54 protein-coding genes and 1 riboswitch (2 of these 55 running past the window's edge) are annotated in these 57,671 nt (G+C 48.1%); of the genes, 22 read left to right on the forward strand and 32 right to left on the reverse strand.

All coding sequences use genetic code 11. The features are described from left to right. A protein-coding gene (gene tkt, locus W04_RS03105; RefSeq protein WP_053909766.1) for a transketolase crosses the window boundary here: on the reverse strand, positions 1-241 show its 5' end (the start). 1,751 nt of this gene lie to the left of the window's left edge; only the first 241 of its 1,992 coding nucleotides appear in the window; its start codon is at positions 239-241; the stop codon falls past the left edge of the window. A gap of 367 nt (positions 242-608) precedes the next feature. Here tkt and metK point away from each other — a divergent pair, with 367 nt between their 5' ends. Continuing rightward, positions 609-1,760, forward strand: a complete 1,152-nt coding sequence (metK, locus tag W04_RS03110) for a methionine adenosyltransferase (protein WP_022943373.1) — start codon at positions 609-611, stop codon at positions 1,758-1,760. Between the two features lie 74 nt (positions 1,761-1,834). Here the strand turns inward: metK and W04_RS03115 are convergent, their stop codons facing one another. Together W04_RS03115 and W04_RS03120 are read right to left on the reverse strand one after the other, a co-directional pair. Continuing rightward, positions 1,835-2,482, reverse strand: a complete 648-nt coding sequence (locus W04_RS03115) for an START domain-containing protein (RefSeq protein WP_053909767.1) — start codon at positions 2,480-2,482, stop codon at positions 1,835-1,837. After that, a complete protein-coding gene (locus tag W04_RS03120; RefSeq protein ID WP_053909768.1) occupies positions 2,457-3,980 on the reverse strand; it encodes a CYTH and CHAD domain-containing protein in 1,524 nt (507 codons plus the stop codon). The genes W04_RS03115 and W04_RS03120 overlap by 26 nt, the downstream gene beginning before the upstream one ends. A 203-nt stretch (positions 3,981-4,183) precedes the next feature. Between W04_RS03120 and W04_RS03125 the strand changes: the two genes are divergently transcribed. Further along, positions 4,184-4,774 carry a TIGR04211 family SH3 domain-containing protein gene (locus tag W04_RS03125; protein WP_022943370.1) on the forward strand — a complete coding sequence of 197 codons (591 nt, stop codon included), beginning with the start codon at positions 4,184-4,186 and terminating at the stop codon, positions 4,772-4,774. Between the two features lie 120 nt (positions 4,775-4,894). Here W04_RS03125 and W04_RS03130 read toward each other — a convergent pair whose 3' ends face one another. Further along, entirely contained in the window at positions 4,895-5,377 is a 483-nt protein-coding gene (locus W04_RS03130; RefSeq protein ID WP_022943369.1) for a winged helix-turn-helix transcriptional regulator, read from the reverse strand. Between the two features lie 256 nt (positions 5,378-5,633). On the opposite strand from W04_RS03130, the gene putA reads away from it, so the two are divergent. The 3 genes from putA (at position 5,634) to W04_RS03145 (ending at position 13,042) form a co-directional block, all read left to right on the forward strand. After that, positions 5,634-9,437 carry a bifunctional proline dehydrogenase/L-glutamate gamma-semialdehyde dehydrogenase PutA gene (gene putA / locus W04_RS03135; protein ID WP_053909769.1) on the forward strand — a complete coding sequence of 1,268 codons (3,804 nt, stop codon included), beginning with the start codon at positions 5,634-5,636 and terminating at the stop codon, positions 9,435-9,437. A gap of 129 nt (positions 9,438-9,566) precedes the next feature. Then, entirely contained in the window at positions 9,567-10,778 is a 1,212-nt protein-coding gene (locus W04_RS03140) for an HD-GYP domain-containing protein (protein ID WP_053909770.1), read from the forward strand. A 197-nt stretch (positions 10,779-10,975) separates the two neighbouring features. After that, positions 10,976-13,042 (forward strand): catalase, encoded by a 2,067-nt coding sequence (locus W04_RS03145; protein ID WP_053909771.1) that lies wholly within the window; start codon positions 10,976-10,978, stop codon positions 13,040-13,042. Positions 13,043-13,088: 46 nt separating this feature from the next. Here W04_RS03145 and W04_RS03150 read toward each other — a convergent pair whose 3' ends face one another. Beyond that, complete coding sequence (locus tag W04_RS03150) at positions 13,089-14,102, reverse strand: general secretion pathway protein GspB (protein ID WP_053909772.1); 1,014 nt, start codon at positions 14,100-14,102, stop codon at positions 13,089-13,091. A gap of 11 nt (positions 14,103-14,113) precedes the next feature. Further along, positions 14,114-15,031 carry an ExeA family protein gene (locus W04_RS03155; protein WP_053909773.1) on the reverse strand — a complete coding sequence of 306 codons (918 nt, stop codon included), beginning with the start codon at positions 15,029-15,031 and terminating at the stop codon, positions 14,114-14,116. Between the two features lie 157 nt (positions 15,032-15,188). On the opposite strand from W04_RS03155, the gene W04_RS03160 reads away from it, so the two are divergent. After that, entirely contained in the window at positions 15,189-16,289 is a 1,101-nt protein-coding gene (locus W04_RS03160; RefSeq protein WP_053909774.1) for a tRNA nucleotidyltransferase, read from the forward strand. A gap of 16 nt (positions 16,290-16,305) precedes the next feature. On the opposite strand, the gene W04_RS03165 is transcribed toward W04_RS03160, so the two are convergent. The 3 genes from W04_RS03165 to folB are packed head-to-tail and all read right to left on the reverse strand — an operon-like array spanning position 16,306 to position 17,944. Beyond that, positions 16,306-17,109, reverse strand: coding sequence for an undecaprenyl-diphosphate phosphatase (locus W04_RS03165; protein ID WP_053909775.1), 804 nt, complete (start codon positions 17,107-17,109; stop codon positions 16,306-16,308). Beyond that, entirely contained in the window at positions 17,106-17,588 is a 483-nt protein-coding gene (gene folK, locus W04_RS03170; RefSeq protein ID WP_053909776.1) for a 2-amino-4-hydroxy-6-hydroxymethyldihydropteridine diphosphokinase, read from the reverse strand. Before folK ends, W04_RS03165 begins: the two co-directional genes overlap by 4 nt. A 2-nt stretch (positions 17,589-17,590) precedes the next feature. After that, the gene (gene folB, locus W04_RS03175) at positions 17,591-17,944 is read right to left on the reverse strand and encodes a dihydroneopterin aldolase (protein WP_022943360.1); all 354 of its coding nucleotides are present in this window, start codon (positions 17,942-17,944) and stop codon (positions 17,591-17,593) included. A gap of 135 nt (positions 17,945-18,079) precedes the next feature. On the opposite strand from folB, the gene plsY reads away from it, so the two are divergent. Next, positions 18,080-18,673, forward strand: coding sequence for a glycerol-3-phosphate 1-O-acyltransferase PlsY (plsY, locus tag W04_RS03180; protein WP_022943359.1), 594 nt, complete (start codon positions 18,080-18,082; stop codon positions 18,671-18,673). Between the two features lie 14 nt (positions 18,674-18,687). Here the strand turns inward: plsY and W04_RS03185 are convergent, their stop codons facing one another. The 6 genes from W04_RS03185 to W04_RS03210 all read right to left on the reverse strand — a co-directional run bounded on the left by W04_RS03185 (position 18,688) and on the right by W04_RS03210 (position 25,526). Next, positions 18,688-19,353, reverse strand: coding sequence for a tRNA (guanosine(46)-N(7))-methyltransferase TrmB (locus W04_RS03185; RefSeq protein ID WP_053909777.1), 666 nt, complete (start codon positions 19,351-19,353; stop codon positions 18,688-18,690). After that, positions 19,353-20,120 carry an ABC transporter permease gene (locus W04_RS03190; protein ID WP_053909778.1) on the reverse strand — a complete coding sequence of 256 codons (768 nt, stop codon included), beginning with the start codon at positions 20,118-20,120 and terminating at the stop codon, positions 19,353-19,355. The genes W04_RS03185 and W04_RS03190 overlap by 1 nt, the downstream gene beginning before the upstream one ends. Then, positions 20,120-21,043 carry an ABC transporter ATP-binding protein gene (locus W04_RS03195; protein WP_022943356.1) on the reverse strand — a complete coding sequence of 308 codons (924 nt, stop codon included), beginning with the start codon at positions 21,041-21,043 and terminating at the stop codon, positions 20,120-20,122. Before W04_RS03195 ends, W04_RS03190 begins: the two co-directional genes overlap by 1 nt. Further along, positions 21,044-21,667 carry a flavin prenyltransferase UbiX gene (locus W04_RS03200; protein ID WP_053909779.1) on the reverse strand — a complete coding sequence of 208 codons (624 nt, stop codon included), beginning with the start codon at positions 21,665-21,667 and terminating at the stop codon, positions 21,044-21,046. Beyond that, positions 21,664-23,019: a UDP-N-acetylmuramate:L-alanyl-gamma-D-glutamyl-meso-diaminopimelate ligase gene (gene mpl, locus W04_RS03205; protein ID WP_053909780.1), complete on the reverse strand. Its 1,356-nt coding sequence runs from the start codon at positions 23,017-23,019 to the stop codon at positions 21,664-21,666. Before mpl ends, W04_RS03200 begins: the two co-directional genes overlap by 4 nt. 77 nt (positions 23,020-23,096) lie before the next feature. Next, positions 23,097-25,526, reverse strand: coding sequence for a zinc-dependent metalloprotease (locus W04_RS03210; RefSeq protein ID WP_053909781.1), 2,430 nt, complete (start codon positions 25,524-25,526; stop codon positions 23,097-23,099). Between the two features lie 172 nt (positions 25,527-25,698). Between W04_RS03210 and W04_RS03215 the strand changes: the two genes are divergently transcribed. Beyond that, positions 25,699-26,667 (forward strand): class 1 fructose-bisphosphatase, encoded by a 969-nt coding sequence (locus tag W04_RS03215; protein WP_053909782.1) that lies wholly within the window; start codon positions 25,699-25,701, stop codon positions 26,665-26,667. Positions 26,668-26,692: 25 nt separating this feature from the next. Here W04_RS03215 and W04_RS03220 read toward each other — a convergent pair whose 3' ends face one another. The 4 genes from W04_RS03220 to W04_RS03235 form a co-directional block, all read right to left on the reverse strand. After that, positions 26,693-27,520 (reverse strand): sulfurtransferase, encoded by an 828-nt coding sequence (locus W04_RS03220; RefSeq protein WP_053909783.1) that lies wholly within the window; start codon positions 27,518-27,520, stop codon positions 26,693-26,695. Between the two features lie 39 nt (positions 27,521-27,559). After that, positions 27,560-27,964 carry an adenylyltransferase/cytidyltransferase family protein gene (locus W04_RS03225; RefSeq protein ID WP_045979256.1) on the reverse strand — a complete coding sequence of 135 codons (405 nt, stop codon included), beginning with the start codon at positions 27,962-27,964 and terminating at the stop codon, positions 27,560-27,562. Next, a complete protein-coding gene (locus W04_RS03230) occupies positions 27,954-29,030 on the reverse strand; it encodes a CDP-glycerol glycerophosphotransferase family protein (protein ID WP_053909784.1) in 1,077 nt (358 codons plus the stop codon). Before W04_RS03230 ends, W04_RS03225 begins: the two co-directional genes overlap by 11 nt. A 133-nt stretch (positions 29,031-29,163) precedes the next feature. Further along, complete coding sequence (locus W04_RS03235; RefSeq protein WP_053909785.1) at positions 29,164-30,264, reverse strand: phosphoribosylaminoimidazolesuccinocarboxamide synthase; 1,101 nt, start codon at positions 30,262-30,264, stop codon at positions 29,164-29,166. Positions 30,265-30,519: 255 nt separating this feature from the next. Between W04_RS03235 and W04_RS03240 the strand changes: the two genes are divergently transcribed. From W04_RS03240 to W04_RS03255, 4 genes are all read left to right on the forward strand, one after another. After that, a complete protein-coding gene (locus tag W04_RS03240) occupies positions 30,520-31,554 on the forward strand; it encodes a CDP-glycerol glycerophosphotransferase family protein (protein WP_053909978.1) in 1,035 nt (344 codons plus the stop codon). A gap of 83 nt (positions 31,555-31,637) precedes the next feature. Further along, positions 31,638-32,336, forward strand: coding sequence for an ABC transporter ATP-binding protein (locus W04_RS03245; RefSeq protein WP_053909786.1), 699 nt, complete (start codon positions 31,638-31,640; stop codon positions 32,334-32,336). Further along, positions 32,333-33,673 (forward strand): FtsX-like permease family protein, encoded by a 1,341-nt coding sequence (locus W04_RS03250; protein ID WP_053909787.1) that lies wholly within the window; start codon positions 32,333-32,335, stop codon positions 33,671-33,673. The genes W04_RS03245 and W04_RS03250 overlap by 4 nt, the downstream gene beginning before the upstream one ends. A gap of 7 nt (positions 33,674-33,680) precedes the next feature. Continuing rightward, a complete protein-coding gene (locus W04_RS03255; protein WP_022943344.1) occupies positions 33,681-34,172 on the forward strand; it encodes a DUF3299 domain-containing protein in 492 nt (163 codons plus the stop codon). A 39-nt stretch (positions 34,173-34,211) separates the two neighbouring features. On the opposite strand, the gene mutM is transcribed toward W04_RS03255, so the two are convergent. Together mutM and W04_RS03265 are read right to left on the reverse strand one after the other, a co-directional pair. Next, entirely contained in the window at positions 34,212-35,021 is an 810-nt protein-coding gene (gene mutM, locus W04_RS03260) for a bifunctional DNA-formamidopyrimidine glycosylase/DNA-(apurinic or apyrimidinic site) lyase (protein WP_053909788.1), read from the reverse strand. A gap of 3 nt (positions 35,022-35,024) precedes the next feature. Further along, the gene (locus W04_RS03265) at positions 35,025-35,516 is read right to left on the reverse strand and encodes a hypothetical protein (RefSeq protein ID WP_053909789.1); all 492 of its coding nucleotides are present in this window, start codon (positions 35,514-35,516) and stop codon (positions 35,025-35,027) included. A gap of 128 nt (positions 35,517-35,644) precedes the next feature. Between W04_RS03265 and W04_RS03270 the strand changes: the two genes are divergently transcribed. Next, positions 35,645-36,568: a manganese-dependent inorganic pyrophosphatase gene (locus W04_RS03270; protein WP_045979250.1), complete on the forward strand. Its 924-nt coding sequence runs from the start codon at positions 35,645-35,647 to the stop codon at positions 36,566-36,568. Between the two features lie 47 nt (positions 36,569-36,615). Here W04_RS03270 and W04_RS03275 read toward each other — a convergent pair whose 3' ends face one another. From W04_RS03275 to W04_RS03305, 7 genes are all read right to left on the reverse strand, one after another. Continuing rightward, on the reverse strand, positions 36,616-37,368 hold the full coding sequence (locus W04_RS03275) for a HesA/MoeB/ThiF family protein (RefSeq protein ID WP_053909790.1): 753 nt from the start codon (positions 37,366-37,368) through the stop codon (positions 36,616-36,618). Beyond that, a complete protein-coding gene (thiE, locus tag W04_RS03280; RefSeq protein ID WP_053909791.1) occupies positions 37,358-38,902 on the reverse strand; it encodes a thiamine phosphate synthase in 1,545 nt (514 codons plus the stop codon). Before thiE ends, W04_RS03275 begins: the two co-directional genes overlap by 11 nt. Beyond that, positions 38,899-39,696, reverse strand: a complete 798-nt coding sequence (locus W04_RS03285; protein ID WP_053909792.1) for a thiazole synthase — start codon at positions 39,694-39,696, stop codon at positions 38,899-38,901. Before W04_RS03285 ends, thiE begins: the two co-directional genes overlap by 4 nt. Next, positions 39,697-39,894 (reverse strand): sulfur carrier protein ThiS, encoded by a 198-nt coding sequence (gene thiS, locus W04_RS18840; protein WP_053909793.1) that lies wholly within the window; start codon positions 39,892-39,894, stop codon positions 39,697-39,699. Positions 39,895-39,909: 15 nt separating this feature from the next. Next, complete coding sequence (locus W04_RS03295; RefSeq protein WP_053909794.1) at positions 39,910-40,917, reverse strand: FAD-dependent oxidoreductase; 1,008 nt, start codon at positions 40,915-40,917, stop codon at positions 39,910-39,912. Further along, positions 40,917-42,866: a phosphomethylpyrimidine synthase ThiC gene (gene thiC, locus W04_RS03300; protein ID WP_053909795.1), complete on the reverse strand. Its 1,950-nt coding sequence runs from the start codon at positions 42,864-42,866 to the stop codon at positions 40,917-40,919. Before thiC ends, W04_RS03295 begins: the two co-directional genes overlap by 1 nt. Before the next feature lie 116 nt (positions 42,867-42,982). Beyond that, positions 42,983-43,086, reverse strand: a riboswitch (TPP riboswitch). Between the two features lie 22 nt (positions 43,087-43,108). Next, complete coding sequence (locus W04_RS03305) at positions 43,109-43,552, reverse strand: YaiI/YqxD family protein (RefSeq protein ID WP_045979243.1); 444 nt, start codon at positions 43,550-43,552, stop codon at positions 43,109-43,111. Positions 43,553-43,799: 247 nt separating this feature from the next. On the opposite strand from W04_RS03305, the gene W04_RS03310 reads away from it, so the two are divergent. Further along, the gene (locus tag W04_RS03310) at positions 43,800-44,942 is read left to right on the forward strand and encodes a DUF3103 family protein (RefSeq protein WP_053909796.1); all 1,143 of its coding nucleotides are present in this window, start codon (positions 43,800-43,802) and stop codon (positions 44,940-44,942) included. A 117-nt stretch (positions 44,943-45,059) separates the two neighbouring features. Beyond that, positions 45,060-47,822, forward strand: a complete 2,763-nt coding sequence (locus W04_RS03315; protein ID WP_053909797.1) for a prolyl oligopeptidase family serine peptidase — start codon at positions 45,060-45,062, stop codon at positions 47,820-47,822. A 70-nt stretch (positions 47,823-47,892) separates the two neighbouring features. Here W04_RS03315 and W04_RS03320 read toward each other — a convergent pair whose 3' ends face one another. Genes W04_RS03320 through zapB form a run of 3 tightly spaced genes read right to left on the reverse strand, consistent with a single transcriptional unit; the run spans position 47,893 to position 49,422 of the window. Beyond that, positions 47,893-48,873: an MBL fold metallo-hydrolase gene (locus W04_RS03320; RefSeq protein ID WP_053909798.1), complete on the reverse strand. Its 981-nt coding sequence runs from the start codon at positions 48,871-48,873 to the stop codon at positions 47,893-47,895. Between the two features lie 28 nt (positions 48,874-48,901). Next, complete coding sequence (locus W04_RS03325; RefSeq protein WP_022945437.1) at positions 48,902-49,192, reverse strand: cell division protein ZapA; 291 nt, start codon at positions 49,190-49,192, stop codon at positions 48,902-48,904. Then, positions 49,192-49,422 carry a cell division protein ZapB gene (gene zapB / locus W04_RS03330; RefSeq protein ID WP_053909799.1) on the reverse strand — a complete coding sequence of 77 codons (231 nt, stop codon included), beginning with the start codon at positions 49,420-49,422 and terminating at the stop codon, positions 49,192-49,194. Before zapB ends, W04_RS03325 begins: the two co-directional genes overlap by 1 nt. A 247-nt stretch (positions 49,423-49,669) precedes the next feature. On the opposite strand from zapB, the gene W04_RS03335 reads away from it, so the two are divergent. Next, the gene (locus tag W04_RS03335) at positions 49,670-50,509 is read left to right on the forward strand and encodes a 23S rRNA (adenine(2030)-N(6))-methyltransferase RlmJ (RefSeq protein WP_053909800.1); all 840 of its coding nucleotides are present in this window, start codon (positions 49,670-49,672) and stop codon (positions 50,507-50,509) included. 12 nt (positions 50,510-50,521) lie between these two features. On the opposite strand, the gene W04_RS03340 is transcribed toward W04_RS03335, so the two are convergent. Beyond that, positions 50,522-51,460 carry a cation diffusion facilitator family transporter gene (locus W04_RS03340; RefSeq protein WP_197275937.1) on the reverse strand — a complete coding sequence of 313 codons (939 nt, stop codon included), beginning with the start codon at positions 51,458-51,460 and terminating at the stop codon, positions 50,522-50,524. A gap of 90 nt (positions 51,461-51,550) precedes the next feature. On the opposite strand from W04_RS03340, the gene trmL reads away from it, so the two are divergent. The 6 genes from trmL to W04_RS03370 form a co-directional block, all read left to right on the forward strand. Next, the gene (trmL, locus tag W04_RS03345; RefSeq protein WP_053909801.1) at positions 51,551-52,015 is read left to right on the forward strand and encodes a tRNA (uridine(34)/cytosine(34)/5-carboxymethylaminomethyluridine(34)-2'-O)-methyltransferase TrmL; all 465 of its coding nucleotides are present in this window, start codon (positions 51,551-51,553) and stop codon (positions 52,013-52,015) included. A gap of 48 nt (positions 52,016-52,063) precedes the next feature. After that, complete coding sequence (gene nadC / locus W04_RS03350; RefSeq protein ID WP_053909802.1) at positions 52,064-52,915, forward strand: carboxylating nicotinate-nucleotide diphosphorylase; 852 nt, start codon at positions 52,064-52,066, stop codon at positions 52,913-52,915. A gap of 377 nt (positions 52,916-53,292) precedes the next feature. Further along, positions 53,293-53,730, forward strand: coding sequence for a pilin (locus W04_RS03355; protein ID WP_053909803.1), 438 nt, complete (start codon positions 53,293-53,295; stop codon positions 53,728-53,730). 135 nt (positions 53,731-53,865) lie between these two features. After that, the gene (gene pilB / locus W04_RS03360) at positions 53,866-55,557 is read left to right on the forward strand and encodes a type IV-A pilus assembly ATPase PilB (protein WP_022945430.1); all 1,692 of its coding nucleotides are present in this window, start codon (positions 53,866-53,868) and stop codon (positions 55,555-55,557) included. A gap of 80 nt (positions 55,558-55,637) precedes the next feature. After that, positions 55,638-56,867, forward strand: coding sequence for a type II secretion system F family protein (locus W04_RS03365; RefSeq protein WP_022945429.1), 1,230 nt, complete (start codon positions 55,638-55,640; stop codon positions 56,865-56,867). 25 nt (positions 56,868-56,892) lie between these two features. Next, a protein-coding gene (locus W04_RS03370; RefSeq protein ID WP_082342132.1) for an A24 family peptidase crosses the window boundary here: on the forward strand, positions 56,893-57,671 show its 5' portion. 94 nt of this gene lie beyond the right edge of the window; only the first 779 of its 873 coding nucleotides appear in the window; it begins with the start codon at positions 56,893-56,895; the stop codon falls past the right edge of the window.

The following is a 57,671-nucleotide window of genomic DNA, read 5'->3' on the forward strand; positions in this document are numbered from 1 at the left end:
CATAGCCGCTTAAGTGTAAAAGCGAATAAATCAGCATTGAACCGTGGCCATTTGAGAGAATAAATCGGTCACGGTCAGCCCAGTTAGGGTTGCTCGGGTTATGCTTAAGATAATCGCGCCACAGTACTTCGGCGATATCGGCCATGCCCATCGGGGCACCCGGATGACCTGATTTAGCTTGTTGAACCGCGTCCATGGAAAGCACGCGAATGGCGTTTGCAAGTTCTTTGCGTGATGGCATGAATTCTCCTACCTTTAAATGTATTTGCGCTGGGGCTTCACTCGCGCTCATGCTGGCGCGGGTAAAGAATAAGACGAAAGCCCATTCTTACTTATTCATCTGCCCCCTGCAATTAAAAATTGGGCATCGAACGAGTAACTTTAGAATTACTCATAACGAATAAAAATACTGATAACTAAAAGAGTACAAAAACACCAAGCAATAAAGGTCAAAAGACCGCTATACAATCAATTTTATTTAGACGTCTAGGCGTAAAAAGCTAGGAAATCACCTGTGATTTAGCTAGAATACGCGCCTTAATTTATGCTGCGCTCAACCCAGTGGCTGGTATGATCTTGGGAAGCGCGATACTTGTGAGCAGAAACTTATGGCAAAACATTTATTTACTTCTGAGTCTGTGTCTGAAGGACACCCGGATAAAATCGCTGACCAAATTTCTGATGCGGTACTCGATGCTATTTTGGCGCAAGATCCCCATGCCCGTGTAGCCTGCGAAACCTATGTGAAGACCGGTATGGTGATGGTCGGTGGTGAAGTCACAACCAGTGCTTGGGTCGATATTGAAGAGTTAACGCGCAAAACCGTGCGTGAAATCGGCTACACCCATTCCGATATGGGCTTCGATGCCGACTCATGTGCAATTCTAAACACCATTGGTAAGCAGTCTCCTGATATTAATCAAGGTGTTGACCGCGCTCGTCCAGAAGAGCAAGGTGCAGGTGACCAAGGCTTGATGTTTGGTTATGCCTGTAATGAAACCGACGTGCTCATGCCAGCGCCCATTACCTATTCACACCGCTTGGTACAACGCCAAGCCGAAGTGCGCAAAAATGGTGAATTACCCTGGTTACGTCCAGACGCCAAGTCACAGGTAACCTTTGCTTATGAGAATGGCAAGGCCGTTGGTATCGATGCCGTCGTGCTGTCAACGCAACACTGCGATTCTATTGCGCAAGATGACTTGGTTGAAGCGGTCATGGAGACCATTATCAAACCAACGCTACCGGCAGAGCTTATTACCGATGCGACTAAGTTCTTCATTAACCCCACTGGACGCTTCGTGATCGGTGGCCCGATGGGGGATTGCGGCTTAACTGGTCGTAAAATCATCGTTGATACTTATGGCGGTATGGCACGTCACGGTGGTGGCGCATTCTCAGGTAAAGATCCATCGAAAGTGGACCGCTCTGCCGCTTACGCAGCACGTTACGTTGCTAAAAATATAGTCGCGGCCGGCCTGGCCGATAAATGCGAAATCCAAGTGTCTTATGCCATTGGCGTTGCCGAGCCAACCTCCATCAGTGTTGAAACCTTTGGCACCGGCAAATTAGACGAAACGCGTTTAATCGAACTGATCCGCAAGCATTTCGACTTACGTCCTTATGGTTTAATTCAAATGCTTGATTTAGAACGTCCGATTTATCAGCCTACAGCGGCTTACGGCCACTTTGGTCGCAATGAATTCCCATGGGAAGCGACCGATAAAGCACAGGCACTTAAAGCCGACGCTGGATTATAAGTGAATTACCTATAAGTTAATTGAAAAGCGCCTATATGGCGCTTTTTTTATAGCTATAACCCCACTCTCGGCAGTTAATCCTCGCCGCAATCGCCGGCACTGATTGGCACGACTTGCAGAGCGTGTACTGCTGCTAACTGACTTTTCAAGCTCATCATAGTTTTAGATACACTTTTCAACGATACTTTATTACTGAGCCAGCGTGGAAGCTTACCACCTGGGTCGGCAAAAACCTGATAGCGGATAAGTAAGCCGTCGTCTTGCTGCGTCATTCGCCAGTTAGCAGTCAAGGTTGTGATGCGTATCCTATCACTTTTACGAGCGATATTTGGGTTATAGGCATGCACCCGTAACTCAGTGGTATAGTCATTGACACGCTGATAGCAACTTTGTGTATAAAGCTCCCTATCAGCAACGGGCCAAGGCGAATTAATCACCGTGTATACGCGGTTGCGATTGCCTTGAGAGTGCAAAAGACGAACTTCTTGTACTGCATGCAACCACTGCGATGCTTGTTGGGTGTTATACAGTAGCGTCAGTAACTGAGCTGTGCGGGCGTCGGCAACGAAAAGCTCAGCATAAATATGGTAGATACCATCTTTACTGACGGTATAGACCACTTTCAAATCAGGGAGGTTTTTATAATTCCGCCAAGGTTGGATTTCAGCCCCAGCTGCAAAGCTGAGGCTAAGTAGGCTAATCGCGCCAATAAGGTTGAACATCACGAGTCGCTTCTCGGCTTTGCTCCATGGCACTCAACAGACTATCGGTTTTTTGCGTCAACCAAGCCTGAATTTTGATGAATTGCTCGCTCTCATTACCTTGGCACAGCTGACCAAGGTAATCGAGGGTGAATAATTCAAAAGTGCCGTGCACAATATCTAGCCATGGCGCCCGAAAGCTCATGCGCAAAGACTCATCAAACAATGCGCCCAAACAACAGCCACTTAAAAGATTGCGTTCCAAGCGCTGCTTAAGCTGTAAGTACTGCTCGCTGGCTAGCGGCTGTTGAGGCTCAACGAGCTCTTTCATTTCCTGCCAATCATAGTCGAGTAGCCGTGCCGCCAGATCATGAATTGGCTGTTCACCAGCCTGAAGTTGCGCTTGCCCCCATGATTGTCGCCACCCTCGCTCAGTCAACCAGATTGTTAAATCTAACAACAGCAGGTTATAGCGTGTGCTAGTGAATATAGCCTGGACATCGTCAATGCTTGGTTGGATGGATTTTAGATCGCCTATCACCTGAGTCAGCTCTGGTGCTGCATTGATTTTCTTATAATAAGCATGCTTTTTCGAGGTAAAGGTTTTCAGTTGAATCGCCGTCTCGACCCAACTTAACTCGCTCAGTAACCACTTAAGTTCGCCGCGCAGACGCTCGGTCGCTTGTTTTTCAACGATATCGCTGAATAACCACAAACTATGGCGAATAAGACTGACACCATCGGTTACCCGTTTCAGCGTTTTAAGGGTCGGCTTTTGGAAATAACATTGTTCGTGTTTTTGTACAAAAGCAATGCCATAACTCAAGCACTTCTCCAGTGCCCGCTCTTGGCTGTCATCGTTGCTCAGCGGCACAAGGCCAATCTCTTTACTGGCTTTGAGCGGCTGATCGTCCGCCAGCCGATAACCTCGAGCTGCCTTTGAGTAATAACCCATGCGTAGAGGCAGGTTATCGATTAATTTTTCAGCTAGGGAAAACAGCTCACTGCGCTCACCCTTTACTAATTCAATCTCAAGCTCGCAAATCGGCTCTACATTGGCGTTGGCCGATACCTCACCCTTATCCAGCACCACCTCTATTTCAGTCCCTGCTTGGGTTTCAACTAACCAAGTGCGACGAATAAAGTTAGTACTAAATAGCGGATAGAGATTGTCGGCTAACGCGTCCACTTGCACCCCATGAGGCCAAATACTGGCATCAAAGTCGTGCAGCTCTGGACGATTTCCGTCAATAGGCAAATTGTACTCTGGACGCTGGTGCAGCCCACCCACGTTCTCACCTGCAAGCTTAATGGTTTGCTCACAAACGCCGTCACAACAGCGAGTACGAAGACCAATATCTAATGCTCTAAGCTCTCGGCTCGGGGTGTCGAAATAAGCATTTTGCAGGTTGCGTGCGGGTTTATTTTTTACGGTTTTTGCAAACTGGGTAATGAGTGCGGGTATGGACGGTATCACCGCCTCGGAAACTAAAAACTTAAGCTCTATCTCAGTGTCCATGCGCTATAGGAAGACCAATGAAATCGTCAAAAGCACAACATAAACAAAGCCGCCTACGAATGCAAACATTTTGCCATTTGGCCGTGCTATTTTGCCCCTTTACCCGCGTCGGTGAGTTACAAAATCACCCTTGCCAATCACTGCGCCAACCCATACTATGCTGGGATTGGAGAAATTATTTACGTAAAACAAGGTTAAGTTGGATGGTCAAACACGCCTGTGTCGCGCTCGCTTTTATGCTCAGCGCATTGTTCACCACCGCAGCACACGCAGAACAAGGCACCGCCTATATCAGTGATGAACTGTATATTTTTATGCACTCTGGAGCAGGTAAAAACTACCGCATTTTAGGTTCAGTTGATGCGGGCACGCCAGTGACACTGGTGAGCGGTGAAGAAAATAACGGCTTTCTCGAGATAATCGATGATAAACAGCGCCAAGGCTGGGTTGAAACTAAGTTCATCAACCAAGATAAAAGTTTAAAGATTCAATATCAGGAACTTGGTGAGCAGCTGGCACAAACTCAACAGGCGTTGCGCAATGCCCAAGCACAGCTTCCCGAGCTACAAACGCTGAATCGCGACTTGCAGGAGCAAGCCCAGCAGTTGCAAGCTCAGCTAGATCAAGCGATTGCCGAGCGCGACGCGCTTAATGCTAAACAACAAGGCTTAAAGGCCAAAGAAAAGCGACAGTTACTCACCTACGGTGGGGCAATTGCATTTATTGGTCTATTCTTAGGAATAATCCTCACCGTTATTTTGTCGCGCCGCAAGCGCTATGACGGATGGGCATAATCATTATTTTCAATTTGCATTGAGCCAAAAAGAGCACCTAGGTGCTCTTTTTTTTGCCAGTCGCTAATAGCGCTATTCGTAAACTCTATATTACAGCTTGTGTTTGCATGCTCAGGGCATTCACAGCTCGATACTGAGCCCGGTATCTTCTTTTACTTTTTCAATCACCATATACGTATGATGCGTACCGACCCCAGGAATATCCACTAAATCTCCCAGTACTTGGCGGTATTCGTTCATATCACTGACCCGCACCTTGAGTAAGTAGTCGTAGCCTCCAGCAACCATATCGCACTCCACTACTTGTGGTGTATTGAGGATATGCTCTTTAAAAGTTTTAAATACCGAGGTATTAGATGTCACTAACGACACCTGCACATGGGCCAATAAACTTTGGTTTAATTTTTGCTCACTGAGCTTAGCATGATAGCCTTCAATAAAGCCTTCTGATTCGAGCCGTTTTACACGGTCGAGGCAAGGGCTAGGACTGAGGTTAACTTGCTTAGCTAAATTGACGTTAGAGATCCGACCATTGCGTTGTAAAACGTCGAGAATAGCGAGATCGATTCGGTCTAAGGTGCGAGGTTTAGCTGTTAAAGACATAGCAGCATTTTATACGGACAACGAAGAAATATGCCCTGTAAATTATCGTATTTCGAAAAATTAAACCAGCATATTCTGCGGCATTTTCATTAGAATGCCCGCGAATATGTATTCATATTGAGTGCAATCTCACCTTCGCGTTTTAGCAGCGGGGTGACCTACACTGTAGTAATTGTCGTAACCGAGGCCCCACCATCTCACCTTGTGGTGTGGGTACAGTTGCTATTTTTAGACTCCATGATTTTGAGGGTTGCTTATGTTATTTGAAGGCAATTTGATTACTGAATGCCCTATCCGCCAGAAGATCCGTGACTTTTATCGTATCGATGAAAACGAAGTCATTGATCATATTTTACCACTGGCTGAAGTAGGCGTTACGGCACGCAGTCGCGCTTGGGAGCGCGCACGACAAATGGTATTGAATATTCGCAAGGACCAAGATGGTCAAAACGGTATTGATGCCCTGTTAAATGAGTTCTCCCTGTCGACTGAGGAAGGGGTGGTGTTAATGTGTTTGGCAGAAGCGCTATTGCGAGTGCCAGACAAAGAAACACAGGATAATTTAATTCGCGATAAACTCGCTAATGGCGACTGGAGTTCGCACTTAGGTAGCAGTGAGTCGCTATTTGTTAATGCCTCATCGTGGGGCTTGTTGGTCACCGGAAAAATGGTGAACTACACCGACAAAAACAAAGAAGAACAGTTTGGCCTGCTAAAACGCACCATGGGCCGCCTTGGCGAACCGGTGATCCGTAAAGCAGTGAACTATGCCATGAAGATCATGGGCAAGCAGTTCGTTATGGGGCAAACCATTGATGAAGCCATTGAACGCGCCGAAGAAACCGAGCGCAAAGGCTATGTTTACTCATACGACATGCTAGGGGAAGGCGCCCGCACTATGGCGGATGCTGATCGCTACTACGACAGCTACGTCAATGCAATTAATGCCATTGGTAAAGCGGCCAACGGTCGCGGCCCAGTAAAAAGCCCCGGCATTTCCGTTAAATTATCAGCAATTCATCCACGCTACGAGTTCACCCACCGTGAACGCGTTATGTCAGAGATTGTGCCCAAGCTAAAAGAGCTTGCACTGTTGGCGAAAAAATACGATATCGGCCTCACCGTTGACGCCGAAGAAGCCGACCGCCTAGATATTTCTCTTGATGTCATTGAAGCGGTATACAGCGATCCCGATTTAGGTGACTGGCAAGGTTTTGGTCTGGCGGTACAAGCCTATCAAAAACGCGCTATTTTTGTTTGTGAGTGGCTTACAGAACTTGCTCGTCGCGTAGGTCGTAAACTGATGGTGCGTTTGGTTAAAGGCGCTTACTGGGACACCGAGATTAAAACCACACAGCAAGACGGTTTAGAGCACTTCCCGGTCTTCACCCGTAAAGCTACCACCGATGTGTCGTACAAAGCCTGTGCCATCAAACTAATGGAAGCACGTGATGCGCTATTCCCACAGTTTGCCACTCACAATGCTTACACTGCAGCGACCATTTTAGAGGTCGCTAAAGGTGACCATCACGGCTTTGAATTCCAGCGCTTACACGGCATGGGTGAATCTCTTTACGACCAAATTGTACTCAAAGAAAAGATTCAATGTCGTGTGTATGCGCCAGTGGGCCAGCATGAAGATTTGCTTGCTTACTTGGTACGTCGCCTACTTGAAAACGGCGCCAACTCGTCATTTGTAAATGCCATTGTTGATACTAAGCAACCGGTAGAAGCACTGCTGCCAGACCCGGTAGAGACCCTGCAGGGTCTGCGTAATAAATACAACAAGCAGATCAAATTACCTATCGAGCTTTATGGTAGTGAACGCGCCAACTCAAAAGGCTTAGACCTGACTGATATCAATGCCATCACGCCGCTAAAAGAAAACCTTGATACCTGGTTCGAAGAACATCGTATTAGCGACGATCAGGTTGCTGAGGGTAACTTAGCAGTGCGTAACCCTGCTAATCACAAGGAAATCATCGGCCAATTGCATTTGCAAAGTGGCGAAGAGATGAAGACCTTATTGGAAAATGCCGAAAAAGAGTTTATCTCTTGGTCAGCAACGCCAGTAAAAGAGCGCGCAGACTTATTGCGTCGTGTCGGCGATATCCTTGAGCGCCACCATGATGAGCTGGTTGCCTTGTGTATAAAAGAAGCCGGGAAAGTGACCCAAGATGGCATCGATGAAGTCCGTGAAGCTGTGGATTTCTGCCGCTACTATGCCGCACGCGCCGAAGAACTGGCCGAGGACGAGCGTTTCGAGGCACGTGGCGTGATCCTCTGTATTAGCCCATGGAACTTCCCACTGGCTATTTTCCTTGGCCAAGTTGCAGCGGCTATCGTTACTGGTAATACCGTGATTGCCAAGCCAGCGGAGCAAACCAGTCTTATCGCTTTGCGCGCCATTGAACTGATGCATTCCGTCGGCTTGCCACAACATGTGGTGCAGCCAGTGATTGCTCGCGGTAGCGAAGTGGGTGAACATATTGTTCCTGATGAGCGCATCCAGGCCGTGATGTTCACAGGCTCCACAGAAACAGGCACACTGATTTCCCGTACCTTAGCGGCTCGTAACGACATCCAAGTGCCCTTGATTGCCGAAACGGGCGGTCAAAACTGTATGATTGTCGATTCGACAGCGCTGCCGGAACAGGTTGTTGATGATGTCATCAAGTCTGGCTTTCAAAGCGCGGGTCAACGCTGTTCGGCATTGCGCGTGTTATTTATTCAAGAAGATGTTGCCGATGGCATGATTGAAATGCTCAAAGGCGCATTGGCCGAGTTGCATGTGGGCGACCCTGCCTACCTGTCTACCGACATCGGGCCGGTGATTGATGAAAAAGCACTGAAAACCCTCAACGATCATGTTGAGTACCTCAAAGGCAATGCGACCTTGCATTATGAATGTGCGATTCCTAATAACAGCGAGAACGGCGCGTACTTCTTTGCTCCGCGACTGTATGAAATCAAAGATTTATCGGTGCTCAAGCGCGAAGTATTTGGTCCTATCGTGCATATTGTTCGCTACAAAGCCAGTGAGTTGGACGATGTGATCGATCAAATCAATGGTACTGGCTATGGCCTGACCATGGGTGTGCACTCTCGTATTGAAGAGCGCTGCCAATATGTCGCTCGTCAATCTCGTGCCGGTAACGTATACGTTAACCGCAATATGATTGGCGCTATTGTTGGTGTGCAACCTTTCGGTGGTCGAGGCCTATCTGGCACCGGACCGAAAGCCGGTGGCCCTAACTACCTATTGCGCTTGGTCAAAGAGAAGGCCTCGCCTGATAACGTGCAAATGACTGATTTGCCACCTGATGAGCGTGACCTTCACCATTACTCCGGCGCCAGCGAGAAAGTTGAAGAGCTGATGAGTAATTCAATGCGCGATGAGAAGATTTGGCGCGCCACCGCGTTGAATGATCGTGTTTCCGCATTGCGTCAGTTACTGGCGAAGTTGGCAACGGTAGAGATCCTCGATGAGCTAGCCGATGACTTAGCAATGACCTTGAGCGATGCCAGAGCACAAATCAACCGTATCGAAAAGCGGATGAAACGCCATAAAGAGCTGCCGGGGCCAACAGGGGAATCAAACACTCTGCATCTCGAACCTCGTGGCTGTGTCGTGTGTTATGCCGATAAGAGTACGTCCTTTAATTTCTGGGCTATCTCTATCATCACCGCATTAGCGGCTGGTAACACAGTGATCACCGTGGCCTCAGAATTGTTCTATGAAGAAGCGCAAGCATTCAGAGATAAGTTCGTTGCCACAGGCGTTGCCGAAGGCGTATTGCAGGTAGCAAAACCTAATCAGCTACAGGCGATTTTGGCTCACCGCCACCTAGCCGGTGCTGTAGTGGCCGCACGCTCATCGCGCTTAGGTTACTTCGCGCAGCAACTCGCGGGCCGTAAAGGCGCTATCCTGCCAGTGATCAGTGCCGAGTACTACGACACGCTGATTAATCGTCTACTGACCGAAAAAACGATCAGTATTGATACCACCGCATCAGGGGGCAATACGTCACTGATGACGCTCGTGGAAGACGACGAATAGTTATAACTAAGCTATTGATTAAAAAGGCGCCGTCGGCGCCTTTTTTATTGCCTGCAGCAGTAATTGTTGCTACCTAGCAAGGGGAAACTTTGCTATGTTTTAAGGAAGAGTTCATAAAGCGGTAAATCAATGCACGATACCATCTCCATCAATCAGCTTAAGCCCGGTATGTTTGTTGTTCAGGTCAGCAAGCAATCAGGCTCTGTGAAAATAAAAAATCAGGGCTGGGTAAAAACGCAAACCGCGATTGATAAGTTAAAAAAAGTGGGCGTGCAGGAAATCATTATCGATCCCGACAAGACGCTACAGCGCAAAAAACCAAGCAAAGAAGCACAACCAAAACCCACTTCAACGGAGTCCGCGAAGCCACAGAGCAGCGACCCTTGGGCGAGCAGTGTGAGCGTTGAAAGCGAACTTAACAAAGCACAACGCCTATACAGCGAAGCTAAACAATTACAAAGCAAAGCTTTTAAAGATATTAAAGCGGGCCGTAAGATTGATGTAGGACCTTTCAAAGACGTAGCCAAAGGCTTTATGGATTCGGTGTTTCGCAATCAAGATGCGCTGGCCTGTCTCACTCGTTTACGGGAAAAAGATGCCTACTTGATGGAGCACTCTATTAATGTCTCCATCTTGATGACTATTTTCGCCAAACACTTGCGCCTCGATACTGACACCATTCATGAGTTAGCCACTGGTGCTTTACTGCACGACATTGGCAAAATAAAAATCCCCGATGAGATTTTACATAAACCGGGGCGCTTGACTGAGCAGGAATTCGCGGTCATAAAAGATCACGCACGCTTCAGTAAAGAAATCTTAGAGCAATCAGGCCTAACCGGCATTGCCGTCGATATTGCCGGGTTTCACCATGAGCGCATTGACGGCACTGGTTACCCTTTCGGCAAAAAAGCTGAGGAGATCAGTCAGTATGTGCGCATGGCATCGATAGTCGACGTTTACGATGCGCTAACCGCCGAGCGCGTTTATAAAGAAGGCATGACCCCAATTCAGGCATTTAAAATTCTCAAAGATGGCGTCCCCAATAGCTTTGATGGTGAGTTATTAAACCGCTTTATCCAATGCATTGGCGTGCACCCCGTAGGCACCTTGGTGAAGCTCACCAATCATAAGGTGGGAGTGGTGTCGCGCAGCAACCCTAATGACCCTCTCAAACCTCAGGTCAAAACCTTCTACAATGCTAAGCATGCCCACTACACTCAGGTTGAGGATATAGATTTAACCCGAGCTCGGGCCAACGAAGAGCTCGAAGCAGCTGTTAAACCTGAGCTTTTCAACATCGACCTGATGCGTTTTTTCAAGCACTCACTGATGCCTTAAAAAAGAACTATATAGGGTGCTGAGCGGTATTGTTGAAAAAGTTACAGCGCCCTGTGCAACTTGTTCCCGTTTTCTTCCCTTCTAAAAACGAAAACAACGCTGAAAGCCAAGCAATACCCGCTGACTTTGTGATGGTCCCTATTTTGCTACAAACTCATTATTCACTCTACTTTTGAAATGAGCAATAAGGATGGCAAATGGCTGAATCATTCAAATACCAAGGCAATAAAGGCAGTGGTGGTGAGCTTCACCAAAAAGCATCAGAAAAGCACCCAACGATGACCACAGCTCAAGGCTGTCCGGTAAGTGATAATCAAAACTCACTGACCGCCGCTAAGCGTGGCCCAGGACTGCTAGAAGATCATGTGCTACGTGAGAAACTATTTCATTTTGATCATGAGCGTATCCCTGAACGAGTGGTGCATGCTCGTGGTTACGGTGCGCACGGTTACTTCGAGACTTATGAGTCACTATCGCAATTAACCTGTGCTGACTTATTTCAACGTAAAGGTGAGAAGACCCCAGTTTTTGCTCGCTTTTCAACTGTTGCTGGCAATAAAGGCTCACCTGATTTAGCGCGTGATGTTCGTGGCTTTGCAGTAAAATTCTATACCCAAGAAGGTAATTGGGATTTAGTGGGAAATAACATTCCGGTATTTTTCATTCAAGACGCAATGAAATTCCCAGACCTCATTCATAGCGCCAAGGCAGAGCCGGACAGAGGGTTTCCGCAGGCACAAACGGCTCATGACAACTTTTGGGATTTTATCAGTCTTACGCCGGAGTCCATGCACATGGTTATGTGGGCCATGTCGGACCGCGCTATTCCCCGTTCACTGCGCTTTATGGAAGGTTTTGGCGTGCATACCTTTAAGTTTATCAATGCCGAGGGAGAGGAAAACTACGTTAAATTTCATTGGAAACCAAAACAGGGGATGCAATCAGTGGTTTGGAACGAAGCACTGAAGCTGAACGGCGCAGATCCCGACTATCATCGTCGTGATATGTGGGAGTCGATTGCCAAAGGCGACTACCCCGAGTGGGAGCTAGGGGTTCAAGTGTTCAGCCAAGAGTTTGCTGATCAGTTCGAGTTTGATGTGCTCGATGCCACCAAGCTTATTCCAGAGGAGCAAGTGCCGGTGCAAATAGTTGGCCGCATGGTACTCAACCGCGCCGTTGATAACTTTTTTGCAGAAACAGAACAAGTTGCTTTTTGTACACAAAATATTGTCCCGGGATTAGATTTTACTCCGGACCCATTATTACAGGGGCGCAATTTTTCGTATGTAGATACGCAAACTAAGCGCTTAGGGGGCCCTAATTTTACTCATATCCCAGTGAACGCCCCAAAATGCCCAATGGCTCACTTTCACCAAGATGGTCATATGGCTATGCACAACCCTAAAGGCCGCATAAACTATGAGCCGAACTCTTGGCAAGAACATGAGCATAATCCTCGAGAGTGTCCAACAACAGGATATAAAAGCGCTTCAGAGCATACAGACGGCGATAAACTTCGTTATCGTTCAGAGACCTTTGCCGATCACTATAGTCAAGCAAGGCAGTTTTACCTCAGTCAAACGCCGATAGAGCAAGCCCATATTCACTATGCTCTGGTATTCGAGCTATCTAAAGTAGAGCACCTTGCCATTCGTGAACGCGTGGTCTCACACTTACTTAATATTGATACCACCTTAGCTAATGAGGTCGCCGATGGTCTACGTCTGCAAACTATGCCGGAGCCTGCACAAGCAGCTATGCCCACTCGAGATGATTTACCTACATCAGATGCATTGAGTATTTTGAAAAATACTGCGCACACTTTTGCTGGCCGAAAACTGGGGATTCTAATCAGTGATGGTTTCGACTTAACACTTTTTAAAGCGCTGACCACTGCATTAGATAACGAGGGCGCACGCTATGAAGTGATAGCGGCGCAGGTCGGAGGCGCAAAATCAAGCTGCGGCCATCATCACCAGGCTGATCAAGTTATCAACGGCGGGCCTTCTGTGCTGTATGACGCTATAGCCGTGTTAACAACCAAAGAAGGTGCTGAAAAGTTAGCTGACATTGCTGAGGCCAAGGACTTTATTAGTGATGCTCACGCGCACATGAAGTTTATCGGTTATACCGAGCATGTCTCGCCTTTAATCTCTGCTGCTGGCCTTGGACAGAGCAAAGACGAGGGTTGGATAGACTTCGACTCGACTGATATCACTCAATTTGTAGAGCAGCTACGTCAGTTACGTTTTTGGCAGCGCTAAAATCCACTAGGGGAAGTGTTACACACTTCCCCTTAATCGCTTAGCGCTACGGCCAATCTTGCATCGCTTCGAGGCTAAATTCATAGTTATCAATGCTCAAAATGCTCTGCTCTGGGGTAATTTCTACGACCCGTAGACGACCCACAGAATCGCCCTCATACAGTTCGTAACCATTGATTTTTATCCACCGTTTGCTTTGCTCTGTGGCATAAATATGAGCTTGATAAACAAGTTTAGGAATACGGTTCTGGATGGTCTCAGGCAATAGCTCTATCGGATCTGCCATTGAGCTGGCGCGACTTGCGGTGGTGACTGAATCATCGGTTTCCATATTTTCAGTGGCTGCCACGGCATCGGCAAATGCGCGTTTTAAATCATCAGATACCCCAGCTAATTGAGCATCATTTTGTTGCTCATAGGTGCGCTCAGCACCGCTGTCATTTTGATTGCTCAAGCCATTGTTGTAGCCGTTATTCACTTGCTTAGACTGTGAGTAAGCGTGGGTCTGTGTCATGGGCTGTCCAACCACCCTATATTGCCCTTGATTTGCTGCTTGCGTATTCATATTAGCCTGATAGTGAGGCTGTATTTGCATAGCGGTATTAGCCTGTGTTGGCACCCATTGCATGTAAGCCCCAGGTGCTGAATAAGGTTGAGTCATTTGCGGCATAACATACACAGGAACCATTTGCTGATAAGGGTTCACTTGCCCTGGCATTTGCAATGCTTGCATATTGACTTGTCCCGGGGACGTTGCCACATTTGCCTCGCTATCCGTGGCTGTAGTAGGCGCTTGCTCAGTCGCGTCTGAGCGTTGTGCAGGCGATTCAGTCGCCGCTTTCGCTTGCTTGCTTGGGTGCTCCTGAGGCTGCGTATGTAACTGCCATTGCTTACCGACAAAATACCCGATGGCCAACGTAATCAATACAATAACAACTAACAGCAAAGACCAGGTTAAACGTCGATAAAAACGCAGCGCCTGTTGCTGCTCAAGGCCTTCGCCGGGAAGCTGTGCACCGGGATTTTGTGATTGTTTGAGTGCATCTAATAACAGTGACATAAATAGTTGCCTTAAATGATGTAAGATAAGCCAATGCCCAAGGCAAATAGCATCATAATGCCACCGAGGGTGAAAATAAATCGCCAATACCGACCTTGTTGGCGAGGCAGAGGTTGCTCTGTTTCAGGCAAGGCTTCACGCGCAGCTTGCACAATAATACGCTTATTAATGTGATTCACCTGCGCCGAATACGCTCCTAATAAAGCTCGTTCACACAACAAGTTAATCAGCCTAGGGATCCCCCCTGTAAGTTGATGCACGTACTTTACTGCACCTTTGTCGAACAAGGTTTGTCGACCCCCTGCTACCTTTAAACGATGTTTTATATAAGCATCCACCTGAGTCAAAGCTAACGGCAATAAGTGATAGCGCGCGGTAATGCGCTGCGCAAGTTGGCGCAATTCATTGCGACGCAATAGAGTTTGCAGCTCGGGTTGACCCACAAGGATAATTTGCAGCAATTTTTTGTGGTTTGTTTCCAGGTTAGTCAGTAATCGCAATTGCTCTAACACTTGTGGAGCAAGATGTTGCGCTTCATCAATGATCAACATGGTATGACGCCCTTGCTGGTGATTATCCAGTAAGCGCGCTTTAATTAAGTCCGTCAGCACCTTCAGGGTGGCTTTTTCTGAGTCATACGAAATAGCCAACTCATCACAAATACTCGCCAGTAACTCCAGCTCAGATAAGGTTGGGTTAAGAATAAAGGCAACCTGTGTAGAGTCTGGCACTTGCTCCAACATACAACGAGTGACGGTGGTTTTCCCCGTGCCCACTTCACCAGTCAGCAATACAAACCCGCCTGACTCCCCAAGCCCGTGCGTTAAATGGGCAAGCGCCTCTTTGTGACGTTCACTCAAATACAAGTATTCTGGATTCGGCGCAATAGAAAACGGCTTTTCGCTTAAGCCAAAATAGTCTTGATACACAAACAAGGTCCTTTGAGTTTGTCGCCCAGGTTAACTGCGCCGAGCAATCGCTGCGCACAGTCGTTTTTATTATCGCGCCTATAATGACAAAAAAACGCCAGCGAGAAAACTCTGATACAATCATCACCATTAATAACAGCACAATAACGGAATGAGCATGCAAACCTACCTTGTCGGCGGCGCAGTACGAGATAAATTATTAGGCCGCAAAGTCAAAGAGTACGATTATGTTGTGGTCGGTGCGACAGTAGAGCAAATGAAGACGCTGGGCTTTACTCAAGTAGGTAGGGACTTTCCCGTTTTTTTGCATCCCAAAACCAAGGATGAGCATGCTCTGGCACGCACTGAGCGTAAGCAGGGACAAGGGTATACCGGGTTTATTTGCGACTTTACGCCAGACATCACACTAGAGCAGGACTTAGCGCGACGCGATTTAACAGTCAATGCCATTGCTGAAGATGCTGAAGGTCAACTGATTGACCCTTATCATGGCCAGAAGGACCTTGAGCAACGCATATTACGTCATGTCAGCCCCGCCTTTAGTGAAGACCCGCTGCGAGTACTTCGAGTCGCACGCTTTCGCGCTCGTTACCATGAATTGGGCTTCACGATTGCTGATGAAACACTAACGCTAATGCGAGAGATAGCCGCCAGTGGCGAACTTGCAAGCTTAACACCCGAGCGTGTTTGGTTAGAATGGCATAAAGCTCTGGAAGACGGCTATATCGACTGCTTCGTTGATGCTTTGTATCAGGCACATGCTTTAACTGAGTTATGCCCTGCACTCGCCACTCGCTGGCCTGAACAGCACGCTTGGCTAACCCCGCGTATTGACTATGCACGCCAGCAAAGCTTAGCGGCTACTGCCCATTTCGCACTACTGATGTGTGATCTCAGTCACGATGAACGTGAAGCCTTTTTCCAACATTTTCGCGTCCCTAATCAATTTATTCACAGCGCTCAATTGTTGGCCCAACATCTTCAGATACTGGCCCAATACGATGCTGAGATACTGCTGGAGCTATTTAATGCCATTGATTTATGGCGCCGCCCAGAGCACCTCAATCAATTACTGATAAGTTACGATGCCTACACCTTAGGTCAGTTCGACACTCAGCATCAGGTACGCCAAGCCGCGCACCATGCTCAACAAGTCAGTGCCCAAACCTATATCCAACAAGGGATCAGTGGCGCTGCAATTAAAACGGCTTTGCAGCAGGGGCGATTAGCGGCTATCCGCGAAGCTCTTGAGGGCTAAATAAAAGGTAGTAGCACTAGCTATAAAGCAAAAAGGCCAATAGCCCTACCCCTAAGATTAAGCGATAAACAACAAATGGCAGCATTCCCATGCGCTCAATGTATTTTAAAAATAGGAAGATACAAGCATAGGCGGCGACAAATGAAAGCCCAGCACCGAGGGTCAGTGCTTGCCAATCAACCGCGGTATCGCCTGTCGCCAACTGCACCGTTTTAATCAGTCCCATACCGCCAATCACCGGCACTGAGAGTAAAAACGAAAAGCGTGCCGCGCTTTGCTTATTTAAGCCCAAAAATAGGCCGGCGGTCATGGTAATACCTGAGCGCGAGGTGCCCGGGATTAGCGCAACAGCTTGCGCAATACCAATCAACAGAGCCGATTTCCAGTTCAGCTGATAGATATTCTTAGTTTCTTTGGCTTTAAAATCTGCCCACCACAAAACCAGACCGAAGAAAATGGTGGTAATGGCAATAACAATAGCAGCACGTAAGTGCTGTTCTATCAAGTCTTCAAATACTTGCGCCGCTAACCCAGCAGGAATTGTGGCCAGCAAAATGTACCAGCCAAGACGACTGTCATCGCTTGCGCCCTGAGAGCCAAACGATTTAAACCAAGCAACAACAATATCGCCAATCTCTTTACGAAAATAAATCATCACCGCCAGCAACGAGCCGACATGCACGGCAACATCAAAAGCTAAACCTTGATCCTGCCAGCCTAAAAGCTGTGATGGCAAAATAAGGTGTGCCGAGCTGGAAATAGGTAAGAATTCAGTGAGGCCCTGTATAATGGCTAAAACGATGATCGCAAGAATGGTCATTCGAAAGCTACCTTCCATAGTTTTTGTTGAGATTTATCATAACCCTGCCAAAGCTCAGCGATGGTCGCTTGCGCAATGGGGTGGTAAAAATCCGGGGCTATTTCAAATAAAGGCCAAAGCACAAAAGCATTTTTAGTAATTTCATCTCGCGGTAGTTGCGCTGGCGTATCGCAAATCACATCGTCGTAAAAGAGTAAGTCGAGGTCCAACGTGCGTGGACTAAACTTTTTATCTGCCGGAGTACGACCATGCTCACGTTCAATTTGCTTTAATAAAGCGCACACTTGATGCAGCGTCATATCGGTATCGACGCCAGCAACCGAGTTATAAAAGTTACTGCCATTAAAGCCGACCGCTTCACTTTCAAACACACTCGAGTGCTCTAAGGCGCCGAAATAATAGCGTAGTGCAGATAAACCTTTGCTTAAGTTTTCGCGCTTGTTGATATTAGAGCCCAAGCTGATGTAAATACGCGCCATAACTAGTGCTTGCTACGGGTGATCATCACCCCCACCGTTTGTGCTTGCGGTACGGCTGCAGGTTTGCTGACCTTGATACTCACCTTATTGGTGGCAAACTCTGCTAGGATGAGTGCCGCTAACTGCTCTAAAAGGGTTTCCAACAGCTCGACCGGTTTCGCAATACAGTGCTCGGTCACACGGCGGCTCACTTCGGCATAATCTATTGTCTGAGATAGGTCATCGCTCGCTGCCGCAGCGGCAATATCACAATCCATTTCGATGTCAAAATACAGGCTCTGTTTACATTCTTTCTCAAAGTCGTACACTCCTATTATGGTGTCGACCTTTAGTTGCGATATATAGACTTTATCCATCTCTTCGGCTCCAATGCCAGCTGGTCGGATACCTACGCGGCGTTAAACTCAGTACCCTGAGCCAGACAAACTGCTCAAATAAACAATGAGCGGCGATAATAGCCCAAAACGTACAATTAAAAAATAAGGATGACAGTGTTAGCGGCGTTAATGTGCATTTTTGCCTACCTCCTAGGCTCGGTCTCATCGGCAGTACTGATTTGTCATCTGTTTGCATTGCCAGACCCAAGAAAAGCGGGCTCAAAAAATCCCGGTGCCACGAATGTTTATCGTTTAGGTGGCAGACTGCCTGCGGTGATGGTGCTGTGCTTTGATATTTTAAAAGGCACCATACCCGTATGGGGAGCCTACTTTATGGGCATAGATCCTATCTATTTAGGCTTGGTTGCCGTGGCCGCATGCTTAGGGCATATCTACCCACTCTTTTTTGGCTTTAAGGGCGGCAAAGCCGTGGCCACCGCCTTTGGGGCCTTACTGCCGATAGGTTTATCACTCGGGGGATTGCTTATTCTTACTTGGGCCAGTGTCGTTGCGCTGACTCGCTATTCGTCGTTGGCAGCATTGGTAACCGTGTCGTTAGCGCCACTATACACTTGGTTGATTAAACCCCTATACACTCTGCCTGTCACGTTTTTAACCGTCGTCATTATTTTTCGCCACCGCGCTAATATGGTGCGTTTATTCAAAGGTGAAGAGCCAAAGGTTGGCGAGAAGAAAAAAGCCGAGTAACACTCGGCTAGTGTTTATAAATCGACAACCAAACGATAACTGCTTTGGCCACTTGCCCAATACTTGCGTTCAAACGGCGTGATCGCGGTGTCGCTATGATAAGGCTCAACAGCCGTTGGGTGCCCTGCCAATTGCAATGCTCTGGCGAACTCACGAACATAAATATGCCAATTGCTGCGCAGCTCTAAGCGACCGCCTAAGGCAACAATAGTCGGGAAAATAGCAGCGCCGTGCCAGCGACGTTGGATGTGCTTAGCCTTGGGCCAAGGGTTCGGATAGAGCAAGTAATGATGACTCGGTTGCCACTGAGCTTGCTTTGCCAAGCGCCAAAAGTCATTCAAGTCTGCTTGCACTAGCAGGTACTCTCCCCCCTCATCTTGGCGGTACTGCACGTCGTGTTTGTGCAAACGATGCGCTGACTTATCAACACCAATAATCAAGGCATCAGGGTGCACTTTAGCTAAATTGGCGGTACTTTCACCCACACCACAACAGGAATCTAAGATGATAGGCCCATTGGCTTGTTGTACTTTATCGTTTACTTCGTCAAAAGCGCGCTGAGTGTGCGCGGCGATCGGTTTTTTAAACTCAGCATTAAGATGCTTAGTGACGATATCATCGAGCTTGTCATGAAGGCTCGGCTGGTTCGAAACAATCGCGCGAGAACTTGCATCAACCATCAGTGACGTAACCCCACACCTTTGCGAATTAAAGTCAGTGCCAAGGTAAATAAGGCGGTGATAAACAGTAGCAGCACCGCAAATGACACCCAAATATTGACATCCGACACCCCTAAAAAGCCAAATCTAAAGGCATTAACCATGTAAATGATCGGGTTGATTTGCGACACCCCCTGCCAAAACTCAGGTAGCAGAGTAATGGAATAAAACACCCCGCCAAGGTAGGTCAACGGTGTGAGCACAAATGTCGGGATGATGCTGATGTCATCGAAACTATTGGCATAAACCGCGTTGATCAATCCACCTAGAGCGAATACTGCTGAGGTCAGAATAACCGTGGCGACAATCACAAATATATTATGAATTTGGATATCGACAAAAAACAGCGACACTAAGGTCACCATTAAGCCCACGAGCATGCCACGAGCCATACCTCCACCCATGTACCCCAATACAATAATGTAATTCGGCACAGGGGCCACCAGCAGCTCTTCAATGCTTTTTTGAAACTTAGTAGAGTAAAAACTAGAGGCCACATTCGAGTAGGAGTTGGTGATCACCGACATCATAATAAGCCCGGGGACAATAAACTCCATGTAGGTAAAGCCGCCCATTTCGCCGATACGCGAGCCAATTAAACTGCCAAAGATAACGAAGTACAAGGTCATGGTAATCGCCGGAGGCACAAGGGTTTGCACCCAGATACGCAAAAAGCGAATACACTCTTTAATCCAAATACTTTTTAGCGCTACGCCATACTTCAACATTAAGACTGTCCTCGCTCTTGATTCAACAAACCCACAAACAACTCTTCCAGGCGGTTAGCCTTATTGCGCATACTCAATACCGTGTTGCCTTGCGCTGTTAAGGCATTAAAGACCTCATTCAAACCTTGTGATTTCGCCACTTCCACCTCAACGGTGTGCTCATCGCTCAGGGTGAATTCGTAGCCAGGCAAGCTCACCGGCTTTGCCGGTTGTTGCAAATCGAGAATAAAGGTTTCTTTGTCCAACTTAGCTAGCAATGCTTTAATCGTGGTGTGCTCAACAATAATACCTTGGTCAATAATAGCGATGTTTTTACACAGCAACTCCGCCTCTTCGAGGTAGTGAGTGGTTAGGATAATGGTCACTCCTTGGCGGTTAATTTCACGCAAAAAGTCCCACATCGAGCGTCGGAGTTCGATATCAACCCCGGCCGTTGGCTCATCCAAGATAAGCAACTTGGGCTCGTGCATTAACGCCCGTGCAATCATTAATCGGCGTTTCATCCCCCCGGAGAGGCTACGTGCTTGTTTGTCTTTTTTATCCAGTAAACCTAATTGCTTTAGGTACTTATCTGCACGTTTATGGGCTTCGCCACGCGGCACACCATAATAGCCCGCCTGGTTCACCAGGATTTGTTGCAGGGTTTCAAACTGACTGAAGTTGAACTCTTGTGGTACTAAGCCCAACTCTGACTTCGCCGCCTCTAGGTCAGTATCAATGTTGTGGCCAAATACTTCGACTTTACCTGAGGTTTTGTTCACTAACGATGAAATCACCCCGATGGTGGTCGACTTACCGGCACCATTGGGGCCTAACAAAGCAAAAAAGTCGCCTTGCTGTACTTGCAGGTCGATCCCTTTCACTGCTTGTACGCCATTTTTATAGGTTTTGGTGAGTCCTTCAATATTCAATGCCACTGTCATTTACTTTTGCTCTCCATAACCCCAACGTGAGGTCAATTGTTGTTCGATTGCGAGGTGGTCGAGGATCCGCGCCACCATAAAGTCCACCAACTCAGCAATACTCTGCGGTTGATGATAAAAGCCCGGCGCCGCTGGCATAATAGTGACCCCTAAGCGCGATAGCTTGAGCATATTCTCAAGATGAATTTCGTTAAAAGGCGTTTCCCGGGGCACTAAAATTAACTGTCCGCGTTCTTTAATGACCACGTCCGCTGCACGCTCAAGGAGATTGTCCGAGGCACCAACAGCAATGGCGGATACTGCGCCAGCGCTACATGGGCACACCACCATTTTTTTCGGTGCCGCCGAGCCCGAAGCCACAGGACTAAACCAGTTGTCTTTGCCAAACACCTGCAGTTGTTCGGATTCGGCGCCAAAGCGCTCGCTCAACTGTGCAGTGGCTTTTTGCTCATTCGCAGAGAGTTTGATGTTCGATTCGGTGTCGAGCACCACCCGCGCCGCACTGGAAATTAACACAAACACCTGGTGCCCTTGCTGAAGTAACACTTCGAGCAAACGCAAACCATAGGGTGCGCCTGAAGCGCCACTAAAGGCTAAGGTGATTGGTTCTTTGAATTGGCTCATACCTTTTCCTTATTCGCTAAGGCATCCAGTAAACGTTGGTGAATGCCGCCAAAGCCGCCATTACTCATAACCAATATATGGCTGTTTGGCGCGGCTTCGGCAATGATGTTCTCTACTAGCGTATCAATATCGTGTTCACAGTGCGCACCCGCTTTGTCAGCTTGCTCTGTCAATGACCACCCCAAACCGGGGGGCTGGTATAAAAAGCAGTTATCAGCTGCCTGCAATGACGCCATCAGGGTGTCTTTATGCACGCCCATTTTCATGGTGTTCGAACGCGGCTCCAGCACTGCAATAATACGCTCATCGCCTACCTTAGCACGAAGCCCGGCCAGGGTAGTGGCAATTGCGGTAGGGTGATGAGCAAAATCGTCATAAACGGTGACGCCCGCTACTTGGCCCTTTAATTCCATACGCCGTTTTGGCGATTGAAACTGCTCGAGTGCAGCAATACTGGTTGCCACCGCCACTCCGGCGTGACGCGCGGCGGCGATAGCCATCAAAGCGTTATTCACGTTGTGCTCGCCAATCGCTTGCCAGTTTACGCAGCCTTGCATTTCGCCCTGATAAAGTACGTCGAAGGCGCTGCCATCGGCGCTACGCAGACGATAATGCCATTGCTGCGGGGCCAATACTTCATATTCGCTCCAACAGCCTCGGTCGATCACTTCTGCCAAGGCGTTATCCTGTTGCGGATAAATCACCTTGCCGCTGCCTGGTAAAGTACGCATCAGGTGATGAAACTGGGTTTGTATTGCCGCTAAGTCTGGAAATATATCGGCGTGATCAAACTCTAAGTTATTTAATACTAAGGTCCGTGGCAGATAGTGGACAAACTTGCTGCGCTTATCAAAAAATGCGGTATCGTACTCATCCGCCTCAATAACAAAAAAAGGCGTCTCACCGAGGCGCGCTGACACGCCAAAGTTTTGCACCACTCCGCCAATGAGAAAGCCCGGCTTGAGTCCTGCGTACTCCAGTATCCACGCTAACATACTAGCCGTGGTGGTTTTACCATGAGTGCCGGCCACAGCAAGCACCCAACTGTCACGCAGTAGGTGCTCCTTTAACCACTCAGGGCCAGAGGTATAGCGCAAGCCTTTATCTAATACATACTCAACACAGGGGTTGCCGCGACTCATGGCGTTACCAATAATAACCACATCGGGAGCTGGATTAAGTTGGCTCGGATCATAGCCCTGTACGAGTTCAATCCCCAGCTGCTCCAGTTGGGTGCTCATAGGTGGGTAAACATTTTCATCACAGCCAGTTACCTGATGCCCTAAAGCCTTCGCAATAGCGGCGATACCGCCCATAAAGGTGCCGCAAATGCCGAGAATATGTATGTGCATAGAATTTTCCATTGGCGAAAAGAAAGCCGCTCAGTACCTTAGTTATACTGAGCGGCTCTATATGATGCCAAAATAACTTAGATAGGTGAACCCGGCGGCATAGGTAAAGGTTTAAAGCTTTGCGGCCACTGACCGCGCTCCAAGAATTGGTTAATGGCATCGGCCAGGTGTTGTTTAAAGGCACTCTCGCCACTACTCACGCTGCCCAGCAGCTTGTCTTGTTGGTAGTCATCAGCAATTTGCCGTAAGTAGTACTTAAATTGAGCTTGGACTTCAGGTGCCACTTTGTCGCTACTGACTAAATTAACAAAATGCTGAGCACTCAACCATTGAATGCGATGTTGCACTTTCGCCGCCATCGCGCTGGGATGCTCATTATCAAAGATGCGGGCAACAAACTGCTCAAGTAAGTTATCGAGCCCAAACGCTTGCTCGCTACGGGCCCCTTGTTGGGCAAGGCGATTCAGGCGTTCAGGGTGAAACAGCAGTGCTAATGTATGATTTGCCGCCACCTCAGGAAGCGCCATGGCATCAAGGGTGATCCCGGTACGCCCTTTTACACTTTCACGGGTTGGGTATTCGCCATAGGCTTTCGGCGGGATCAACGCCACCACACTCTCGGGTAACACTAACTGCTGCGCATCGAGAGTTGTCAATAGCGCTTGGAACGCACTTTGTTGGCGCTCTCGAGCAACAACCTGGGTTCCTTGTACCGGTTGCGCACTGCGCACTTCATAACTGTAATCAACGCCCCCGACTAACTTCACCGCCGCCTCAACTTGATAGCGGTGAAATAGATACAAGGGCACTAACACTTCCTCCAGCTGCGATAAGGAGGTGCCCGCTTTGACATTCTCGATACCAAATCGCGCCAGTGCCTGTTTGCGCACTTGCATCACACGTTGTAGCTCAGCGGCCGGGTCTTCACCATTATCCCATAGGTGACCGCTGGGGTGGGCGCCGCCTTGAGCTCGGGCATCGCGATCAGAGATAAACTCTAACCCCAATTCACGATTTTGCGCCAAAATAGCATGCAACTGTTCGGCTTCGTCCTGGCCACGAAAATCACTGTAGCCATATTTAATTACTTGCTCATCCCACAGCCCCATACCTTTGGCATAGCCCTTGGTGGTATCTAACTGACCTTGCTGATTGAGCGCCACTAACGGGTGCGGATAATCCATGACCGAGGCTCGGGCATGGCTTGAGGCGGCAAAGTTATGAGCGATCCCTAAGGTGTGGCCTATTTCATGCGCACTGAGTTGACGGATGCGATCAAGCGCCATGGCTTGTAGCTTATCGGTCACCTCATCACCCTTTTTATAAGGGGCAGCCAAGGCTTCGGCTATTAAAATGTCTTGGCGTACACGTAGCGATCCCAAGGTTACATGACCTTTGATAATCTCTCCGGTACGCGGATCAATCACTGAGCCACCGTAAGACCAGCCCCTCGTGGCGCGGTGCACCCACTGAATCACGTTATAGCGCACATCCATGGGGTCGGCATGCTCAGGCAGCATTTTCACTTGGAAGGCATTTTTGTAGCCCGCCTTTTCAAAGGCTGTGTTCCACCACTTGGCACCATCGAGTAATGCTGTGCGCACCGGCTCTGGCACCCCGGGGTCAAGGTAGTAAACGATGGGCTTAACGGCTTCACTTATGGCTTTATTCGGGTGTTTTTTCTCCAGTCGATGGCGCGGGATATAGCGTACATACATGCTTTCCCCCAGTGGCGCCGAATAGTCTTTATGCTCGATACTCCAATAACCCGACTGCGGGTGAAACTCGCGCGGTTGATAATTGTCGTCTGGCAATGCAATCAATGAATGATGCATATGCACCGTCAGCGCATAAGGGTCGGCACTGACCTGCTTTACGTATTCACCAGGCTTAGTGCCGCTAAACGTTAGCACCGCTTCCAACTCGGTATTGTTCACAAAAGACTTACTGCGCGGCATGTGCACGGCGCTACGTGAGGTGTCTAAGTTAAAGTGGCCTTGCTTACGCGCCGCTAAAGTGCGGCTCACCCCATGTACATCACTCAGCAGGTAGGGAGTATAATCAATCACCACCCGAGTATCGGTGAGCGCTTTAATTTCAAACCCATGGAGGATGCTTGAGGCGAACGCTTCACGCACGCTTTGCTGTTCCGCCTGATTACTGCTAGAGGCTCGATAATAGCTATTCAGGGCACGTAACATCACCTTGTTACCCATGCGCTCAAACTGCGCCAAATAGGTATTGCCCAACTGACCGCGATCTAATCCAATATCGTTCGAACCGACACCATAAGGTAAGCTTTGTTGCAGCAAAAACGGCTGTTTAAGTTTATCTACTTCCAAGTACAGTTTGCCTTCATCATTGGCATAGTAAAATGTGAAATAACCAGGATACTTGCTCATATTTTGCGTAAACTGGCTGATAGACTTAATTGCTGCGTGCGCTTGGGTTATCATAGGCAGCAACAAGAGGAACAGTGCGATTCGTAGTATCTGCGGTTTCACCATGGTTCTCACTTTGTTATTGGTATCGTTTGTAGAGTGTAGAAATTATCGCCATTGAGTATATCCGCTCGGCGCCAATCTACAACCGCAACACGATAAATAAACAGCGTATTCTGAGCGGTACTCTCTCACATTTTCAGCCGCTTAGGCCCAACAGACTAAGGAACAAAACAGCATGCGCAGACTCCCTCCGGTATTGCTAGAAGACGGTTGCCCACGCGATCTTATCTCCCTTATTCGCACCATTTTAGCAGCGTGTAAGGAGATTTCTTTCCGAGTCAGTCAAGGTGCTCTTTCTGGCGTACTTGGCTCCACCTTAGATGAGAATATTCAAGGTGAAACACAAAAGAAACTAGACGTGTTATCGAACCAACTCCTCAAAGATATCTTGTTGGAGTCAGGTTATGTTAAAGCCATTGCCTCTGAAGAGGAAGAAGGGACCGTAGCCGGTAACCCTGAGGCCGACTACATTGTAGCCTTTGACCCGCTTGATGGTTCTTCTAATACCGATATTAATTCCCTCGTGGGCACTATTTTCTCGGTGATGCGCGTACCTAAAGAGGCCGATGCCAGCGATCCAGCTATTTTCCTACAAAAAGGTGAGCAACAGGTCGCGGCGGGTTATGTTTTATATGGCCCATCAACGATGCTGGCGCTCACCACAGGTAAGGGCACTCGCCTTTTCACCTTAGATAGAACCCACGGCAGCTTCTTGCTAACGCAAGATTTTGCTTCGGTGCCAGCACAGACCCAAGAATTCGCAATTAATGCCTCTAACCAACGACATTGGCAAGCACCGATGCAGCAATACATCGCCGATTTACTTGCCGGTAAGAGCGGCCCACGTGGCAAAAACTTTAATATGCGCTGGATAGCCGCCATGGTCGGCGATGTCCATCGCGTGCTCTGTCGCGGCGGCCTGTTTACCTATCCGGCCGATACTAAAAACCCCGACAAGCCTTACAAACTTCGCCTCCTTTATGAAGCCAACCCGATGGCTATGCTGATTGAACAAGCTGGAGGTTTGGCAAGTACGGGCGAGCAGCGGATTATGGAAGTAGAGCCGCAGCAAATTCACCAGCGTGTCGCGGTGATTCTCGGCTCGAAAGACGAAGTAGAAACCTGCTTAAGCTATCACCAATAACATAAAGGCACCCTTGGGTGCCTTTTTACTTTTCTATTGGTAAGTCATGGCGGGCGCCCCATTCACTCCAGGAGCCGTCATACACTTGTTGATTCCGATAGCCGCATTCATAGGCAGCAAGCGCAAGGATGCAAGCGGTGATCCCGGAGCCACAGCTAAATTGTAACTGCTGCACATCTGGGGCAACCAAGTCATTAAAGCACTGCTGCAATGCCGCAACGTCTAATAAGGCGCCGTCTTTAATTAACCGCGCATACGGCAAGTTAGCAGAGTGCGGAATATGTCCGCTGCGCATGCCCTCACGGGGCTCTTCTGCCGTGCCATTAAAGCGTGGCGCCGGACGTGCATCCAATAATAAAATGTGGCGCTGGTCTATACTCGTGAGCACTTGCTCAGCATCAATAAAGTAGCCTGCTCGTGGCTGCGCCACAAAGTTACCTTGGGCTGGCGGCTCACTCCAACCTTGCTGCACCGGTAACTCGGCACTGCGCCAAGCAGGTAGGCCTGCGCGTAATACTTTAACATTATCAAAGCCAAAAGCTTTGAACATCCACCACGCACGTGCGGCACTGAACAACCCCTGATCGTCATAAACAACAACTTCGGAGTCTATATTGACACCAGCGACGCGCATTTCATGCTCGAACTGTTCGGCGCTGCACAACATGTTGGGCCAAGGGCTGTTGTGATCCGCCAACGCCGATTTTATATCAAACCGTCGAGCACCTCGGATCACCGTCGCTGGCGAGTATGTGCCAGATTTACCCGGTAACAGCATGCCGGCATCGAAAATTATCAACCCGGGCTTATCTAGCTTTGATGCCAATTCAGCCACTGATATCTGTTGTTCCATGTCGATAGCACCTTTTGCGCTTGCAAGTGGAGTTCGACGTTAGCAGAACTCTGGCTGGCGCACCACCTCAATTATCTCTGTGGTAGAAATAGAGGGAGTACGGGGTAAGTAGACGACCTCACATACCTCTTTGAGGTCATCGAACTTACCTTGCCAATCATCGCCCATCACTAACATGTCCGCATTGTAGGTTTCAATATAATGGCGCTTGAGTTCTAAAGACTGCTCTAAGAACACATCGGATACACACTTTAACGCGGCAATGATATTCATACGATCTGCTTGCGCATAGACCGGAGCACGGCCTTTTTTTCGTACATTCAGGGCATCGGAAGATACCCCCACTATCAGCTCATCGCCAAGCGCTGCGGCACGTTCTAGGATATTGACATGGCCGACATGAAATACATCAAAAGTACCGAACGTTATTATTTTAGTTGTCATATAGGTAGCTTACTATTCTCTTCGCACTGTTGCCGTCAAGCTTCCCTGCTAGGCGTTCTATCGTGGTTTGGTTTTGTTGGTTATGAAATTTTTGTGGCTGATGTAATGCCTCTTCAATGGCCCTTATCACATCAGAAGCTCTATCTGCTTTAAAGCACAGCGGCTCAAAGTAGTCGATATCATCGTCTAAACGCGCTTTAAAGCGGTACGCAAAAGGCCCTCGGTAAGACCATCTGAGCTTGTAGAAGTTGCACCACACTACCGGCTTACCCAACGCAAAGAACTCAAAAATAGCCGACGACGCATCCGACACCAAGACATCAGCGAGCGCCATAAAAGGGACTAAATTAAACTCTTCAAGTTGACTCACATACACATGCTCATACTGCTGCCATCGCTGTAATAAGCGTTGGTGCTTTTGATATTTGTCTTTTGTTTGCGAAAAATAATGCGGCTTAATAATTACATTGCAGTGTGTCAGGTTTGCCAGCCAGTTTTTAGGCAGCCGCTCCAGCGAGCTTGGATAAAAAGTCGGAGCGTAAAGCACCGTGGGCTTGCTGGCATCAAGGCCGAAGTCTTTATGGCTTGGTAACGGATACTGTGGTTGACTCAATAATGGGTCTAACTTGGCGTATCCAGTGTCAGCAAACGTCGAGTCTGGATAAAGTGTGTGTAAGCGGTTCAAACGGTGCTGACCTTCAACAAAGCGCACTGAAGTTGCATTATTCGAGGCATCATAATAACACGCCTTGGGGCCAATGCCGTGCTGCATCAACGCCGTTTTTACTATGCTATTTAGCTCTGCAATAGCCGCGAAAGCCTTACCAAATATAACCCAATCAGCGCCGCATTGACGATAAAACGCGAGCGCTTGTGATTCACTTTGCAGCCAATGCGCATTTAAATCATGGGCCTTTATTGCATATTCTGCGGCCGCATTGAGCGCCGCGTCTTCTTGCTTATAAAGCACCACCACGGTCTGTGCACCACGTTGATTAAGCTCATCGATAACAGGTAAATATTGAGGCAAGTAGTACAGGTGTAAAACGTCGAAAAAAACCTTCATACAACGGTGCAAAGCGGAAAAAACATTCGCCCATCATACTAAAAAACCGAATTGTTTGCCTAATTGTACCCTGACTACCTATAAAAATGCCGCCAATATCATTGTGGCGGCATACTTTGTGACCCGAATAGGACTAATCGATAAGCTGATATTGCTCCTTGAGCACCGCTATAATCTCACTGCGCGGGTCGGTAGGAATAGGCAGTGACTCACCAATGATTTTACTAGCAATGCCAACGTAAGTGTCAGACACTTGCATCATTACTTCAACCGGCAGCTTATAGTCTTGAGCGAGTTGCTCACGCTCAGCCATGCGCTCTTTATTTAGCAACACATCGCTGTCGGGGACATTATTGATAAGTAGCTGACGAAACCCCTCTTTGGAGTTTTCAATGATTTTACCATCGCGGTATGCGGGACCATCCCAAATACGTGAAGAGTCTGGCGTACCTACCTCATCAATGTAGATTAACTGCTCATTGCCCTGCATGTCTTCGACGTAACCGAATTCGAACTTAGTATCGACAAAGATTTGATCTAACTTCGCCAGCTCAGCGCTGATCACATTAAATCCTTGCACCAATAAGTGCTCATACTTTGCCACATCAGCTGCTGAGCTAAAGTTGAATGCATCTAGGTTATCGGTGATGTTTTTGCGCGTGATATTTACATCATCCACGGCTGGCACGTCATCTAGCCCCTCAATAATGCCCTTGGTCGATGGCGTGATCAGCACTTCGTCTAACTTTTGGTTCGCGGTGAGCCCCTCAGGTAAATCAATGCCGCAGAAAGAGCGAATACCTTTGTCGTAATCACGCCACATGCTGCCAGTGATATATTGACGAGCAATGGCTTCCACTTTTACTGTTTTGGCTTTACGCACAATCCATACGTATGGGTGTGGAATATCCACAATATGGTTGCCAGCAAGTCCAGCGGCATCAAATTGTTTAAACCAGTGCGCAGCCACAGCATTCAGTGCAATGCCCTTGCCCGGAATGCCGTTTAAGCCCTGCTCACCTTGCCAAATACAATCAAACGCCGAGATCCGATCGGAGATAACCATAATTGCCAACTCGGTCCCCTGTGGCACCGCATACCCTTTCTCTGCAATTAAGCGAGCACTGTCTTGCTCGGTTAACCAGTAAACGGAACGCACTTTGCCGCTGTGCACCGGACCTTGAGTGCGAATAGGTAGATCATCGTTTACATCTAAGACTTTGTAGTTGCTCATGGTTACTCCAAACAAGGGCTAATTTCGATACACCGACCGAGGCTGTGAGCGCGCTATGATAGTTCAGCTGGCAGCGAAGATAAAGATAATCGCCGCAACAAAGCGGACTTTTGTCCTATCTTTTTTATTCTCGACACTGGTTAGCCCTTGTACCTGTCATTTAAAGTTAATATTGCGGTAAACTAAACAACATCTTTTTGCTATAGGGGCACGACGGTGGATTTAGCGAGCAGCACTCAGGGCAAGCGATACCTTATGTATATTTCGCAAAATTACTCCTATGCGATCTTACGCCCTTTACAACAGGTTATCCGCGCTCATGGCGGTGAAGTAAAGTGGTTTTTACAAGGCGATGAAGTTAACCCTGATTTCCTAGCTGCGGACGAATCTCAGTTATTAACTGTTGATGAGATTCGCCAGTGGCAGCCTCACGCAGCGTTTGCACCAGCGAATATCATGCCCACCTTTTTTCCTGGTAAGAAGGTCGCTGTGTTTCATGGCTTTGACGCGGGCAAGTTAAATAGTCGCGGCAAAAACGACCATTTCACCATTCGTGGTTGCTTTGATTTATACTGTACTCAAGGCCCAAATACCACTGAGCCCTTTACCCAGTTAGCCAAGCAACATGGTTTTTTTCGTGTCCGCGAAACGGGTTGGTCAATGCTCGACCCACTGTTTAGTCCCCCATCTAATAACCCTTATAGCAGCACTGACTCGCGCCCGACTTTATTGATTTGTTCAACCTTTTCCAAGCGCTTGTCACTGGCCCCAGTGTTGGTTGAGCACATTAAAGAGCTTCGCGATAGCGGTAAATACCGTATTTTAGTGCAGTTCCACCCGAAGATGAGTGCAGATATCGTGGCGCAATATAAAGCCATGCAAAATGACACCCTCAACTTTGTTGAAACCGACAATGTTATTCCCCTGTTGCAAGCAGCGGACGTGATGCTCTGTGATACTTCTTCGATTCTACTGATGTTTTTATTACTGCGTCGTCCGGTGGTTACTTTTAATAATCAAGCCCCTGCAGCGCACCTTCTCAATGTAACCGATGCGACGCAGGTTGAAGCGGCAATAGACCAAGCGCTGACCCGACCGCCTGAGTTAATGGCTAATATCGAGTCTTTCTGCCAGCAACTGCACCCGTATCAAGATGGTCGCTCAAGTGAGCGGGTATTGGCGGCAACTAATGATTTAATTATCAGTGACGGCGCTGAGCTAAAAGCCAAGCCCCTTAATTTGCTGCGCCAGTTTAAGATGCGTAAGAAATTGGCATATTGGCGTTGGTAACGGGCCGTTGATCGCATTGCGCTGGCCCTAAAACATGACTGTGATACAGTAACAACAATTGCAAGTCAGCGGTATTGAACGTGATGATTGAAATAGAAAAGCTATGGTTTTCTTGGCATGGTGAACACCACACGCCCACTCTAGCAATAGACTCGTTGCACATAAAAAAAGGTGAGCATGTTTTTTTACACGGCCCCAGCGGCACCGGTAAATCAACGCTCCTGTCGTTACTGGCGGGGATCCAAACCCCGCAACGCGGGCACATTCGCATTGCCGATACCAATCTCAGCGCCCTGAGCAGCGCCAAACGCGATCAGTTTCGTGCCGATCACCTTGGCTATATTTTTCAAAACTTTAATTTACTGCCCTACCTTAGCCCTATCGACAATGTCACCTTAGCCCTGGCTTTTTCCGCTGTTCGCCGCCAACGAGCGCAACGCGCCGGTATGGCAATGAACGAACTGGCAGCCACCTTGCTTACTCAGCTCGGTTTAGATGTTAGCCATCATCATCAAGCGGTCAATACCTTGAGTATCGGTCAGCAGCAACGCGTAGGCGCAGCGCGGGCGGTCATTGGTGAGCCCGAAGTGATCATCGCCGATGAACCCACTTCCGCCCTTGATGAGGACAACCGCAAGGCGTTTATCGAGTTGCTGTTTCAGCAAACCGACAAGACCGGCGCCACAGTGGTGTTTGTGAGCCATGAAAAATCCCTCGCGCCGCTGTTCTCTAAGGTGGTGAGCCTAAGTGAAGTTAATCAGCTTGCAGGAGTGGCGTCATGATTTTGCTAAAACTCGCCAGCAAAAGCTTATTCAACCGTAAGGCCAGCGTATTACTCAGTGTCTTGACCATTGCCATTAGCGTTATGATGCTGTTGAGTATTGAACGAGTACGTGTGGATGCCAAATCGAGCTTCGCCAATACCATCTCGGGCACCGACTTGATTGTTGGCGCGCGTACCGGCGATATCCAACTATTACTAGCTTCAGTATTTCGCATTGGCCATATGAACAATGGCGTTAGCTGGCAAAGCTATCAAGCCATTAGTAGTAAGCGTGGCGTTGCTTGGAGTATTCCACTGTCGCTCGGTGATGCCCACAAAGGCTTTGCGGTAATCGGCACCGACTTAAGTTATTTTGAGCACTTTCGCTATGCTAAGAAGCAGCCCTTGCGCTTTGCCCAGGGCCACGCTTTTGCCGACGTAAACGAAGTGGTGCTTGGCGCTGACGTTGCTCAAACATTGGGCTATCAACTTGGCGACAACATTGTTGTTGCTCATGGCATGGGCAACACCAGCTTTGACCAACATGATGATAACCCCCTGACCATCGTTGGTATACTGGCGCCGACCGGCACCCCAGTGGATAAGTCGGTGCATGTGCCGTTAAAAGCAATTGCGCTGATGCACGGCAGCGCTCAAGCCGACTCGCACGAGCACGAGCACGAGCACGAGCACGAGCACGAGCACGAGCACGATGAGCATACATCTCACCCAAGCGAACGCCATGAACATGACCAACACCATGGGCAAAAACACGCACCGCACCAAGATTTAGTCGGTACACCGAAACAGATTAGTGCCTTTTTACTTGGCTTCGACAGCCCACTATACAGCTTACAAGTACGTCACAATATCAACCAATATCAGCCTGAGCCATTGATGGCGATTATGCCCACAGTGACCCTGAGTCAACTCTGGGAAATGCTTGCCATCGTAGAAAAAATCTTGCTGTTGTTTTCCTTGGTGGTGGTCAGTGTCAGCCTGCTAGGGATGCTTACCACCTTGCTGGCAAACCTGTCGCAACGGCGCCGGGAGCTCGCTATTTTACGTTCTGTGGGTGCCAAGCCGTGGCATATTTTTTCCTTAATGAGTATGGAAGCCGTGCTGATCAGCGTTATTGGCACCGCCTTGGGATGTGGCTTATTTTACGCCGCCATGTGGGCCAGTCGGTCTTTGCTGCAAGCTCATGCTGGCATTAGCTTGAATATCACTCCTTTGTCAGGCTATGAACTGAGCTTAGTCGCAGGTATCATTATCGCTGGCTGGATTGTCGGAATACTGCCGGCAGCACGCGCTTATTTCTACTCGCTAAACGATGGTATGAGCATTAAAACCTAGGATATTTATGAAGTTTATTTACGCAAGTTTGGTGCTTTTGAGCACCGCGTTGACAGGCTCGGCAATGGCCAATGAGCCCCTGGAAATTTTTTGGGAAGACCTGGTGCCAGAAGGTCATGTTGCCGTCGATACACGCAATAATTCATCAAGCCACGAGGGCAGTGAGCAAAACTGGGTGCAGCCAAATTTAGATGCCCCAGTGGTACAAAAATACAATGGCAAAACCGTAAGCCTTCCCGGCTTTGTGGTGCCTTTGGAGGGCGACAACGAGTCCATAACTGAGTTTCTCTTAGTGCCTTATTTTGGCGCATGTATCCATGTGCCGCCACCACCACCGAATCAAATTGTGCATGTGACCATGAAAAATGGTGTGCCGATCGATAGCCTCTATGACGCGATAGTGGTGACCGGGGTCATGCAGGCTGATAGCTGGAGCGGTGAAATCGCAAAAACCGGCTACAAAATAGCTGGCGTCGGTGTTGCCCCCTTCGAGCTATAGCAAAATCAATTGGCCAAGGACACCCCTTGGCCGCCCACCTCAGCGCTGACACTTTTTACAGTAAACCGTTGAGCGCCCGCCTAAACGTATTTCCGTCAGCGTAGTCGCACAACTTGTACAAGGCTCCCCTTTACGGCCATAGACCAATAATTGCTGCGCAAAGTAACCGGGTTTACCATCGCTTTGGGAGAAATCTTTTAATGTCGTGCCCCCCTGCTCAATCGCCGCCGCTAAGGTCTCCTTTATTAACGGTGTGAGTTTTTGATAGCGTGCAAGGCTGACTTTCCCGGCTTCGCGCTTAGGGTGAATCCCAGCTTTGAACAAAGATTCATTGGCATAGATATTACCGACCCCAACCACCACCTGGTTATCCATAATAAACTGCTTAATGGGCTGCTTCTTATTACGAGAGCGCGCAAACAGCCACTGCGCATCAAAGTCAGCGGTCAGTGGCTCTGGCCCTAATTTTTGGAATACCGAGTGCACACTGTCCAGAGGCTGCCACAAACATGCGCCAAAGCGGCGCGAGTCATTAAGGCGCAAACTCAGGCCGTTCGCAAACTGAAACTCAATATGGTCGTGCTTTTTCAGCGCCGTGTTGCTATCAACTACCCGCAAATGCCCGGACATACCTAGGTGTAAAATCACCGCCCCCTCATCGCAGTGCAGCAGCAAATACTTTGCACGACGACTTACCTGAGTAATGACGTTACCTGCTAGGGCATAGATCTGTTCGCTCACCGGCCAACGCAGTTGCGGTTGATGAACATTTACTTGGGTAATGGTTTGCCCTTCAATGTGGGGGGCAATGCCTAAACGGCTTACTTCGACTTCGGGAAGCTCAGGCATAAGTTAGTTACTCGCTAATTGTATAAACAGCTGCTGCGCTTGATGTGTCGTTAAGCTATACCAGCGCTGCTGTTGCTTGTTAAATAATCGATAGTGCTGCTGGTCTTTATAGAGCACATAAACATAGGGGGTTGGCTCTCCTGCAAGCGTTAAGGTTGCGGCTAAAAGAGGCGCTCCGCCAAGCGGCTCAGCTAACGGCGCTCTTAGTTGTTGCCAAGCGCCAACATTGGCTTCTAGCGTTTGAATGTCAGCGCTTGGTTGCGCCGCATCGCTGTCCTGTTGCATACGCCAGCTGGTGCCAATACGCTCAATTTTTATGCCGGGATATTCTAAAGTAAGAATATAACTCTGCGCGGGTAACAAGGGTTGCGGCCCTTTCGGTTCATCATCGCCACCAAGCCTATGATGTAAGCCATTGAATACAAAGATCATAATCAACATGGCGAAAATAATTAAGTTATTCCACCCTTTGCGCGAAAGTTTAATTGCAGCCATGGTTTATGCCCTATAGGAATTAATCCCCCCAGTGTAACCAAAAAGTCGTGCCCAAGCAGCCCATTTGCCGCTACCGCAGAGCTAAAAATTATTGCTACAATAACGGCAAAATATTTAGGAGAGTCGATATGGCAATGTATGTAGTGGGACACAAGATCCCTGATTCTGATTCGATCTGTGGTGCAATTGCACTGGCGTACTTAAAAAATCAAATTGGTGAAGAGGCGATCCCTACGCGTTTAGGCGAGGTATCACCGGAAACCCAGTTCATCCTTGACCGTTTTGGCTTCGAAGCGCCAGAACTGAAAATGAGCTACGCTGGGGAAGAGGTGTATATTGTTGATCACACAGAGAAAACTCAAGCCCCTGATGATATTGACCAAGCGACTGTAGTCGGCGTGGTCGATCACCACAAACTAGGCGATTTAACCACATCAACACCGCTTGAATGTTGGATTCGCCCGGTCGGCTGCTCAAACACCATCATTAAAATGATGTATGACTTCTACGGCGTCGATATTCCAAAAGATATCGCCGGTTTGATGATGTGCGCTATTTTAAGTGACACGGTGATTTTCAAGTCGCCGACTTGCACCACCGCCGATATCAAGTGTGTTGAGGCCCTTGCAGAGATCGCTGGTGTTGACGATGCCAAAGAGCTCGGCATGGAAATGTTCAAGGTTAAATCAGCCGTTGAAGGCACGCCAGTGCGTGATTTGGTCATGCGTGACTTTAAAGACTTCAATATGAATGGCAACCTAGTGGGCATCGGTCAGTTAGAGGTTATCGACCTGGCGGTATTTGACAACATAAAAGCCGAATTACATGCTGATCTTGCTAAGCTTAAAGAAGAGGGCAGCCGCCACAGTGTACTGTTGTTGCTCACCGACATCATGAACGAAGGCTCGCAAATGCTTATCGCTTCCGCTGATGAAGGCATCATCGAAAGAGCCTACGGCGAACAAGTCGCTGACTCTCAGGTATGGTTAGACGGCGTACTTAGTCGCAAAAAGCAGGTAGTGCCACCGCTTCAAGACGCATTTGCAGGTTAATCCCCGCTTTTTAGTATGTTAAGCCAGCAACCTCGCTGGCTTTTTTATTACCCGCAACAGGGGCACTGCGGGTCTTTCTGCAACTGTATTGCCCTATGGCGCAAAGTCTCGCCATCAACACAGTGCAACACGGCCGCTCCATTGCCCTTAAGCAAATAGTTAATGGCGAGCATAGCTTGTTGTGCACCAACAATGCCTAGCAAGGGCGAAATCACCCCGAGTGTGGCGCAATTGGCGGTGGGGTTATCACTGTGCGGCGGAAACAGGCAGGCATAACAGGGAGAAGTGCTATCGCCAAAGTCGAACAACGCAAGGTGTCCTTGGTGTCCCACCGCAGCGCCGCTGAGCAGCGGCACCTGCGCCTCTTTGCAGGTTTTATTGAGCAGATAACGGGTTTCAAAGTTATCACTGCAATCAAGCACTAAATCACACCCTGACAACGCCGTGCTTAGAGTGTGCGCGCTCGCCCGTTGGCACAGCGGCTCTAGGGTAATATCGCTATTTAAGCTAGCTAATACTTTATTCGCCGCCTTCGTTTTAGCTTGTCCGAGATGATTAAGCTTGAACAAAATTTGCCGCTGGAGGTTAGATAGCTCGACCTCATCATCATCCATAAACCGCACTTTACCCACGCCGCTGGCGGCAAGGTAAAGCAGCGCGGGGCTGCCTAAGCCGCCGCAACCGACCACCAGCACGGTGGCTTGCTTAAGGCGCAACTGCCCCGCTTCACCAACATCATCAAGCAATAACTGCCGGGCGTAACGGATACGTTCTTTGTTACTGAGTGCGTCACTGTTCACTGCGCCCGTCCTTGATTGCTTGCTGTAGCTGGGCAATCGCCTGTGCAGGATGCTCTGCTTCGGTTATCGCCCGAACCACGGCGACACTGCCAACACCGGTATTGACCACCGCAGCGATACGCGTCAAATCTATGCCACCAATGGCCACGGTAGGGTAATGAGCTTGCATCAATGGTACAAAGTGACGCAGCTTCTGCAGGCCCTGAATTTGCCCAGTCATATCCTTGGTGGTGGTTGGGTAAATCGCACCCAAGGCGATATAGCTGGGTCGGTAATTGTGCGCTAGCAGCATTTCATAAAAGCCATGAGTAGAGAGGCCTAAGCGCATGCCGGCATCTTGAATCGCGCGCAGGTTGGCATTATGTAAGTCCTGTTGCCCCAGATGCACACCATACGCGCCATGCTTTAACGCTAACTGCCAGTGATCATTAATAAACACCTGGGCATCGTGGGCACGCCCCAAGGCAATTGCCTGCTTGATAGCTTCTTCTAACTGCTCGCCATAAGAGTTTTTCATGCGCAGTTGCACGGTTTTGACACCGTGCTCCAAGCACAGCTGCAACCAATCAACACTGTCAACCACAGCGTAAAGCCCTAGTTGCTTGGGGCAAGGCGCGAATCCGGCGGCATAGTTAAAATCGGCAGCACATGGAAAATCAAGCTCATCGCCAAGCCAACTTCCGGGCTCGATCACTTGCGGAAAATCAGCAAGTTCACTAGGCCAACGCGTTTGCGCTACCGGGCCTATGCCTTCGCCGTAGCGCTGCGCGTTTTTCAACCCGGCATTGATATAGGCTTTGCCAAGAATAAAGGCATCTTTAAGCGGATACCCCTTAGCCAAGCAACTAGCAATAACGGACGACAACGTACACCCCGTGCCATGGCTGTGGGGAGTGGTGATGGTGGCGTTACCAAGCCAATACTCTTGTTCACCTTCACGGCAGTAATCAACACAATATCCTTGTGGGTAGTCCCAATGTCCGCCTTTAATCACCACACTTTTCGCCCCCCACTGCTGCAATCGTTTCGCTGCTTCACGTAACGCATCAGGGCCAATAAGGTATATGCCGGTAAGCATTTGCGTTTCGTGGACGTTGGGAGTGATTACATCAACCAAAGGCAATAAATGGGTTTTAATGGCATCGGCAATATCGTCTTGAGCGTCTTCCTCAATCAGACTATCACCACTTGTGGCAATGGCCACCGGGTCGTAAACCACATGAGGAGGGCACGACCAGTTGTCGCGATAATAACGTAAATGTTCGGCTACCAGTTGGATTTGCTGCACATTGGCGAGCATCCCTATCTTGATCGCTTGGGGACGAAGGTCATTGGCTAAGGCTTGCAATTGTGACTCCAGCACCGCCTGTGTCACTGGATTTAGTGCCTCCACGCCCAGGCTGTTTTGGGCTGTCAGTGCGGTAATGGCGCTACATCCATGCACAGAAAAGCTGTGCATCGCTTTTAAGTCGGCTTGAATGCCTGCGCCACCGCCGCTATCAGAGCCGGCAATGGTCCATACTACTTCACTCATATATCCTCACTCATTGTGTGCCATGCGGGCATGCCCAACGTCGGCGTTGACGGCACGGCGGTCGACTTTTCCACCATGGGCCCTGCTAAATAACTTTGTCTGCCAGCCACGGTGGCATTGGCAAAGGCTTGTGCCATCACCACAGGGTCGTTGGCTCCTGCTATGGCCGAGTTTAGTAGCACGGCATCCACACCCATTTCCATGGCTTGGCAGGCGTGAGAAGGCAACCCCAACCCGGCATCGACAATCAGCGTAACATCGGGTAAGCGCTCGCGAATAGTATGCAATGCATAGGGGTTTAATATGCCTTTGCCAGTACCGATGGGCGCAGCCCAAGGCATAATCACTTCACAGCCAGCGCTCACTAAACGCTGGCACACTACCAGATCATCGGTGCAATAAGGAAGCACCTTAAAACCCTGTGCCAATAATTGCTCAGCAGCTGTAACTAGGGCGATAGGGTCTGGCTGCAAGTTGTAGTCATCGCCAATGAGTTCGAGCTTTATCCAGTCGGTGGCGAAAACCTCACGACACATTTGTGCCAAGGTCATCACCTCTTGCACACTGTGGCAACCTGCGGTGTTGGGCAGCACCGTTAACCCGGTATCTTTGATCAGCTGCCAAAAGTCATCTCCTCCAGCGTGAGAGTTCTGCCGACGCAGAGACACCGTAACGATTTCACTGCCACTGGCGGCAATCGCTTGATGCATGCATTGCGGCGATGGGTATAAAGCGGAGCCAATCAGCAGCCGGCTGCTGAAGGACTGACCATAGATAGTCAAAGCGTCGCTCATCTAACCTCCTTGAATCGGTGCAAGGATATCCACTTTATCGCCTTCTTTCAGGGTGGTGTGCCCATAGTCTTGCTGCGCGACAAAGTGGCCATTAACAGCGGCGGCGAACGGCGGTTTAGCCGCAAACGCAGTGATTGCCTCACTCAATGCAGCCTGCTCTGGCACGGTAACAGGCGTTTCGTTTATATAAATCTGCATATCTTCACCTTGGTTTTATACGGCGGTATTAAACTGCGCCAATGCCCGCTTAACGACAATAGGCGCGAGCATGTAGCCATGACGATATAAGCCATTAATGCTAATCACCTTGCCTCTTTGCTCAATATGTGGACGGTTATCGTTATAGGCAGGGCGCAGCCCAGCACGCATCGACTCAACGGTGGCTTCAGCAAAGCCGCTATGGACACTGTAAGCTGCGGATAACAGCTCTAAGGTGGAGCGCACCGTGATAGCTCGGGTATCTTGTGATTCAATTTCGGTGGCGCCAATGACATAGCGATGCCCTGGCTTAGGAGCGATATAAATCGGATAACGCGGATGCATGAGCCGCACCGGCCGACTCAAGCGTACTTCCGGTGCATGCACTCTAGCGACCTCGCCACGGACACCCCGCAACGGGGTGTGCGCGGTTTTCGCTCCGATGCCGCGACAATCGATGACGGCTTGATAATCTTGTGCTGCGAGCGTTTCAACGTCTACATCGGCGTTAAAGGTAAAGCGCACGCCACGACGTTTTAGGCTGAGGTAGCTGTGCTGATAAAAGCCTTGATTGTCGAGCTGTCCCTCGCATGGCAGGTATAGCCCTTTGCCAAACCGCCCTGCAAGCTCAGGCTCCAGCGCCTGCAACTGAGCACCGGCAATGTCTTGCCCAGCAAAGCCCGCTAATGGCTTTAACTGTTTGCGGAAATGCGCCATGGCGCCCTGATCCTGGGGATAGGCAACAATAATACTGCCAGCTTGCTGAAACTGAACCGGTTCATCGAGCAAGGCCAAGAGTTTTGGCCATAATGCCAAAGCAGCAAGGCCATCCTCAGCGAGGTCTTGTTCACACAGTACCGATTCGGCCATTGGCGCAAGCATCGCAGCTGCCACGTGCCCAGCACTACTGTGGCCATGCTCATCACCGCGTTCAAACACGTCAATATCATAGTGCTGGGCAAGCAGTAGTGCGGCCACCCGGCCGCACACACCAAAGCCAACAATGGCTATTTTTTGGGCCATTAATATACCTTATGGTAGAGCTCGCTGCCTGAGGCTTTAAACTCTTCTGATTTCGCCTGCATTTGCGACTCAACATCAACCATGCGAATACTGATTTCCTCGCCAAGATTATTGGGGTCGATGCCTCTAGACTCCAGATCTTTGGCGTAATCACGTACTTCCTGAGTGATTTTCATAGAGCAGAATTTGGGCCCACACATCGAGCAAAAATGCGCGACTTTTCCTGACTCTTGCGGCAAGGTTTCATCGTGATACTCGCGCGCCCGGTCCGGGTCGAGACCCAAGTTGAATTGATCGAGCCAACGAAACTCGAAACGCGCTTTTGATAAGGCATTGTCCCGCTCCTGCGCCCCTGGGTGCCCTTTGGCCAAATCGGCTGCGTGGGCGGCTATCTTATAGGTGATTAAGCCTTCTTTAACATCTTCTTTGTTAGGCAGCCCCAAATGCTCTTTCGGCGTGACATAACACAACATCGCGCAGCCATACCAAGCGATTTGCGCCGCGCCAATGCCTGAAGTGAAGTGGTCGTAGCCCGGGGCAATATCGGTGGTTAGCGGACCTAAAGTATAAAACGGCGCCTCGCCGCAATGGGCTAACTGCTCGTCCATATTGTCTTTGATTAAATGCATCGGCACGTGACCCGGCCCTTCGATAAACACTTGCACATCATGCTGCCATGCTATTTTGGTAAGCTCGCCTAAGGTGCGTAGTTCACTGAATTGTGCTTCGTCATTGGCATCGGCAATCGACCCTGGACGCAGGCCATCGCCTAGCGAGAAGCAGATATCGTACTGCTTTAAAATTTCGCAAATGTCTTCAAAGTGGGTGTACAGGAAATTCTCTTGGTGATGCGCTAAGCACCATTTCGCCATAATAGACCCCCCTCGGGAGACAATACCCGTGACCCGCTTTGCGGTCATAGGCACATAACGTAATAGTACCCCAGCATGGATGGTAAAATAATCGATGCCTTGCTCGGCTTGTTCAATCAGCGTATCACGGAAGATTTCCCAGGTAAGATCTTCGGCCACGCCATTGACTTTCTCAAGCGCCTGATAAATCGGCACTGTGCCCACTGGCACCGGCGAATTACGGATCACCCATTCTCTGGTTTCGTGAATATAGCGCCCGGTTGATAAATCCATAATGGTGTCGGCCCCCCAGCGGGTGGACCACACGGTTTTTTCTACTTCTTCTTCGATGGATGAGCTAACCGACGAGTTACCGATGTTAGCATTCACTTTCACCAAGAAGTTACGCCCGATGATCATCGGCTCGGACTCGGGATGATTGATATTATTGGGGATCACTGCCCGCCCCCGTGCAACCTCATCACGGACAAACTCAGGGGTAATAAATTCGGGGATACTGGCACCAAAAGACTGACCTGGGTGCTGCTGAGCTAATAACTCTTTGCGCACCTCTGCTCGGCCCATATTCTCGCGAATAGCAATGTACTCCATTTCCGGGGTAACGATCCCTTGGCGAGCGTAATGCATTTGCGTGACATTTTTACCCGCCTTAGCACGGCGCACCTGCGGTAAATGCTCAAAGCGAATATGGTCAAGCCCTTCGTCAGCCATACGCTGCTGGGCAAACTGCGAGCTTTTATGATCTAATAGCTCGGTATCACCGCGCGCTGCAATCCAAGCCTGGCGGAATTTCGGCAGGCCTTTGCGCACATTGAGCTCAAAATCTGGATCCGTGTATGGCCCTGAGGTGTCGTAAACACGAATAGGGTCGTTTTTTTCGTAGATGGGATCTTCTTCACTGCCGCCAACAAAGGTATCGCTTAAGGCGATTTCCCGCATACCCACTCGCACTCCAGGCTGCGAGCCCTCAACATAGACTTTTTTGGAATTGGGGAAAGGCTGCCCCGTAAGATTGTGAATATATTCAGACGCCGCTTCGCGGCTTTGACGACGGCTTGGTTTGGTTTTTTGTGACATGACGCACCTCACTATTTTACTGAGTATTGGTCTTGTCTGGAGGCGATAGAGCCTGTGGTCCGCGCGCGCAAGCGCTGCTTTGGCTGGGCATGGTTTGTGCCATTACGGCACAAGCGTGCCGAGGCAAGCTTGTTCCCTACGCAGGTGTGAGCCTGATCAGGTTAACGGATCCCGCATTTGCGATCTCAGCCCTTCAGTTAGGGCACTCCGACAAGTATTCGCCAGCAGTCTAGCTTACAAACTCATTGTTGCGCAAGCCAGCGGTCAAGATGATTGGCAAATTGTTGTTTGTCTTGGGCGCTTAGGGGGGCTTGACCACCGGTTTGGATGCCGCTGCTTCTTAGGGTATCCATAAAATCACGCATATTAAGGCGCGACTTGATATTCTCTTTGGTGTACAACTCACCCCGTGTATTCAATGCTAATGCACCTTTATCAATCACTTCCGACGCTAATGGGATGTCGCTGGTGATCACCAACTCGCCAGCCTGCACTTGCTGTACGATTTCATTGTCAGCCACATCAAAACCCGGCATGACTTGCTGCATACGCAAGAAATCTGATGCTGGCAACCGCAGGTATTGGTTGGCAACAAAGACCGCTGTGGTTTTCGTGCGTACCGCAGCGCGGCAGATAATCTCGCGGATAGCGACGGGACACGCGTCGGCGTCAACCCAAATAGTCATGGCGTTTCTTCCTAATTAAATAGGTGTGCAGTATATCAAGTTTGTCAGTGGAGGTATGAAGTGATGCAAGAATAAGTATAAAGGATGAAAAATGAAGCGCTTTCCCCGCACTATTTACGTCCGTTTACACGCAGGATGCATTTCACTGCTCCGATGTGTTGACCCTGCAAAAGGTAAAAGGTTAAAAAAAGGTTAACACCCTACCTCAGGTGTACTTTTTGAAACTTGATCACACATGGAGCATAAAATGAAAAAACTATCACTACTGAGCTTAGCACTCGCCTCTACGCTGAGCCTTACCAGTCACGTCAGTGTTGCCTCACAAACAACCGCTGTCACCCAACAGGCACAGGCGGCCCACAGTGTATTCCAAAGCAAAAAAGCCCTTGCCAAAAACATTGCCAAAAATCTAAAGCAGCTACAACCGACCCTACAACAACAACTAAGTGCGTACTCGTTGGCAGTAAGTGCCGATAAGTTAGTGCCTAAAGACGCTCAAAGCGAGTTTGATTTGCAACAGCATAATGCTCAAATTCGTTCGCTAAAGGGCCTACCTGAACAGGGCGACAACCTATTACAACTGCGCCTAGCACATCGCAACATGCTTAATGACTGGCAGCAAGGCGAACCGGCGCTGGTCGCCTTTGCACCCAAGGGCGATGACAAACACTGGGATGTGGTAGAGGCGTATGACCAACAAGGACAGCTGCATTTACTCGATGCCTACACACTTCCTGATACGCCTGTTTTCATCGTCGAGCTTGACGCCAAAAAGACCCTTACTGAGGGGCTTGCGATAATGCGCTCGGTGCTAGCATCAAACCAACAACCGACGCTGCAAAGTAAACACAGCACCCAAGACGAACAACCGTTATCCACCACAGTGCTTAAACAAATCCGTGTTAATGATGATGAAGAGCCTTGGATTTCAGGTGCCGCTGAAGTGTACGCCATTGTCACGGGTGTGAGCCCGTCTCGCGATGAGCCAGTGCTAGACATTGTTGATATGCCCTACTTAGATCACGACGGCGAAAACTACTACCCAAACCAAGTGTTAATTCACTGGAATCGCTACCGTTGGCAAGCTGCGGATATCTTATTGATGGAGCAAGACGACAATACCAATTATAAAACTCTGGCGAGTAAGCTATTGGAAGTCGCCACAGCGGTACTGCGCGCAATTCCGAATCCTGACGCTCAGGGCTATGCCATTATTCCTCAGCTAACAAATGAGATTTTACAAGCAATGCCTGATGCATGGTTCACTAATGATGACGACTATGTAGACGTGTATTACACCTTACGTGAGGGGCAAACGTATCGTAACTATGCGGGCGCCAGCAACAACGCGAGGGTTACGCTGGAGCCACTCACTATCGACCCAAGATAAAACACTATGGCGCTGCTTAATGCAGCGCCTATCTCAAAAACTATCCACTTTATCGCGTTTGCTCGAATCTTCGCCTGTTACCGTTACAATAACTAAAAAAGCAAACAGGACGTGGTCATGAAACCTCAACTTACTTTTCTAACTGCTGTGCTGGCAGGTGCACTGGCGACGCCAGTGGCTGCTAAGCAGGCGTTGCAATTTAACGATGTCTTCGATTTCAAGTATCCGCAACACACCGTTTTGGGCGAGCAAGGTCAGTACCTTGCCTTTAGTGCCGAACCTTATCGCGGCGATGCTCAAGGTCAGGTGTATAACCTAGATAACAATGAACTTATTGCCACGGTGGCACGCGGTACAGCGGCACAGATTAATAAAAACAGCCAATGGGTGGCATTCACCCAAGTCCCCACCCTCTTGAATAAAGAAACCGCTGACAAAAAAGCGCGCAAAAAATTAAAAAACAACCTCGTCTTGGTCAATACCCAAACGGGTGCCCAGCAAAGTTTTGAGCAGGTGAAAGATTATCAACTCTCAGATGATGGTCGCTGGCTCGCCTATCGCCTCCACAGCAGCAGCGATCAAGATGCTGATAACGAAAAAGAAAAAGCCGATACTGGCGATGACCTGAATATTAGCGCTGATAAAAAAGATAAAACCTATGACTTAGTCATTGTGGATCTAACTAGCAACGAGCAGACACGCCTTGATTCAGTGTTCACTTATGCCATCAGCCATACCAGTGCAGGTATCGTCTTCAATCAACACAGCAGTGATGGCAGCAATAACAAAGTCAGCTATTTTGACTTTGCCACACAACGCACGGACTCGCTGATAGATGAGCCTGGGGTGACCGTTAGCACCATTGAATGGCACCCAGTACAAAACCTTGTGGCCTTTAATGTCGGCAATTATGTCAATGATGATACGCGCCGCCGCGACTACCGTACGATGTTGTGGCATGGCCAGCAAAACACCTTAGAAACGGTTCCAAGTCAATGGCAAGCGGGCAAGAAAGGCACACTGAGTTGGTCGGAAGATGGCGCTCGCCTGTACTTTACAACACGACCAAAGCTTGACGCCAAAGTGACCAAGAAAAAGTACCAAGACGCGCAGTCGTTGCGCGACTTCGACACCATAGTGGCTCAGGCGAATATTGAGGTATGGCACCACCAAGACCCAGAAATTAAACCGCGTGAAAAACAGCAATGGCAGAAAGAAAACAAATATCGCCATTATCAAGCGGTGTATCACCTCAATGGCAAAAAAGTGGTGCAACTGGCCGATAGGCAAGTGCCACAGGTGCGGTTAAACAAAAAAGCGGATCACCTCATTGGTTACTCTAACCTGCCCTATTTGCATGAAATGACCTACAAGGGCTTTTATAATGACTATTATGCCATTGATGTTCTCAACGCCAGCAAACGAGTCATCGTCAAAGCCCATCCACATCGCCCGAGTTTGTCACCAACAGGGCAACATGCGGTGTACTTTAGTGACCAAGGGTGGCAGCTAAAAGATTTAGCCACTAATAAAGTGACGCCACTGAGCAAAGCAGTGAATGCAGTATTCGCCGATGATAAGCATGATTACCCCTCCGAGGTAGACGGCTATGGTGTTGCTGGCTGGTATAAAGACGGCTCGAAGGTACTCATTAATTCTAAATACGATATTTGGGCCTTTGATGTTGAAAGTGGCGAAGCCCAAGTCTTAACGCAAGGGCAAGCAAAGCAGGTTCAGTATCGGGTAGTTAACCTTGACGATGATAAGCTTGGTTTTGATGACCAAGAGCAGCTGCTGCTACGCGCATTTAATGTGAATAATAAGCAGACCCACATAGGTGCACTGGATTTAGCAAATAACACTGTGCGTACACTTTTGGCTGGTGAAGCGCGCTTTGATGTAAAAATGAAGGCCAAACACGCTGATAAATACATTTTTACCAAGCAGAGTTATCACCAGTTTCCTGACTTTTGGCAGGCTGATGCCCAGCTAACAAACCCTCGCCAGATAACCGATCTGAACCCACAAATCAGTCAGTTTAAATGGGGGCAAAAGCCAGAACTAGTTAGTTACAAGGGCTACGATGGCGAGGACTTACAAGGCGTGCTGATTAAACCTGCGGACTACGTAGAAGGTGAGCAAGTGCCTGTGGTTATCTACTTTTACCGCTATATGAGCCAGCGACGTTACGACTTCCCAAAAATGGAGCTTAACCATCGCCCTAACTTCCCTATGTTTACATCGAACGGTTACGCGGTATTCTTGCCTGATATTCGCTTTGAGATTGGTAAACCTGGCCCCTCGTCCACTCAAACCATGATCAATGCCGCACAAAAGCTGATTGATATGGGCGTTGCCAAAAAAGATGCCATTGGCTTGCAAGGACACTCATGGGCCGGCTACCAAAGTGCCTTTATGGTAACACAAACCGATATGTTTAAAGCCGTTGTCTCGGGGGCGCCGGTATCGAATATGACCTCGGCATACAGCGGTATCCGCCTCAAATCAGGATTAGCGCGTCAATTCCAATATGAAACGGGGCAAAGCCGTATTGGTAAGGCACTGTATGAAGATGTCGATGCCTACATTGACAACTCACCGGTGTTTTTTGCTGATAAAATAAACACGCCAATTATGATTATGTTTGGCAATGAGGATGGCGCCGTGCCTTGGCAAGAAGGGATTCAGTACTATTTAGCATTGCGCCGCGCCGGGAAAGAGGTGATTTTCCTTGAATATGATGGCGAGCCACATCACCTGAAACAGTTCCCCAACCAAGTGGACTTTTCTATTCGCATGATGCAGTACTTTAATCATCACCTAAAAGGTGAACCAGCGCCACTGTGGATGACGCAAGGTGTCCCTTTTATTGAGGAATAATTAACGCCATAACACAGCAATACATTTGCGTTATAAGCCAACCCAAGCGGGTTGGCTTTTTTTATGTGTGCTATTGCCCTTGTGTGGCTTTGGCGCGCTGCAACCCTGCGGTTAAAAAGACGCGGTAAGCGCGCTGCTCTAACCCTGGCTCGCTAGGTGAAAAGTGTGTTGGAAAGCTTGCGACTAGCTGTTCGACACTTTGCTCAGGATGTTTATTTACGTGCTCAACAATGGCTATTAACCACACTTTTGGGATATTCAAGCTCGCTTTGCTATGTGCATCACCATGTCCTGGCAGAACTTGAGTGATATCCAGAGCCGCCAAATCATCGAAAGCGCGCAACCACTGCGAGAAATTTGCGTCCCCAGGGTAGGGCTGTATGTCGACCATATCCGCACCGGCGAGAAGCGCCTCTTGCTCAATATATACTATCAGGTCAGCATCGGTATGCGCTGCGTAGGGCATTATGTTGAGCTCGTAATTACCTAAATCCAATATGGTCTTTTTGTTTATTGCCAGCTGAGGTGATTGTAGCTCTAAATGCTGCCATTTATCTAAACGCGCTTTCGCCGCTGCTATTTTTTGCTGCCAAGGAGGCTGTTCTTGCTCGGGCAAGTTATTCATGCGGTGCTCGCTTAGAGCAATACTCTTGGCAAAACCATCTAAGCGTTCGTTGAGCTGGGCGTGAGCGAGATGAAACTGATCCTTGAGGTGTTGGTGGACGATAAGTTTAGCGTCCGGGTAATGGCTTTGTAACAGTGCCATCCCCAATAAATGGTCATCATGCGGGTGAGAAACTAACAAATAGCACAGTGGCACTTTTAGCTGCTTGTCTAACTTGCTAATGAAGCGCTCAGTTTGCGAAAACTCCCCCGGCGCATCGATTAATAAGGCGCATTCATCGCCTTGGATAAGCACCTGATTTGAATCATAGTACTTTAGCTTTTCATGTTGTTGGATAAAGTCGACATGAGCACTGATGCTGTGCCATTGCTGGGCATGGCTTACGGTGGTGGTGAGGGCTAATAATAAAAACAGAAATTGGCGCATAGGCTTCCCTTGGGCGCGACTATGCGCCTTATGATGTTGTTTCTAAGGCTGATGTCAGTTTGGAGCACAGTTGGCTCTGCATTTGTTGCTGCTCAGTGAGCTGCGACTTCGCTTCTAATAACTCATGGCACAGGTTGAGTGCTGCCATAAGTAACGCTTTGTCATCATTGCGCACCGCTGAGCGCTGACGCATATGTTCAACGCTCTCATTGAGGTGCTGTGCTGCATCAAGTAACGCCTGCTCTTGCCCAGGAGGACAAGCAAACTGATGCTCCCTACCGAGCAAATTGACCTTGACGCTGTGTCCGTCGTTACTCATTAACCCGCCGCGTTAGCCGACTGCAGTTTTTCCAGTAGGCTCGTTAATGTACTACTGGTTTCTTTCTGCTTTTCTTCGCTTTCTAGCACTTCTAGCTGCAAAGTTTCGTTTTCGTCCATTAGCTTAGTATTGTTTTCACGTAAGGTGGTCACTTCTTGCTGTAATTCACTGTTACGCTGAATCAATTTATCGACCAGTTGTTCGAGTTGGGAAAGGGTTTCTTGGTTCATAAAGGCGCTCTTTAAACTGTTGATTAGAATCTGCAAATGTAAAGCAATCTGCCCAGCGATGCTAGGGGGTGTAGCGTATTTCCTGTAAATTTTGCCAGTATTAACAGCGGGTTCATTTAAATCACCCAATATTCAGCAGCGGTTTATAGTAGCTGCTTATTAATCAATCACCCAAAGTACCCATCTAGCTCTGTTTATCTGGTGCAAATACAGTAAAATGACTATAAGTTCAGTTTTAGGAGCCGTTATGCTCAGTTATCGCCATTCTTTTCATGCTGGCAACCCCGCCGATGTGGTGAAGCACCTAGTGTTAGCACAAACACTGCAACACATGATCAAAAAAGATAAGCCCTTTGATTATATTGATACCCACTCGGGAGCCGGTTTTTTCGCCATCGACAATGCCGATATGCAGAAAACCCAAGAGTTTAATGATGGCATTGCTAAGCTGTGGCAGTATCAAGGTGATGTAGATGCGCTCGCGGATTATGTAGCCCTGATTAAGGGTATGAACGAGTCCGCTCAGTTACGTCATTACCCGGGTTCACCTAAGGTGGCTGAACACTACTTACGTAAGCAAGACAAAGGCTGGTTTTTTGAGCTGCACCCTCAAGACTTAAAATTACTGCAAAAAAATATGGCAGGTAAGCGCTCGTTACGAGTAAAAGATGAAAACGGCTTTAAAGGCTTGCTGGCACTGGTGCCGCCTCTTTCGCGCCGGGCATGTGTGTTAATGGACCCGCCATATGAAGTAAAGAGTGACTACGACAAAGCAGTCGATACCTTTATAAAAGCACATCAACGCTTTAGTACTGGCACTTATTTGTTATGGTACCCCGTGGTTGATCGCTCCCGCATTGAGCGCCTTGAGCAACGTTTTATTGACTCTGGTATTCGAAACATTCAATTGTTCGAGCTTGCCACCCAAGGCGATAGTGAAGAACGTGGCATGACCGCCTCAGGGATCATTGCCATCAACCCGCCTTACACGCTAAAAGCAACGATGCAACAGGTACTGCCGGAGTTAGTGAAGGTGCTCAGCGAGCAAGATGGGTTTTATCGTTGCGAGCAACTGGTTGATGAATAACCTGAAACAACACTAACAACTTGATTTGTTGACTACTGAAATTGGATCTTGGTGAATCAGCACATCAACTTCACCACCGAACTCAGGGTGTTTTTGTTCGCTAAACGCCTCTTGAATAAGTAGCGCTACCTCGTCCGCGACTTGGTGTGCCCTGATCAAAGGCATGTTGTCATCCAGTTCTAAATGAAGTTGCACAAAGCGTACTTTGCCGCCTTGGCGAGTACGCAAATCGTGCACCCCTAAAACTTGCGCGTGGCTTTTGGCAACTGCCACTATCTGCGTTTTTTCTTCATCGGGTAGTTCTTTGTCCATTAAATGCGCCGCACTCTCGGTACCTATTTGCCAAGCATTGTAAAGCAAGTAGGCAGCAACTAAGATGGCAAAAAATGGATCGGCACCGACAATACCGTAGTAGGACAACATCAGAGCAAGCAATACTGCTAAGTTCAGTAATAGATCACCCTTATAGTGCAGTGAATCGGCTTTTATCGCCACCGACTCAGTACGCTTAATAGATTGATATTGCACATAGACAACGATTAAGGTGCAAAAAATAGCAAAAATACTCACCCACACACCCAACAATGTATGATTGACAGTGACAGGGTTAATAAAGCGCTCGATGGCATGAAAGGCTAATAAGCAGCCACTGCCACTGATAAAAGCGGCTTGACCGAGACCAGCCAAAGCTTCCGCTTTACCATGACCAAAACGATGGTCGTCGTCAGCCGGTTTTAAGGCATAACTCAGAACAAAGAAGTTCATTAAGGTGGCGCTTATATCAAGCAGTGAGTCGGTCAGTGACCCTAGCATCGCGGCAGAGCCTGATGCCAACCACGCCCACGCTTTAGTTGCAATCATCAAACTAACCATAGCCAACGTAATCAAGTTAGCGAAGCGCACCCAAAAGTTGTAACCTCTTGCTGGGGTTGACGCGCCTTGGTTGTTCATAAAATGCACCTAGAGTTATCGAATCTATGCGTCATTTTAACCATCTTTGGTATACTCACGCCACTGTATCGCGCTCAGCTCAGAAGACTTATGTTAGACATTGTTTTATTTCAACCCGAAATCCCCCCTAATACTGGTAATATTATTCGCTTGTGTGCCAACACCGGCTACCGCTTACACTTAATAGAACCATTGGGGTTTGAGTGGGATGACAAACGCATTAAACGGGCAGGCTTGGATTATCACGAGTTCTCTAATGTGCAGCGCCATCCGAGCTTAGAAGCTTATATCGACGCCTGTGCCCCAAAACGTATTTACGCATGTACCACCAAAGGTACGCGCTTTCATCATGAAGTCGCCTATCAATCAGGTGACGCGCTGTTGTTTGGCCCCGAAACACGCGGGCTGCCTAGCGAAGTTATTGCCTCTTTACCTGCAGAGCAACGGGTACGTATCCCCATGCAAGCAAACAGCCGTAGTATGAACCTATCGAATGCAGTCGCGGTATTTGTTTATGAATCCTGGCGCCAACTCGACTTTGAGGGCGCCTGCTAAACGCACTGACGCTACATTCTCTAACCAGCTATATAAGAACTAGATATTATGACACCAAGCCAAGCACTGATTCGCCAACTCGTTCAACAAGCCCTTGATGAAGACTTAAATGGTCTCAGCCCAAGTGAAGGAGATATTACCGCACAGCTGATCCCTGAGCAGCAGCAGGCTAATGCCGATGTTATCACCCGAGAGGAAGCCATTTTTTGTGGCCAAGAGTTGGTAAAAGAAGTTTTTGCTCAAGTAGACCCCAGTGTCGAACTCACTTTTTTCGTCGCTGATGGGGATAAAGTGCGACCCGAGCAGCGCCTATTTAGCGCCAAAGGCAGCGCCCGAGCTATTTTGACCGCCGAGCGCACGGCACTTAACTTCGTACAAACGTTAAGTGCAACGGCCACAGCAGCTTATACCTATAGCCAAGTCCTGGCCAATTCCAATACTAAATTACTAGATACTCGTAAAACTATTCCAGGTTTACGTGCACTGCAAAAATACGCGGTCAAATGTGGCGGCGGAGTGAACCACCGTATCGGTTTGTTTGATGCATTCTTAATTAAAGAGAACCATATTGCGGCCTGTGGCACTATTGCTGCTGCGGTTTCCCAAGCCAAGCACAATCACGCGGATAAGCCCGTAGAAGTTGAAGTTGAGAATCTCGATGAGTTGCAACAAGCGCTCAGTGCTGGCGCGGACATTATCATGCTTGATAACTTTTCTTTAGCGGATGTAAATACAGCCGTTAAACTAACTAACAATTCAGCCAAGCTAGAAGTATCGGGCAATATCACTTTGGCAACTTTGCAACAGTACGCTAACGTTGGCGTAGACTACGTATCCAGTGGTGCCTTGACTAAACACATTGAAGCTGTTGATTTATCAATGCGTTTTCAACAACTATAGTGACTTTGCAAAATATTCAAGTAGAATAGCTGAATTCGGTATAGATGTTAGCAGTTGTTAAAAAAAGTGCTACACAAAGCCAAAATGCCGTGATAGCATCTAGTTTTAAAGAATGAGATTTATACTTAGGTAGTAATACTTTGTTATAAATCAACGAAACTGTAATAAAAGAAATCTACACTCAAGGAACGGTGTCTCAGTTAGTTGAATTCAACAATTGGACTATACTTCCTAAGATATCTGAACCTGTAGGTTTTGACATTGCTAGGCGCTTGTTGCCCCACGTAGTACAAGCAACTAGTCGACCAATTGCCGAATCAACGATTTAGCAACACTGGTTACCTTAACTTTGCCCAACAATCCTTTAGGAGAGGAACATGGAAAAAATGACTCAAAACAAACAACAGGGTTTCACCCTGATTGAATTAATGATCGTTGTTGCGATCATCGGTATTTTGGCAGCAGTAGCGCTTCCAGCTTATTCTGATTATCAAGCTTCTTCTAAATTGACAGCTGGTTTATCAGAAATTTCTGGCGCGAAAACAGAAGTTGAAATCAAAGCTAACGCTGGTGAAACCATTGCAGACGTAGCTGCTCTTGACAGCATCCGTAACGATACCACCGAAAACTGCGCAATCACTGCATCACTAGATGCGACTGGTGTTGCTACTATCGTTTGTACAATCCAAAACGCTCCTTCTCAAGTAAGTGGTGCTACTGTAACACTTAGCCGAGCTACTGACGGAGAGTGGACTTGTGCAACAGCTGGTGCATCTGATCAAGATCTTGCACCAAAGAGTTGCCCACAACCATAAGGCTTTATAAATACGCTTAAAGCTTGATTAAATATAGAGACTGAAAGGTTTTACCTTTCAGTCTTCATTACTTCCTTTGAAACTGATACATTTGTAACATTTCAACACCCCTGCCATAAGTGCATATTTCACAACATGAAAATAAACTCTCCATTAGCAAGGCGCCTAGCAAGTCTGGGGGTTATTCAACCTGAGAAGCTTTCATCCCTGTCAATTGAGCAAGGGTCTTCTTTAGCTGAGACTATCTGCAAAGCTGCTGGCATTAAACCTGACGACTTGCAGACAAAAGCCAGCCAAATGTTCCATGTCTCGCAATTTGACTTAGCGTCCTATGATTACAGCCTACTGCCGGACAAAGAGTATTTAAACGAAAAGCTAATACGTAAGCACAAGCTGTTTCCTATCGGCGTGAAAGGTAAAACGCTTTATATAGCAACCTCAGATCCCACAGACTTTAGTGCATTTGAAGACTATGAATTCAATACGGGAATGCAAACCGAAGCGGTTGTCGCACGCTATGATCATATCGACAAAGCAATAGACAGTCTTTTCGATAGTACTTCAGGGCTCGGCCTCACTGACAATGATATGGAAGAGCTTGAGGGGGTAGATTCTGGTGATGGCAATAAGAAGGATTTAGCTACTGATGTAAACTCCAAGGAAGACGACGCCCCCATTATCGTTTATATCAATAAAATTTTAATGGATGCGATTAAGCGCGGTGCTTCCGATTTACACTTTGAGCCTTATGAAAAACGTTACCGCATCCGTTTTCGTGTTGATGGCGTGCTTCATGAAATAGCTTCCCCCCCTATCAATCTTGAAAGCCGCATTGCAGCACGTATCAAGGTTATGTCGCATATGGACTTGGCAGAGAAACGAAAACCTCAAGATGGCCGTATAAAGCTAAAAATAAACGCCAAAAAAAGTATCGATTTCCGTGTGAGTACCCTCCCCACCCTTTGGGGTGAGAAAATCGTAATGCGTATTCTCGATAGTTCCAGTGCGATGCTCGGCATTGATGTGCTGGGCTATGAGCCAGAGCAAAAACAGCTTTATTTGGATGCACTTGCACAACCTCAGGGGATGATTTTAGTTACCGGACCGACAGGTTCAGGTAAAACCGTATCACTTTATACCGGTCTCAATATTCTTAATACCACTGAGCGTAATATTAGTACTGCCGAGGACCCCGTTGAAATAAACCTAGAGGGGATTAACCAGGTTCAAATCAGCGCTAAATCTGATATGACCTTTGCTAATGCTTTGCGTGCGTTTTTACGTCAAGACCCTGATATTGTCATGGTGGGTGAGATTCGAGACTTAGAAACAGCTGAAATATCTATTAAAGCGGCGCAAACAGGCCACTTAGTACTATCGACACTACACACCAACTCAGCACCGGAAACCCTGACCCGTTTGATGAATATGGGTGTACCGTCATACAATATTGCTAGTTCAGTGAGCTTGATTATTGCCCAGCGTCTAGCACGTCGGTTATGCAAGCATTGCAAAGAGCCAGAACAGTTACCTCAAGAAGAACTAATAAAGCAGGGCTTTACGCAAGAGCAGCTAAGTGATTTAACTGTTTACAAGCCTGTAGGCTGTGACGAATGTACTGAAGGCTACAAAGGCCGAGTTGGTATTTATGAGGTGATGCCCATCACCCCCAAAATCGCTGAAATTATTATGCGTGGCGGTAACTCATTAGAAATAGCAGAAGTCGCGGCGCAAGAGGGTGTAAATAATCTTAGAAAGTCAGGGTTACAAAAAGTTGCTCAGGGTGTAACCAGCTTGGTCGAAGTCAATCGTGTAACCAATATGTAAAGCGGTTATATAAAACAGCAGTAACCTTTACTTAAACCCTGTGTTAAAATTAAGTAATCAACAGAGCTTGTGAGAAAATAATGGCAAAACAACAACAAGCAAACCAATTGGATACTTTCCAGTGGGTGGGTGTGAGCACTCGTGGTAAAAAGCTTGAAGGCGAACTAACCGGCACCAGTATTGCCCTCGTAAAGGCCCAATTGCGCAAGCAAGGGATAACACCATCCAAAGTAAAACGTAAGCCTAAGCCTTTATTAGGGCTATCAGGTGAGAGACGCATTACACCCAAAGATATAGCGATGTTTACTCGGCAATTAGCCACTATGCTGCTTGCTGGTGTGTCGCTCGTTCAAGCCATAGACATGATCGCCGAGGGGTCTGAAAATAAAAGCGTTAAAAACCTCCTGCGCAATATAGGCGAAGAAGTAAAGGCCGGTCAGCCTCTAAGCGATGCACTAAAGAAGCATCCAAAATATTTTGATGATTTGTATTGTGACTTAGTTGCTTCTGGTGAGCAGTCAGGTGCTTTAGATAGAATATTTGATCGTGTCGCTCTATACAAAGAAAAAGCAGAAGCCCTCAAATCAAAGATTAAAAAAGCGATGTTTTATCCGGTAGCCGTCATGGTCGTTGCCGTAATAGTTACATCTATATTGTTGATCTTTGTGGTACCACAATTCGAAAGTATTTTTGCAGGATTTGGCGCAGAATTACCCGCATTCACACAGTTTGTTATCGATATTTCTGAGTTTTTACAAAAATATTGGTGGGTCGGGCTGCTTATCATTATCGGCGGGGGCTATGCCTTTAAACAGGCTCATCAAAAGAATAAAAACCTACGAGACAATGTTGATAAGCTCATTTTAAAACTGCCTATTATCGGCATGATTTTGAATAAGGCCGCAGTAGCACGTTATGCCCGAACATTATCGACTACTTTTGCCGCAGGTGTTCCTTTAGTGGATGCACTAGATTCAGCAGCTGGGGCGTCTGGTAATGCGGTTTATCGCGATGCGATTTTAGATATTAAAGCCGAGGTCAGCTCTGGTAATCCGATGAACTGGGCAATGCGCAATTCTAATATATTCCCTGATATGGTGATTCAAATGGTCGCTATCGGTGAGGAGTCTGGTGCTCTTGATGATATGCTTGCTAAAGTGGCAACCATATACGAACAAGAGGTAGATGATGCCGTTGACGGTCTATCCAGCCTACTTGAACCCCTTATAATGGTCGTCTTAGGGACACTTATTGGTGGGTTAATCGTTGCGATGTACTTACCTATATTCCAGTTAGGGTCTGTCTTATAAGATGTTTTCAGAAGTATTCGAATTAATGAAAAGCGAGCCGTGGTTTTTTATAACCACGGTTCTTTTTGTATCCTTAGCTGTGGGTAGCTTCCTCAATGTGGTTATTTACCGCATTCCAAAGATGATGCAAAACCAGTGGCAGTCAGAGTGTCGCTTACTCCTTGCCGATGAATTGGTATCAAAAGGTGAACAAAACCAATCAGCATCCGCTCCTTTTAACCTTCTAACGCCAGCTTCGACCTGTCCGAAATGCAATAACAAAATCAAGCCCTGGCACAATATTCCCTTACTTAGTTGGCTATTTTTAAAAGGCCAATGCGCATACTGCAAGACGCCTATCTCTATTCGCTATCCAGCTATAGAGCTCATCACAGCGGTTTTAAGTTTAGTTGTCGCGCTTACCTTTGGTGCCACTCAACTAACCGTGCTTTACATCATTATCACCTGGGTGTTGGTGGCACTGACATTCATAGACATAGACCATATGCTGTTGCCAGATCAGCTGACGTTACCGCTGTTATGGCTAGCTTTATTAGCAAGTGTTGCAGGGATCACCATAGAACCGAGTGCAGCACTAATTGGCGCTGCCGCAGGCTACCTTAGCTTATGGAGCGTTTATTGGCTGTTCAAATTGCTGACCGGTAAAGAAGGGATGGGCTATGGCGACTTTAAACTGCTGGCGGTATTTGGTGCCTTATTAGGTTGGCAAGCATTACTGATGATCATACTACTGTCTAGCATTGTGGGTGCCATAATTGGTATTACTTTGCTCTCTATTCAAGGCAAAGATAAAGCAACCCCGAT

Origin of the sequence: Pseudoalteromonas sp. SW0106-04, assembly GCF_001293805.1 — a bacterium.
Taxonomy (GTDB): domain Bacteria; phylum Pseudomonadota; class Gammaproteobacteria; order Enterobacterales; family Alteromonadaceae; genus Pseudoalteromonas; species Pseudoalteromonas ruthenica.

Bases quoted from the DNA above. Each gene is read 5' to 3' on its own strand.
- metK (WP_022943373.1), top strand. From the start codon at position 609: ATGGCAAAACATTTATTTACTTCTGAGTCTGTGTCTGAAGGACACCCG.
- W04_RS03115 (WP_053909767.1), bottom strand. From the start codon at position 2,482: ATGTTCAACCTTATTGGCGCGATTAGCCTACTTAGCCTCAGCTTTGCA.
- W04_RS03120 (WP_053909768.1), bottom strand. From the start codon at position 3,980: ATGGACACTGAGATAGAGCTTAAGTTTTTAGTTTCCGAGGCGGTGATA.
- W04_RS03125 (WP_022943370.1), top strand. From the start codon at position 4,184: ATGGTCAAACACGCCTGTGTCGCGCTCGCTTTTATGCTCAGCGCATTG.
- W04_RS03130 (WP_022943369.1), bottom strand. From the start codon at position 5,377: ATGTCTTTAACAGCTAAACCTCGCACCTTAGACCGAATCGATCTCGCT.
- putA (WP_053909769.1), top strand. From the start codon at position 5,634: ATGTTATTTGAAGGCAATTTGATTACTGAATGCCCTATCCGCCAGAAG.
- W04_RS03140 (WP_053909770.1), top strand. From the start codon at position 9,567: ATGCACGATACCATCTCCATCAATCAGCTTAAGCCCGGTATGTTTGTT.
- W04_RS03145 (WP_053909771.1), top strand. From the start codon at position 10,976: ATGGCTGAATCATTCAAATACCAAGGCAATAAAGGCAGTGGTGGTGAG.
- W04_RS03150 (WP_053909772.1), bottom strand. From the start codon at position 14,102: ATGTCACTGTTATTAGATGCACTCAAACAATCACAAAATCCCGGTGCA.
- W04_RS03160 (WP_053909774.1), top strand. From the start codon at position 15,189: ATGCAAACCTACCTTGTCGGCGGCGCAGTACGAGATAAATTATTAGGC.
- W04_RS03165 (WP_053909775.1), bottom strand. From the start codon at position 17,109: ATGACCATTCTTGCGATCATCGTTTTAGCCATTATACAGGGCCTCACT.
- folK (WP_053909776.1), bottom strand. From the start codon at position 17,588: ATGGCGCGTATTTACATCAGCTTGGGCTCTAATATCAACAAGCGCGAA.
- folB (WP_022943360.1), bottom strand. From the start codon at position 17,944: ATGGATAAAGTCTATATATCGCAACTAAAGGTCGACACCATAATAGGA.
- W04_RS03185 (WP_053909777.1), bottom strand. From the start codon at position 19,353: ATGGTTGATGCAAGTTCTCGCGCGATTGTTTCGAACCAGCCGAGCCTT.
- W04_RS03190 (WP_053909778.1), bottom strand. From the start codon at position 20,120: ATGTTGAAGTATGGCGTAGCGCTAAAAAGTATTTGGATTAAAGAGTGT.
- W04_RS03195 (WP_022943356.1), bottom strand. From the start codon at position 21,043: ATGACAGTGGCATTGAATATTGAAGGACTCACCAAAACCTATAAAAAT.
- W04_RS03200 (WP_053909779.1), bottom strand. From the start codon at position 21,667: ATGAGCCAATTCAAAGAACCAATCACCTTAGCCTTTAGTGGCGCTTCA.
- mpl (WP_053909780.1), bottom strand. From the start codon at position 23,019: ATGCACATACATATTCTCGGCATTTGCGGCACCTTTATGGGCGGTATC.
- W04_RS03210 (WP_053909781.1), bottom strand. From the start codon at position 25,526: ATGGTGAAACCGCAGATACTACGAATCGCACTGTTCCTCTTGTTGCTG.
- W04_RS03215 (WP_053909782.1), top strand. From the start codon at position 25,699: ATGCGCAGACTCCCTCCGGTATTGCTAGAAGACGGTTGCCCACGCGAT.
- W04_RS03220 (WP_053909783.1), bottom strand. From the start codon at position 27,520: ATGGAACAACAGATATCAGTGGCTGAATTGGCATCAAAGCTAGATAAG.
- W04_RS03225 (WP_045979256.1), bottom strand. From the start codon at position 27,964: ATGACAACTAAAATAATAACGTTCGGTACTTTTGATGTATTTCATGTC.
- W04_RS03230 (WP_053909784.1), bottom strand. From the start codon at position 29,030: ATGAAGGTTTTTTTCGACGTTTTACACCTGTACTACTTGCCTCAATAT.
- W04_RS03235 (WP_053909785.1), bottom strand. From the start codon at position 30,264: ATGAGCAACTACAAAGTCTTAGATGTAAACGATGATCTACCTATTCGC.
- W04_RS03240 (WP_053909978.1), top strand. From the start codon at position 30,520: ATGTATATTTCGCAAAATTACTCCTATGCGATCTTACGCCCTTTACAA.
- W04_RS03245 (WP_053909786.1), top strand. From the start codon at position 31,638: ATGATTGAAATAGAAAAGCTATGGTTTTCTTGGCATGGTGAACACCAC.
- W04_RS03250 (WP_053909787.1), top strand. From the start codon at position 32,333: ATGATTTTGCTAAAACTCGCCAGCAAAAGCTTATTCAACCGTAAGGCC.
- W04_RS03255 (WP_022943344.1), top strand. From the start codon at position 33,681: ATGAAGTTTATTTACGCAAGTTTGGTGCTTTTGAGCACCGCGTTGACA.
- mutM (WP_053909788.1), bottom strand. From the start codon at position 35,021: ATGCCTGAGCTTCCCGAAGTCGAAGTAAGCCGTTTAGGCATTGCCCCC.
- W04_RS03265 (WP_053909789.1), bottom strand. From the start codon at position 35,516: ATGGCTGCAATTAAACTTTCGCGCAAAGGGTGGAATAACTTAATTATT.
- W04_RS03270 (WP_045979250.1), top strand. From the start codon at position 35,645: ATGGCAATGTATGTAGTGGGACACAAGATCCCTGATTCTGATTCGATC.
- thiE (WP_053909791.1), bottom strand. From the start codon at position 38,902: ATGAGTGAAGTAGTATGGACCATTGCCGGCTCTGATAGCGGCGGTGGC.
- W04_RS03285 (WP_053909792.1), bottom strand. From the start codon at position 39,696: ATGAGCGACGCTTTGACTATCTATGGTCAGTCCTTCAGCAGCCGGCTG.
- thiS (WP_053909793.1), bottom strand. From the start codon at position 39,894: ATGCAGATTTATATAAACGAAACGCCTGTTACCGTGCCAGAGCAGGCT.
- W04_RS03295 (WP_053909794.1), bottom strand. From the start codon at position 40,917: ATGGCCCAAAAAATAGCCATTGTTGGCTTTGGTGTGTGCGGCCGGGTG.
- thiC (WP_053909795.1), bottom strand. From the start codon at position 42,866: ATGTCACAAAAAACCAAACCAAGCCGTCGTCAAAGCCGCGAAGCGGCG.
- W04_RS03305 (WP_045979243.1), bottom strand. From the start codon at position 43,552: ATGACTATTTGGGTTGACGCCGACGCGTGTCCCGTCGCTATCCGCGAG.
- W04_RS03310 (WP_053909796.1), top strand. From the start codon at position 43,800: ATGAAAAAACTATCACTACTGAGCTTAGCACTCGCCTCTACGCTGAGC.
- W04_RS03315 (WP_053909797.1), top strand. From the start codon at position 45,060: ATGAAACCTCAACTTACTTTTCTAACTGCTGTGCTGGCAGGTGCACTG.
- W04_RS03320 (WP_053909798.1), bottom strand. From the start codon at position 48,873: ATGCGCCAATTTCTGTTTTTATTATTAGCCCTCACCACCACCGTAAGC.
- W04_RS03325 (WP_022945437.1), bottom strand. From the start codon at position 49,192: ATGAGTAACGACGGACACAGCGTCAAGGTCAATTTGCTCGGTAGGGAG.
- zapB (WP_053909799.1), bottom strand. From the start codon at position 49,422: ATGAACCAAGAAACCCTTTCCCAACTCGAACAACTGGTCGATAAATTG.
- W04_RS03335 (WP_053909800.1), top strand. From the start codon at position 49,670: ATGCTCAGTTATCGCCATTCTTTTCATGCTGGCAACCCCGCCGATGTG.
- W04_RS03340 (WP_197275937.1), bottom strand. From the start codon at position 51,460: ATGAACAACCAAGGCGCGTCAACCCCAGCAAGAGGTTACAACTTTTGG.
- trmL (WP_053909801.1), top strand. From the start codon at position 51,551: ATGTTAGACATTGTTTTATTTCAACCCGAAATCCCCCCTAATACTGGT.
- nadC (WP_053909802.1), top strand. From the start codon at position 52,064: ATGACACCAAGCCAAGCACTGATTCGCCAACTCGTTCAACAAGCCCTT.
- W04_RS03355 (WP_053909803.1), top strand. From the start codon at position 53,293: ATGGAAAAAATGACTCAAAACAAACAACAGGGTTTCACCCTGATTGAA.
- pilB (WP_022945430.1), top strand. From the start codon at position 53,866: ATGAAAATAAACTCTCCATTAGCAAGGCGCCTAGCAAGTCTGGGGGTT.
- W04_RS03365 (WP_022945429.1), top strand. From the start codon at position 55,638: ATGGCAAAACAACAACAAGCAAACCAATTGGATACTTTCCAGTGGGTG.